The sequence below is a fragment of the Agrobacterium leguminum genome (assembly GCF_005144435.2).
Classification (GTDB): Bacteria; Pseudomonadota; Alphaproteobacteria; order Rhizobiales; family Rhizobiaceae; genus Agrobacterium; species Agrobacterium leguminum.
In genome coordinates this window covers 516054-573724 of record NZ_CP120216.1, presented here as the reverse complement: position 1 = coordinate 573724, position 57671 = coordinate 516054, and the positions used below count along the sequence as shown (strand labels likewise).

Genomic DNA, 57671 nt, shown 5'->3' with positions numbered 1-57671 from the left:
GCGTAACGATGAAACCGTCACCGTGAAGCTTGACGCCCGGAGAGCACAGGCCTGCGTTGGCTGATAGAGACACTGCTTTCGTGACATCCGCGCCGATCGTAAGATCAGCATTGATCACCCCGCTTCTTTCATGGAAGATAATTTTCGGTTCGTCAGTGTCGAGATCTCCCTCACCGACAACCTGTCGCAACGTACCTTGGAGTTCCCCCGCCGCAGCAACAGTGATGGCGATGCGGACTGCAGCTGCATCCTTGGTCGCCTTGGTCCAAGGATGATCTGGAATGGCGAGCAATATGGATATGGGTGGTGTTGCAGTCAGGTGCCGTTCTAGCACCCGGCGCTGAAACACCTGCGTGATCGAGTTGGTAGTTACGAAACCGAAGCGCCGAAGCCGTGTTCCCTTCTGAGTCAGCAGCTCAGCGGCACGATCCCACCAATACATAACGAAGTCTGCTGAAGGGTTGATACGCGGATTTGCCTCCCATAGGGCCTCAGCGTACCCGGTAGGAAGACGGCTACGAATGTCTTTGCCGCCGATGAATGGCGGATTCCCGACGATGAAATCCGCCATGGGCCAATCGGGTCGTGACACATTCGGAAACGCGTAGATTTCATGGCCCTGCTGGTCGGACATTGGGCGGCCCATCCTGTCCCGCTTCAAATGTCGATTTGGATAATCGGCCCAGATTAGAAGTGCATCTTTTTCCTGCACATGGTCGGCACTGCCAATGACGGGTTCCGGTGGAACCGTTGTTCGTGTTCTCAGGTGCCACTGAATATAGCCGATCCACAGAACAAGTTCGGCGATTTCCACCGCACGTCCGTTCAGCTCCATTCCAAAAAACTGTTCTGGCTTCACTGATAGATTATCAACCTCAGCAATAGCTTCGTCGCCACCGATGTCGTGAAGTTGCTTCAGGACCTCGCCCTCAAGCTGCTTCATCCGTCGCAATGCGACATAGAGAAAATTGCCTGTGCCGCAGGCAGGATCGAGCACGCGAACCGACGAAAGTTCCTTAAGGAAGTCTTCCATCTCGCGAATGGCGGCGGTTTTCATACCGGATCGCAATGCGCGCTCAGCTGCTGACTGATATCCAATCCAGTCTTGCATCAGGGGTTCGATAATAGTCGCGTTGACTACACGTTCGACATACGCCCGAGGAGTATAATGCGCCCCGAGGCGCCTGCGCTCGTTTGCGTCCAGCGCCTGTTCAAACAACGTTCCGAAGATTGCAGGCTCGAGGTCGCACCAATCCGCGTCCGAGGCATCACGTAGCAGGCGAATCTCGTCGACCGTCAGGGGCAAGGCTGCGGCATTCTTGAAAAGCTTCCCGTTGAATCGCAACAAACGTTCGCCGATTCCGGGAGAGTAGCCGCCTTGGTCCATGTGTTTCCAGAGGTCATCGATCTCAAAGGTAAAGCGCCGGGGATCATCGAGACAGCGATCGAGGAGTTCGGTGAATCCTTTCTTTCGCAACAGTCCGACGTCTTCGACGAACATTGTAAACAGGCAGCGCATAAGGAAAATAGCTACGTTTCGAGGCTCGAACCCGCGGCCTTCGAGCGCTTTTGATATCGTGGCGAGGCGTCCGGCAATTTCCCGTGTAACTTTTGCAGTTTGTTGTGCTGGATCGAGAGTAAAAGGGGCCTCCCAAACAGTTCGGAGAAGATTTCGCTTTACTGGATCCTCGAGATCAGCAAGCTGAATTCGAAACGTCTTGGCGTCAGGAAACTGTGCATAGTGCCGTCCGTTGCCCGAAAAATCCGCATAGAGTTCGAGAACGCGGCCGACATCACATACGATGAGAAATGGCGGATAGGGATGATCCGCTGGCAAGGCTGCACCTGAATCATCAAATGATCGATGGCGTTTAATTCTACTGCGTGCGTGCGTCGCGTATGGGAATTAAACAAATCTCCCTGCGAGATGCTCGCCGTCGGTTCAAGCCCTGAGCGCTGGCGGCTCTGTTTCGCCTCCAGGATGAAATGCCCACGTTTATAAAGGTCGATCCGTCCAACTTCCGACCTCCCGTCTGCCATGCGTCGTTCGACGCGGCGTTCAAAGACATAGTCGTTCATTTCATGAGAGGCGCTGGCGGGGTCGGGGTGAGCGACCCCTAGGACATCACAAAGCTCTGTCAGGAAAAGGGAATAGTTTGCTCGCTCTTGCCCGCCTTCTCGATCTGACCAGCGCGCGACGAATTCGGAAATACCTAAAGATATATTACCTTGTGCTCCATTCATAAAACAATAATGTGGAAAACATGTGAATTATTATTTAAAGACGAGCGAGTGGCGGTCTGTTCCACAGCCCTGACGTGTCATCCACCAAATTGGACGCCGCTGACCCGACAACGGAACGTGTGCTGTTGTCCCCAGGGTCCGCGGGCGGCGTTCTAACGAAATGTCAAGTCGCGGGGTTTCGGTGCTTCCGATCGCCTGTCTTGCGAATGCGGCAGTTGATAACATAAATTATAAATCAACCCCTTAGAAAAATAGCTACGCCCCAACGGTTCGATTCCCTTCAAGAGCAATTGAATAGTTTTATGGTCGTGAGCCCTTTTATCATTATTCGCGCGCACTTCCACAATGAGCGATCAAGAGAGCCCCCTTTCGGCATGCTTTTCTCAGGGGGGGAATCCCTCTATATTCGGCGCAAAAAGTGCGTGCTCCATCAATGATCTAAGGTAACCCCTCTCTTGAAAATTGATCAACAAACGACACGGGCGATGAACCGTCGTCTGATCCTCAATCTTATTAGGCGTGAGGAGCAGCTAAGCCGAGCGGATATTGCGGCTGCGACAGGGTTAAGCCCGGCTGCGGTGACGTTTGTGGTCACTGATCTGATTTCCGAAGGTTATCTGATTGAGGGCCAGACAATACCAGGTGGGGGCGGACGTCGGCCAATTCCGCTCGAAATAAACTACGCAGGACATCTTGCGATTGGCATCAAGATGAATGTTGGTAGTCTAGAATGCGTGCTGACCGATCTTTCCACCGCGACGCTTTCTTCCTTAACGATAGAGTTTGATGATCCGTCACCACAGTCCGTTCTGGCTGCGGCCGAGAAAGCGGTCACACGGTTGCAACGGCTTGCTCCGGATAACGCCGGCTTGCTGACCGGAGTAGGATTTTCCATGCCGGGCACGATCGATGCGGAGAGAGGTATCTGTATCAAGAGCCATCGCTTCTTCTGGGAAAATGTGCCGTTTGCGAGCATGTTGCAGGAGCGGGTCAATGTTCCCGTATGGATGGAGGATGATACGCTGGCGTTTGCGCTGGCGCAGCATCTTTTCGGTCTTGGTCGGCAGCATAAGGTTTTCACGGCGGTGGCCATCGGTGTCGGTATTGGCTGCGCAACGGTGGTGGATGGCAAGGTGCAGCGTGGCGCGCATGGGCATGCGGGCAAGATCGGGCATTCGATGTATAACCCTGACGGGCCCCTGTGCGAATGTGGCCGTCATGGCTGTCTTCAGGCGTTTTACTCCGAGCCCGCCATCATTGAGCGTTGGCGTCAGGCAAGGGGTAAAGACGGTCGCGTGGATCGTTACGCGATGAAAGAAGCCGCGCTACAGGGGGATCCTGTTGCCAGAGACATTCTACAGGAGGCAGGTGCTGCCATCGGCCTGCATCTGGCGCGCATGGTCGATATTGTCGATCCCGAAGTCATCATTGTCGGTGGTGAAGCGGTGAGTTTCGGCGACTTGCTGTTCGTTCCGATGCGAAAGGCGCTTGAGCATAATTGCTTTACGCCGCCGCCTGCACTGGTGCCGGACGAGAGGGATAATTTCTGGAGCAGCGGTGCGGCGGCATTGGCAACGCAGGGCCTGTTCAACTTCGAGATGACCACGCCTGCCTTTCCCGCATAACAAAGCAGCGAAGGTGCTTGAGACACCTTCGCTGCTCGTTTCGGGGGATTAGCCCCCCTCTGGGAGAACCTTATGGGCTTGGATTAGCCAAGATCGATGACAAGGCAGCCATAGCCTTCGAGCGTGTGCTCACCGGAAATTTCGGTTCCTGTCAGCAAGTCCTTACCGGATGCGAGGTTTGTCAGCTTTTTCTCAATCTCAAGCGTGTTGAGAACAAAAAGCAGCTTGCGATCCTCTGCTGTGCGCATCACCACCTCGACACCCTCCGGCAAATCCGCGATCATCGGTTCGATACCGGCCTTTGCCAGCACGACCTCATCCAGCGCATCTACCAGATCATCGGTGAGGTAGGTTGCGAGGTAGATGACCTGACCCTTGCCGACCTTGCGTAGCGTGACTGCTGCACGACCCTTGGCAAAGCGGTTGGACCATGTGGCGATGGTTTCGACATCACTGTCGAGTTCCAGCAACTCGTAGAGATGTTCCGCCTCGATGGTGCGGCCACCAATGTCGATGGCGTATTTGCGGAACGCCGAAGAGGAGGGGAGGACATGGGGAGGCGCGTAATGACCATCTTCCACGCCCTTCTTCTGGAAGAGACCATCGCCATCCTTTGCCGTGATGCGACCGAATTCTTTAACCCGAACACCGCAGAGTTTGGCGAGTGCACCGCCCGGGGCAAGCTCACGGATAATATGGTTGTTGATATCGCGCGTGCCGGTCATGGCGCCGACGATCAGCGTGCCGCCAGCCTCGACAAAGGCCTCGACATTGGCGGTCCATTCCTGGTTCCACATGACCCAATGGGGAACGTAGAGCGCTTTCAGACGGGAAAGATCGTCTTCGGGATGAATGAAGCCGCAGGAAATGCCGCGTTCATAGCAATGGCGATGCAGGAGCGTCGCGTCGTCCTGCGGAGACGGCAGACCGATTGGGTAGGTCTTGTGGGCTTCTTCATTGTCGAAATCGGCACCGGCGATGCCGAGGTCCATATGCACGGATGTGCCGAGCAGCTTGTCCTTGATCCTGGAGATATCGCGGCCGAACTGCTTTGCTTCTTCGAAACGGCGGCGACCGATGTCGTCATGGTCGATCAGACCCATCCAGTAAATCTCGGCACCGAAATGCGCAGGACGCCAGCGGAAGAACATCAGGCCATCGGCCCCACGCGAGACGGAGGACAGCGCCATGCGCCGCATTTCGCCCGGCTCCGGCGTCATGGTGGTGAAGGCTGGCTGGCTACCCATGCCCGAAGCCTGCTCCGGCACGATGAAATTGCCGGTATAGCTGCGGCAGAGATCGAGCTTCAGTGCCTGCGTTGCACCATGTCCGCCGTTGCGACGGAATTCGTCATAAAGCATGGGGTATATATCGAAGCCGATGAAATCGAGGTCCTGGCCGAATTCACCACGGAAATCGATGTCGGTCAGATTGCCGAGATTGTGGAAGATGAACCAGTCCGGGTTCGTCGCGCGCAGGATTTCCACCTGATCGTGCTGGAACGCCGCAGTCGCCGTGGCCAGAAAACGATGGTAATCCTGCACATGGCCGGGGCTGAGATAGGATGGGGCCATCGGGTAGGGCAGCACGACCTGATCGAAATTGTCGTAGGATGTCGCCCAGAAATGTCCGCCCCATGCGAAATTCAGCGCGTCGATGCTGTCATACTTGCGGCGCAGGAAGTTGCGGAACGCGAGCGTTGCGGAATCGGAGAAGGATTCCGACTCGGTGGTATTAAGCTCATTGTCCGTCTGCCAGCCGATGACGTAAGGATTGTTCTTGTAATGCTCAGCCATCGCTTTGGTAATGCGGCGGCTATGATGGCGCAGCACCGGGCTTGTGGTGTCGCCATGCTGGCGCGAACCGTGGCTTGCCCGGCGTCCCTTGCGGTCGACACGCAGGATTTCGGGGTAATTCATGCTCATCCAGCGCGGTGGCGTCGCCGTTGGGGTGCACAAAATGGTATTGATGCCGGTCTTGCCGAGGCCTTCGATGGCGCGGTCGAACAAATCGAAATCGAATTTGCCCTCATAGGGCTCCCAGATGTGCCATGCGAACTCGCCCATGCGTACCGCATTGAAGCCCGCTTCCTTCATCCGGTCGGCATCGCGCTGCCAGTAGCTTTCGTCCACATGCTCTGGATAATGCGGCACACCGAGCAAAAAATCGTCAAGGTTAAGGGTGCGCCAGGCCGATAGCGGCGCAGGGTTCGTCCGTTTCATCGTGGAAACTCCAGTTTTTACTTTTGGGTCACAGGCTTGGGAGGTGTGAGCGTTTTGCCATCGGGGCCGAAGAGGTAGCAGTCATCGAGGACGAAACCGACGCGGATGGATGAGCCGACAGCGAAGGGCACGACCTTTCCGAGCTGGATCGTGACATTGTGCGTCCCAGTGTCGGAGCCGACAGCCATCAAGGGCGAGGCATCGGCGTGAACAATTGTTTCGCGGCCCAGATACTCGACAAGTCGCACCTTCGCGTCAAAGCCCACGAGCGAAGCCTCGGCACTCTGCGTTTGCAGCCGCTCTGGCCGCACGCCCAGCGTTACCGTGTCGCCAGTCTTGACAGATGCGTCACCGGTCAGCGGAATACGCAGTTCTTCAAGGCCGGCAAAGGAGACGGCTGCAACGCCTTGCTCGGCTCTGATAACCTTGCCTTCGAAGAAGTTCATACGAGGCGCGCCAAGGAAGCCCGCGACGAAATGGTTCTTCGGATTGGCGTAGAGTTCCAACGGAGAGCCGACCTGTTCGATCTCACCCTTGTTGAGAACGACGATGCGGCTGGCCATGGTCATGGCTTCCACCTGATCGTGCGTCACATAGATCATCGTGGAGCCGAGTTCAGCGTGCAGCGTCGATAACTCGACGCGCATCTGGGTGCGCAGGGCAGCGTCGAGGTTCGACAGCGGTTCATCGAAGAGGAACACCTCTGGCGAGCGGGTGATCGCCCGGCCGATGGCCACCCGCTGGCGCTGGCCGCCGGACAATTGTTTCGGCAGCTTGTCGAGCTGTTCGGTGATGCGCAAAATGCCTGCGGCGCGTTTGACTGCCGCATCGATTTCCGCTTTTGGGCGCTTTGCCATGCGCAGGCCAAAGCCCATGTTTTCGGCAACGGTCATGTGCGGATAAAGGGCGTAGGACTGGAACACCATGGCGATGCCGCGATCGCCCGGCTCTTCTTTCGTCACATCCCGGCCATTGATCACCAATTTACCGGAGGAGATCGTTTCCAGACCGGCAATGGTTTTCAGCAGCGTGGACTTGCCGCAGCCGGAGGGGCCGACCATGACGATGAACTCGCCTTTTTCGATGGTCAGGTTGATGTTCTTCAAGGCGTGGAAGCTGGTGTAATGCTTCTGGACGTTGAGGATTTCGACGCTGCTCATGTCAGTCGTATCCTTGCTGCTCGGTGAGAGTGGGTTGGTACGGCGTGCGGAAGCGATCATCCTTTGACGGCTCCCATGGTCAGGCCGGAAACGAAGTGCTTCTGCATCAGGAAGAACATCACGACAGGCGGGACTGCGACGAAGATCGTTGCAGCTGACACGATATTCCAGGCAGAGACCCATTCGCCCTTGAGGTTGGAAAGGCCTGCTGTGACCGGCTTGACGGCATCGCTCTGCGTCAGCACCAGCGCCCAGAAGTAATCATTCCAGACGAAGGTGAAGGTGAGGATGGCGAGTGCCGCGAGCGCCGGACGCACCAGGGGCACGACGATGTGGATCAGCGTCTGCCAGGGCGATGCACCCTCGGCGCGGGCCGCCTGAAACAGCTCGTCGGGGAGGGCAGCGATGAAGTTGCGCATGAAGAGTGTCGCAAAGCCGGTCTGGAAGGCGATGTGGAACACGATCAGCGCCCAGTAGGTGTCATAGAGCCCCGCCCATACCATCAGATCGCGGATCGAGATCATCATGACCTGCTGCGGCAGAAAGTTGCCGCCGACGAATAGTGTGAACAGCACCATCGAACCGCGGAAGCGGTAGCGCGACAGCACATAACCGGTGAGCGTCGAGAAGATCAGCACCATGATGACGGAGGGAATGGTGATGATCATGCTGTTGGCGAAGTAGCGCAGCATCTTCGTCTGCTGGAACACGGCGACATAGTTGTCGGTGAGGCTGAACTTTGTCGGCCAGCCCCAGTAGTTGCCTGCCATCACATCATCGAAGGACCGGAAGGATGTCATGATGACTGCGAACAGTGGCAGGAGCCACAGCGCGAGGATCACACAGACCATGGTCATATAGGCAATGCGGGCTGCCGGTTTGTTTTCGGCAATAGGACGTGGATACATCAGATCACGCTCCCTTCTCGGCCTTGACGAGGCCGCGCAGATACCATGCGATGAATATGGACATGATGAGGAAAAGAACGGTCGCAATCGCCGCGCCATAGCCGAAGCGGTAGGAGAAGATCGACTGCTCGTACATCTGGTAGGCCAACACAGTGGATGAGCCGAATGGACCACCTGCGGTCATGACGGAAATAGCATCGAAGGAACGCAACGCGCCGACAACCGTAATGGCGACCGCGATGAAAGCGACCTGTGTCAACTGTGGCAAAACGATATGCCGCAACATTGGCCAGCCGCGCGCGCCATCGACCCGCCCCGCGCCAATCATTTCCTCATCGAGATTGTTGAGGCCAGCCAGAAACAGCACCATGCAGAAGGCCACCTGCGGCCACAGTGCCGCGATGACGACGGCAAAGGTCACGAGGTTTTCGTCTGACAAAAGCGCCGGTGCCGTGGCTCCGAAAGCTTGGTAGATGATGGCAAGCAAACCAAATGTCGGATCGTAGAACCAGCCGAAAATGACGCCCACAGTCACTGCCGCCAGCACCAGCGGCATGAAGAACAGCGACTTGACGATGCGCATGCCGGCAATCTTCTGGTTCACCAGAAGCGCAATCGCCAACCCCATCGGCGGTGCCAGCAGGAACATGACCAGCCAGATGGCATTGTTTTTTAACGAGACATAAAACTGCGGATCATCGAACAGCTCGGCATAGTTGGCCAGGCCAACCCAGGTCTTCACCCCCATGCCGTCCCATTCGTGAAAGGAAATCCAGAACGTCTCGATCGATGATGCGATGATGACGACCAGAAAAAGGATAAGACCCGGCGCAAGAAGAAGCGCAGGCGTCAGCCAATTGCGATGGCGGCGCCACCAGATAGACATGAGACCATCCTGTCGATGAGGAGGGGAGGCGGCAACGCCTCCCGTGTGGTGTTCAGGCAGAGCTTAGCCGTGGATGCGCTGGCGCGTCCGCTCGATCTGCGTGAGAATCTGATCACGGCGTTCCGGCTTGACCATGAATTCCTGGAAACCCTTCAAGCCTGCAAGCGCGAGGTCAGGATCGCTGTCACGGTCGTAATATTGCGCCGTGCCCTTGACGTTCTTCATCTCATCGACCGCCATTTTCAGGATTGGATCATCACCGATTGCGCAGTCGCTGCGAGCAGGCACATTGCCTTCCGGGGAGAGATAGGCGCTCAGATTTTCCGGCCTGTAGAAGAAGGCGAGGAATTCGCGCGCCAATTCCTTGTTCTTCGAACCGGATGGCATGTGGATCGAATCCACCGAGAAATCCTCGACCTGCTCAACGCCTGCCTTGATGGTCGGGAAGGGCGCGAAGCGCACATGCTGAAGGTCTTCCGGCGGGAAGGCATATTTGATGAAATTGCCGAGATCCATCATCGCGGCTTTCTTCTGGACCAGCGAGGCTGCTGCCGGATCCCAGGCGAAGGAGGTACCGTTCGGAGTGAAGAAATCGGCCTTGATCAGCTGTTCCCACTTGTCGAACACTTCGGTCAGCGATGGATCGGTGTATTTCACCTTACCTGCCATCAGGTCCATGTGGTGTTGCAGGCCATTAATGCGCAGGTTCATATGGTCGAACCATCCGCCGCACGGCCACTGGTCCTTCGTGCCCATGCTCATGGGAATAATGCCAGCCTTCTTGGACTGTTCGGCCAGCGTGAAGAAGTCATCGAATGTCTTGGGGACGCTGAGACCAAACTGGTCGAACGTATCCTGACGATAGAACAGACCCCAGAGAATGCCACCGGTTGGCAGGCCATATTGCTTGCCATCAACGGTGACGGAGCCGAGCGTTGCGCCGAGAACATCGGCATATTTTTCGCGCTGGACCAAATCGGAGATATCTTCGAAAAGATCTTTTTCCACGAAGCTGCGCATGCGGCTGCCGGAAAACCAGAAGCATACATCCGGCGGGCTGGCCACGAGATAATTGCGAATGGCGGTCTTGTGCGCCTCGTGATCCATGTTGTTGACTGTCACGGTAACACCATTGGCATCACCAAACGCCTTGGCGATCGTTTCCAGCGCCTTGCGCTGATCCGCATTGCCACGGTTTGAAATGATGGTGAGTTGTTTGCTTTGCGCAATGGCTGGCGTGGTAAGCGTGGCTGAAGCCACGGCTATGCCGGCGCCTTGAAGAAACCGACGCCGAGACGTCCGCAGAAATTGCAGCTTAGAATTCATCCGATGTCCTCCCGCCAGACTCCCAATTGCTGACGCGGCTGGAAAAAATCAAAAAACGTCTCTCCAGTCAATAGTTAATTTATTAAATAAAATATCTTTGGGGGCTCGCCACATTTCTATGCCGGTTGTAGGATTGACACTGACTCCTTGGCTTCCTCGCTTATTATTTTTTGCTTCAACAAGTTGAAGGATCGAATGGGGGCGAGTAGGGACTAATTTCGAAATGCGCTTGATCCTCGCAGCAAATAGCCTGAAGTGCGATCTGTTGATGACATCACATCATGGCGCCAACAATAATTAGAAACCTCTCCGGCGAAACGCACCACACCTTGCGTGCAAAATCTTATCGCTACCGACATTGACAGATCTGGTCTTAGAGACGAGATAGGCTCAATAGAAGAAGAATTACACGTATTTTCAGCATGATACCTTTCAAAAATCTTCGGGTCGCTAGTTCGTTCCGTTCAAGAGCAATCGTCGTCTCAGCGGGGCCGTATGAGCAAAGATTGCGCTCCGGTTTCGAACGCTCGCATAGACGTTCTAGGATGCTAGGGTGTCACCCGTTCGCGAGCAGGCGTCGCGCATTGATCGCGGCAACACACCGGCTGAACAGCCTCAGTCTGTCGCCTAGAACTATCTTTTCATTTACCGCAGTTCTCTCAATGCAGCTTCAAACTCGTCACCAAGAAGCGGCGCATCAAACGATGCGCCGGTTATCCGTTTCCAAATACTGGTCGATTTCACCGAGCAATGTTCAATAGTCCCACCATGCTGGTACCCAGCGGAAGAGGTTGCCGGACGCCGCAACGCGGCCCACGGGCCGGAAGGGCATGTGCGTCGAGATCAACCAGGAGCCCCTATCTGCAAGTTCGGCTAGCTGCCATGTCCGTTCGACGATGGTCAGGTTGTAGCGTGACCTCATTTGTTCCAGTTCCGGAGGATAGAGATAACGTCCGACGCATTTTCTTCGGGCTTTGTGATAGGGTACATAACCTGCCGAATATATCCATTCTCCGAGATCAGGGTTAGCCGGCGAAGCAGAACCAGGCCCTCGACTTCAAACGTTGGCAGCCCCAAGGATTTTGCAAAGGTCAAGCCACTGTCGCTCAGAAGCGGAAAGGGGAGGTGAAGCCTTCCTACAGCCTCTCGCTGATAATCGGTTTCTTGTGTGCTCACCCCAAACACCGCGGCACCCAGGCTACTCAGGTCATCGTGGTGATTGCGGAAGGAACACGATTGAGGCGTGCATCCTTTTGCTCCTGGAATCACATCCCAATCCTTCAGCGGAGCCACACCAGGGGCGCTGGTACGAGGATAGGCATAGACAACAAGAAACCGATTGTGCAGGTGTCTCAGGTTGACAGGGACACCATCGGTGGAGATCAGGTCTGTGTGGGGGATGAGGGAGCCTATGAGCGATGCGGCTTCGAAGTCCGCGATTTCGTTGGTCATGCTGCTTTTGCCTTGTTATGGGGAAGGGCGAAGAACTCGTCTTTGAGAGTGAGAGCTTTCAAAGCTGATCTGAGTGCAGTTTCACAATCTGATGCACTCGGAGCCGACACACCGACGTAGCCGACGCGATCCCTTGGGTCTCCAAATTCTACTCGGGTCGGAAGGTCCTTTGCCAGATAGCACTCGACAACGTTTGGAATGCCAGAAACGGTTTCCAACGCAGATCGCGACTTTGCATCGACCTCACCCGCAAGCAAGAAACCTATGCGGGACACCGATGTTGAAGGGGCTGCATGGATATCTACGGGCGCGCTGATCGTTGATTTTATCACAGCATCGATTGACAAATAGGTGGGCCAAAGGTTCGATCTTCATCAACGGGAAGAATCACTTCGCTTTATCGGGCGACGATAGTGTCGATTTTGTTCGGGCAGGTAAGGCCGCTTCCTGTTGCTCGATGCAGCCGCCCTTCGGTGAGCTCAGCTACGAGCCGGCTTTTCTCACCGCTCGCTTCTCCTGCCGAGACAGCAGTTGTCAGCATGGAAACGTTCGAATCAACGGGAGGAAAGAATGCAAGAAAATCAGCGAATATTGCGTAGCAATGGACTGGAGATCGCCACCGAAGCATTTGGCGATCCGGCGCATCCGCCCATCGTTCTGATCATGGGTGGGATGGCGTCGATGCTGTGGTGGCACGAAAACTTTTGTGCGAGTCTGGCAGAACGCGGTCGCTTTGTCATCCGTTTCGATCAGCGCGATACCGGACTTTCGACGAAATACCCGCCAGGGCGACCAGGTTACACCTACGAGGACGCCGTCGATGACGTTTTCCGCGTCATCGACGGTTATAAGATTTCGAGCGCCCATATCGTCGGCTTCTCTCTCGGCGGCATGGTCGGGCAAGGTGCTGCACTAAAAAATCCTGAACGTGTACTTTCCCTAACGGCAATCAGCAGCTCGCCGCTCGGGATGGACAGATCGCATCTGCCTGCGAGCGGTGAAGCCTGGATGGAACACATGTCGGTGGAAGCAGACTGGTCAGATCGAGAAAGCGCGGTCGCGTATCTGATCGAGGATGCGCGCCTGACAGCAGGAGTGACACATCCGTTTGACGAGGCGGGAACCCGATCGTTTCTCCGGAAGGATATCGATCGCTCCGGCGGCTATCTCAACGCAACCAACCACAGCGTCCTGTTTGAGGTTGGCGAAACCTGGCGGGACGGGCTGAACGATATGGACGTGCCGCTTCTGGTCATTCACGGATCGGCTGATCCAGTTTTTCCGGTAGGCCACGGCAGGGCACTCGCAGAAGCAGTAGCGGATGCAGAGTTTGTGGTGGTTGACGGTGGCGGGCACGAAATCCATCCTGGTGACTGGGAAGAAATTATTTCCGCAATCCACGCGCATGTCGAAAAATCAACGTCTGTCATGTGACTGAAACGAGCCAGGGGGCAGAGATGGTGGACCGTGCAGACTTCTATGACGCTGAATTGCACAGATACAATGGGCATTTGCAGACCGCCGCACGTGTTGGGGTGGATGATCGCGTGCTCGATATCGGTTGTGGGACAGGGCAGACGACACGAGAGGCGGCGCGCGCTGCTCCGCAAGGTTTTGCTGCTGGCGTGGATGTGTCGATGGAAATGCTCGAGATCGCCCGCGGACGCTCGGATCAAGCAGGATTGCGAAACATCGCGTTTGAGCAAGGTGATGCCCAGCATCATGCATTTCCAATAGAAAGCTTCGATCTTTGTCTCAGCCGATTTGGCGTCATGTTCTTTGCTGATCCGGCAGCCGCGTTTGCCAACATTGCGCGCGCCATGCGACCGGGTGGACGCCTTGCGTGGATGGTCTGGCAGCGTCAGGAGTACAATGAATGGTCCACCGCCATCAGGCGAGCCCTGGCACGCGACAGCCTTGTTTCACCAACGATGCTCGATCCGTTCTCACTTGGCGATCCGACCGTTGCCGAGAAGCTTCTGCGCCCGGCGGGCTTTGCGTCGATCGAGTTTGTTGATATACGAGAACCGGTATTCTACGGGCCAGACGTTGACAGCGCCCTTGCCTCGCTCGCTGACCTCTATCTTGGGAAGAACGGGCCTGCGACGACGGATGTATCGCAAAGGGAACGCCTGCAACGGCTTCGCGATCTCCTCGAGGGGCATCTGACTGCTCAAGGCGTCCTTTTCGATTCACGCTCATGGATCATTACGGCCAGCAAAGTGGGATGAACGCAGTGACTGTCTGCGACGCAAACCTGGCCGCAATCGGCTTCGCCATGTTGGCGACGAAACTTACCTGTTTCAGATGGGTTTAATAACGCGCTTGTGCCTTCATCAAGGCGCAGGCGGCATCGTCGGGGATCCGGAGCTGGCCACTACCGATCCAAAAAGCTGGGTGAACGCTTTTCCGTAAACGCTGCAATTCCTTCTGCAGCATCTTGAGTGCTGTAGGCCAGGCAGCAGGCGTCCGCCTCGATGACCAGCCCGTTGGCTAAAGTCGTCTCGACACCGCGATTGATTGCGTCGCGCGCATAACCCAGGATGGGCAGGCTATGTGCTGTAAATCCAGAGGCGAACTGTTTTGCCGCGTCCACCACGTTTTGATCGGTAACGGCATTCACAAGGCCCCAATCGCGTGCTTCGGAACCGGTAAGGTTCTTCCCCGTCAAAATCAATTCGAGCGCCCTGCCTGTACCGATCAATCGGGCGAGCCGTTGTGTACCACCGTAGCCAGGAATCAATCCGAGCCTGATTTCCGGGAGACCCAGCTTCGCATTCGATTTCGCGACCCGGAACGTGCATGCCAGCGCGATCTCCAGGCCTCCTCCGAAGGCAAAGCCGTTGATGGCAGCGATGGATGGCAGTCTGAAACTGTCTAGCCTTGCAAAAGCTCTCTGTCCTTGAATCACGCCCTCGCGATGGTTGGCCAACGTACGCCCGGACAGTTCCTTGACGTCAGCGCCTGCGCAGAATGACTTTTCCCCGGCACCGGTGATGATGAGCGCTTTCAGGTTGGTCCAGGTCTCGATTGTGTCGAGTGCATTGGTAAAGGTCTGAATTGTTTCCAGATTCAACGCATTCAATGCTTCCGGGCGGCTGATTTCCAGGAGAGCAATGTTTTCGTCTCGGGATAGATTGATGGTCATGTCGGGTTCAAGCCTTCTTTTGGGGCGATCTGCGAATGTGGCCATTGTTGGCGGGGTACCTTGGACCGTGATCTCTGCGCGGTGTCGCCTTCCGCGCTTCGACCTCACGATCGATATAATAAAAGAGTTGCCAAAAATCTACCAGTGAGTAAGTTATATACTCAGGGTCGATTTTCTTGGGAGGAGAAACGTTGCCTGCTATCGGTTCGGCATATGTGGAACTTGGTGATCCGCCGGATGACATGCCGCAGGCTGTTTCGGCTCACCCGGCGGTTTCGCTCGAAGTACGAGATGTCACTTTGTCATTCGGCGGCATCGCAGCCCTGCGCGATGTTTCGTTCTGCGCCGGTGCCGGTTCGATCACGGCCATTATCGGCCCAAATGGTGCTGGGAAAACCTCACTTTTCAACTGCATTTCGGGCTTCTATCGCCCTACCTCTGGTCAGATCCTTCTCGGAGATCAGGACATATCGCGTCTGGCGCCGGCAAGACGTGCCGCACTTGGTCTTGCAAGGACATTTCAGAACATCGCGTTGTTCCGAGGAATGACCGTCAAGGACAACATCAAGCTGGGTCGTCACGCGCATCTGAAAACCAACCTTTTGCAGGGGCTGGTTCATTGGGGCGCCGCTGCGCGCGAGGAAGAGCATCTGAGAGAGGAAGTCGAGCGCAAGATCATCGACTTCCTCGAGATAGATCACATCCGGAACATGCCCGTTTCAACGCTTTCCTACGGACTGCAAAAACGCGTCGAGCTTGCGCGCGCTCTGGCGATGCGTCCGAGTGTTCTTCTGCTCGATGAGCCGGTTGCCGGAATGAACCGCGAGGAAACCGAGGATATGGCGCGCTTCATTCTGGAGGTGAAGATGGAATGGGGGGTCACCATCATCATGGTCGAACACGACATGGGTTTGGTAATGGACATTTCTGACCATGTCGCAGTCCTGAACTTCGGTCAGAAAATTGTAGATGGTGAGCCACGAACTGTGCAAGGCCATCCGCAGGTGGCGGAAGCCTATCTGGGTAGCGGGGATCCCGTAGCGCTGATGGCGCGGCTTAACGCAGCAACGCCGGCGGGGCATGAACATGTCCGGTGAGATGCTATACTTCATCGAAGTTTCCCTGGCAGGTATTGGCTCGGGGTCGCTGCTCGCTCTGACCGCGCTGGCGTTTGTCCTGATATACAAATCAACTCGCGTCATAAATCTTGCAATCGGCGAAGTATTGATCCTTGGCGGTTATCTGTTCCTTGCACTCGCAGGTGGATACGGGCTGCCGACGTGGCTTGCGCTTCCCATGGCGGTGGCAGGAGGCGGATTGGTCGGTGCGGTCGTCGAGCGAGGTCTCATTCGGCCAATGCTTGGCGAAAGTCCGATCTCCATGTTCATGGTGACCGTCGGACTGGGCTCCATCCTGGTCGGCACCATCGAGATGATCTGGGGCACGGATCCCCGTACCCTTCCGGCCTTCATTGGAAGTGCTCCGGTCTTTCTGGGCGAGGCTTACGTCTCGAGAAAGATCGTTATCGCGTTCGTTTCGGCGACGATAGCAGTGACCGCATTCCTGCTATTCTTCCGCTTCTGGCGAGGCGGAGTCGCGTTGCGCGCGACGGCTTCCGACCAGACTGCGGCCTACTCCTGTGGAATCAATGTGCCGCGCGTCTACGCTATCACTTGGATGATCAGTTGTGCGACCGCGGCAGGTGGCGGGATCCTTCTGGGATCGATAAGCGGAATCTCACCGACGATGGGTGCGTTTGGACTGTCCGCCTTGGTCGTCATCATCATAGGGGGGCTGGATTCTGTATCGGGGGCTCTGGTCGGCGGACTTGCCTTGGGACTGCTTCAGGCCTGGATCGGCGCATACCTTGGAGGTGAATATCAAGGTCTCGTCACGTTCTCGCTTCTGCTCCTGACGCTGGTTGTGCGTCCCTATGGTCTCTTTGGAACTCACGAAATAGAGAGATTGTAATGATCATAGGAACTGCCAAAGAGAGCTATCGCGAAGACGAGGCGCTTCTTACGACACGAACACAGAAGTTCTGGATGGGGATCCTGATTTTGACCCTGCTCATCCTGCCGGTCACATTCAATTCCTACTGGACTTACCTTGCCTGTCTCGTGCTGATCAACATTATTGCAGCCACAGGCTTGAATATCCTGACGGGGTTCACCGGGCTGGTCAGTCTTGGCCATGCCGCATTCATGGCAGTTGGCGCATATACCGTCGCATTTCTCGCTCGTCAGTTCGACTTCCCGGTACTGCTCAATGTTCTCGCAGGCGGATGCATGGCTGCCGGAGCAGGGGTTGTGGTCGGGTTGCCGAGCCTTCGGGTCAAAGGCCTTTATCTCGCCATTGCTACCATCTCTGCTTCCTTCATTTTCCACTTCGTATTTGTCGCCTGGGAGTCGGTTACAGGCGGAAGCGCGGGCATCACCATCGCCCCGGCCATCCTGTTGGGAACAGAACTTGTCGAATATCGCCAGCTATACTGGCTGATCCTGCCGATCTGCCTGATAATGGTGACCGGTGCGGCAAACCTTTTCCGCAACCGTATCGGGCGGGCGCTGATAGCCATTCGCGACCGTGATATCTCGGCCGAGGTGCTTGGAATAGCGACACTTCGATACAAGCTCATGAGCTTCGCGCTGGCGTCATTCTACGCAGGGATAGCAGGAGGGCTTTGGGCCTATTTCTTCCGCGTCGTCACGCCGGACAGCTTTCCATTCGCAACTTCGATTTTCATGCTCGCGGCCATAATCGTCGGGGGGATGGGCTCCATTCTCGGTGGTGTGCTTGGAGCCATTTTCATGACATTGGTTCCCGAGCTCCTTCGTTTTGTCATGGAGCTGTTCGGCCCCTGGTTTCCGAATGCCGCAATTACGCTCTCGCCAATCCGGACGATTTCATTTGGTGCCCTGATTGTTGGCTTCCTGATCTTCGAGCCTCAGGGGCTGGCGGAGGTCGTGCGCCGAGTTCGACGCTTTTTCAGGCTCTGGCCATTTCGCACCTGAGTGAATTTACCCCCGCATCCCGAATTTGACCTATCTGCATGAATCAGGAGGAGGATACCATGACAGAAATTACGCGACGTGCGCTGATCCAGAAATTCGGTGCCACTGCCTTGACGGCAGGGGCGTTTTCGATGACGGCCGGCATATCCCGCGCTCAGGCTGGAGAGCTTGTAATCGGAGCATCGCTACCGCTGACCGGAGGGTTTGCATTCGCCGGCATTGCAATTGAGCGGGGCATTCAGGACTATCTGGCCATCGTCAATGAAAGTGGTGGTATTGCCGGTAGAAAAGTGCGTCTTGCCTTCGAGGACACGGGTTACAAGCCCGACGCATCGGTCGCGGTCTACAACAAGCTGACGAGCCAGAACCAGATAAATCTCTACTACGGAGATTCGACGGGCTTTGCGAAAGCCATTTCACCAGAACTTGGGCGCACCAATAAAATCCTGATGGGCGGCGCGTCCTTCGCCTCCGAATTGAACAACCCCGAGAAGTTCCCGAATATTTTCATGGCGGGACCAGATTATTCCAACATGATTGGAATTCTCATGAAGTATATCGCGACGAAAGATCCCGGATCCAAGATAGTGCTCGTGAACTCGGACACTGAGTTCGGTCGTGATCCGATCGCGTTTTCGCGGTCTAAAGCTGCCGAACTTGGATTGAAGATCGTCGCCGAAATCATCACGCAGCCGACTGCCGCCGATATCTCCACCGAGGTGCTGCGGCTGCGGCAGGTCCGTCCCGATTACGTGCTGTTCCACGGTTATGTGCTGGCGCCATTGCCGGAATTTATCAGTCAAGCCAAGCAGCTGGGGCTGAAGGCGAAATTCATGGGCACGTTCTGGTCGATGGACAGTTCCCTCTGGGACGGCGTCGGGGAGGTTGCCGATGGTTTCATGGGGATCATGCCGTATCGTTATTACTACGATTCCGAACCGGCGCCCATGCTTGAAAAAATCCGCAAGATGCGCCCCGAATATCAAGCGACCGGCTATATGCAAGGCATGGTGTCCGCGATGTTCATGCTTGAGGCAGCAAAGCGTGTTCTGGAATCCGGAAAAGAATTGAACGGCCGCAACCTCAAATCTGCGTTGAACACGATTCAGGATTTCGATACGGGCGGACTTATCGGGGTGCCAGCTTCCATATATGGCAATTCAGTCCCGATCGGTCGCATCTATCAATACAGTGCCGCCGAGCGGAAGATGTTGCCGGTTTCCGACTGGATCGATGTAGCGAGCAAGTGATGATGTCACCAGAGTCAGAAGGTGATTTCATCCTTCGAGTTGAAAACATCGAAGTTGTCTATGGCAGATCGGTGCAAGCCGTCCGGGGTCTTTCCCTGGCTGTCCGCGAAGGCCAGATTTCCGCTCTGCTCGGTTCCAATGGTGCGGGGAAATCGACCGCTCTCAAAGCAATATCTGGCCTCCTCGGTCTGGAGGACGGAAAAGTCGTCTCGGGGCGTATCCTGTTCGATGGACGGGATATCAGTCGGATGCAGCCTCATGAACTGGTGCGGAAAGGTCTTTTCCATATCATGGAGGGTCGCCGCATATTCGAGGATCTGACGGTGGAGGAGAACCTCACGGCCGCCACTTTCGCGCTGGTGGGAAGGGGTCTGCCTGTTACCCCTTTTCAACTCGTATACGACTATTTTCCGCGCCTCTATGAGCGGCGACATCGACGTGCAGGTTATCTGTCCGGCGGAGAGCAGCAGATGCTGGCAATTGGCCGCGCGCTTATCGCACGGCCAAGGTTGATCCTTCTCGATGAGCCGTCGCTCGGTCTCTCACCAATTCTCGTCGAGGAGATCTTCACAATTATCAGCCGTATCAATCGGCAAACCGGGGTTTCAATGCTTCTGGTGGAGCAGAACGCCAACGTTGCTCTGGCGGTCGCGCATTACGGATATATCGTTGAATCAGGCAAGATCCAGATCGACGGCCCAACCGAGAAACTGATCAAGGATCAAGATGTCCGCGAATTTTATCTCGGTCACTCACATGGTGGCCGCGAAAAATCGTTCCGCGAAATCAAGAGCTACAAACGTCGTAAACGCTGGTTGTCGTGAGACCAAAACATGAAACATAATACTTTACCGCAAAAGACCATGCCGCAGATGCTGGCACAGAATGCCGAGCGAATTGGGGACAATACGGCCATCCGCCAAAAGGAATATGGAATCTGGACCGCGACCTCCTGGAAGACATACTTTGGTCGCTCCTGTGACATCGCTCATGGACTTCGCGCATTCGGCATCAGAAAGGGCAGCCATATTGCGGTGCTGTCCGAAAATCGCATTGAATGGGTACTGGCGCAGATGGGAGCCGGCATCAATGGCGCGGTAACGGTCGGGGTCTATCCGACGTCCCCCGTCAACGAAGTCCGTTATGTGCTTGAGCACTCTCGTGCAGAAATCGTGATCTGCGAGGATGAGGAACAGCTCGACAAGGTGGTGGAGATACTGAGCGATCTTCCGTCGCTGCGACATATAGTTGTCATCGAAACCAAAGGAATAAGGGCTTACCCAGGCGACATCGTCAAAACGTTTGAAAAACTCGAGGCGATCGGTTCCGCACAGCGCAAATCCGAACCCGGCCATGTCGAAAGCAGCTTGGCTGTGCAGGACCTCGATGACGTGGCGATGATGATCTACACCTCCGGTTCGACGGGAAAACCCAAAGGGGCCATGCTCAGCTGGCGGAACTTGCGGGCAGAAGCCTTCGCGATTCAGGAAATGCTCGCCATTTCCGAACGAGATTGCCATCTGTCCTATCTGCCGCTGTGCCATGTAGCGGAACAGATGTTTACAACGATGGGCCCGATCTACCTGGGCTCCCGTGTCGATTTCGGCGAGAGCCTGCGGACCGTGCAACAGGATCTGAGGGAAGTGGCTCCCACGACATTCCTGGGCGTGCCGCGCATCTGGGAAAAACTGCATTCGTCGATTCAGATTGGCTTGATCGAAGCCGGCGGCCTGCGCCGGAAGATCCACGATCGTGGGGTAATGGCGTGCGGGAAGTTCGCCAACATTCCAAGGAATCGCCGCACATTTGCCCAGCGACTGACGCTCCAATTTTACTATTGGTTGGTTTTCCGAGCACTCCAGAACTTTATCGGTTTGAGAAAATCGCGCCTCGCGTATACCGGAGCCGCGCCTATCTCTCCGTCGATCGTCCACTACTTCCGGACAATCGGCGTGCCGCTGGTCGAGCTTTATGGTGCCACCGAGACGACCGGCATCGTGCTTGGGCAAAGCCTCGACCATCTCATTCCAGGGTCAGTCGGAGAAGCTGCTCCCAACGCGGAGGTGACGATCGGCGAGAATGGCGAACTTCTGGTTCGTGGTGAGACAGTCTTCTGTGGATATTATCGTGACGACCAGGCGACGCGGCAGGCCATTCGTGCCGGATGGCTTCACACAGGCGATGTAGTCGAGCAGATCGACGGCCAGTTTCGAATTATCGACCGCCTGAAGGATATCATGATAACCGCCGGCGGAAAGAACCTCTCCCCTTCCGAAATAGAGAATACGATCAAGGCCAGTCCCTACATCAAGGAATGCGTCGTCGTTGCTGAAAGGCGCAATTACGTGGCAGCCCTGATACAGATAGACGGCGAAGTCGTCGGTAAATGGGCGGAAGAACAGAAGATCCCCTACACGACATATCGATCACTGGTCGAAAACCCGCGTGTCGCCGCACTGATCGACGGGGAAGTTCGTCGCCATAACGCGTCGCTTGCGAATGTGGCGCAGGTGCGAAAGTTCCATCTGCTTGTCAAGGAGCTTGACCATGATGACGACGAAGTAACCGCCACGATGAAAATCCGTCGCGCCAACATTCAACAGAAATACAGCGCTCAGATCGAAGCGCTCTATGCCTGACGGAGGTGCCCTATGATTGATCTGAGGCCGCGCCGCGCGTGGGAGAGTGACGAAGCTGTCCAGTTCAGAAAGGAGTTTCGCAGGTTTCTGGAGGATGAAGCGGTTCCGCGTGAAGAAACATGGCGCAAACAGCATTTTGTTGATCGCGAATTCTGGCGAATGACGGGGGACATTGGCGCGCTTCTTCCCTCGATTCCTGAACAATATGGTGGATCGGGCGCCGACTTCAGTTTTGAGGCTGTTGTGAATGAGGAACTCGGTTATTGCGGGTTGACCTCGTTCCAGCAACTCATCCACGGCACGATTGTCGCTCACTATATCCTGAAATATGCAACTGCTGAGCAGAAGCTTCGCTGGCTGCCAAAGCTTGCATCGGGTGAATGGGTTGGGGCGATCGCCATGACCGAGCCTGGTGCAGGTAGCGATCTCAAGGCAATAAAGACAACGGCAAGGAAGGACGGCGGCGACTACGTCGTAAACGGTTCGAAGATTTTCATCACCAACGGCATGTTGGCGGATTTGATTGTCCTCGTCTGCTCGACCGACAGATCGAGAGGTGCCGCTGGTGTCTCATTGCTTGTCCTCGAAACCGCGGGGGCTGAAGGTTTTACGCGCGGGCGCAACCTGCGCAAGATCGGGATGCATGGTTCGGACACGGCGGAGCTTTTCTTTTCCGATCTGCATGTTCCGGACGATAATCTGCTGGGGGGTGTCGAAGGGCGTGGCTTCTTCCAGATGATGGAGCAGTTGCCGCAAGAGCGCCTTGGCGTCGCAATTGGCGCTCAGGCAATGAGCGAGCACGGGGTGGAGCTGACGCTGAAATACACGTCAGAACGACAGGTGTTTGGAAAATCGTTGTCCGAACTCCAGGTGCCACGTCACATGATGGTCGACTGCCTGCGTGAGGTCCGCGTCGGACGGGCCTTTGTGGACGACTGTGTGATGCGCCACGTCAAGGGCGACCTCTCAGCCGCTGACGCATCTATGGCCAAGTTGCATGCGACCGAAATGCAAAACCGCGTGCTCGACACATGCATTCAGCTTCATGGCGGCTACGGGTATATGGAGGAATACCGGATCGCCCGGATGTTTGCCGACTGCCGCGTCCAGCGGATTTATGCTGGCGCCAACGAGATCATGAAGGAAATCATCGCGCGCGAATTCCAGTCCGTAGCGCAGCAGGAGACGGGACGATGAAGATAAGTGGCATGGCTGCAATTGTGACCGGGGGTGGCTCCGGACTGGGCGAGGCGACGGCGAGGGCGCTCGCGGCCGAAGGCGCGAAGGTCGCCATTTTCGACGTGAACGAGGCGGCGGCCAGGGCCGTTGCCGCCGAGATCGGCGGTATTGGTATTGGGGTAAACGTCTCCGATGCTACGGAGGGCGAGACGGCATTCGCGATGGCGGCGCAATCGCACGGGACGGCAAGAATTCTTGTCAATTGTGCTGGCGTTGCGCCGATCCGGAAAATTCTATCAAAGCAGGGCAGGATGCCGCTTGATGACTATCGACGCGGGATCGAAATCAACCTGGTTGGCAGCTTCAACATGCTGAGCCTGTTTGCCGACGCTGTCCAGCACCTTGCGGCGCTGGAGGACAACGAACGGGGAGTTGTTGTCAACACGGCTTCCGTTGCCGCCTACGAGGGGCAGATCGGGCAGACCTCATATGCCTCCTCGAAAGCGGGCGTTGTCGGACTGACACTGCCGGCCGCGCGCGAACTCGCTCCATTGGGTATCCGCGTGTGCGCCATTGCCCCGGGGATTTTCGAGACGCCGATGCTTCGGACGTTGTCGGAGGCCGCGCAAGCCAGCCTCGGGATGTCGGTTCCGTTCCCGCAGCGACTGGGTTACTCCAGCGAATATGCCTCGCTTGCGATCCACATCATTGAAAACAGGATGATCAATGGCGAGACCGTCCGCCTCGACGGTGCTTTACGGATGGCGGCGAGATGATCCTCCCGCACGCTCGCTTACTCAAGTCCGACTGTGGCAGCTTCAACGGAATTTTGAGTAAAGCCAGAAGATCACGCATCGATCGATAACAGCAGGAGCGGACGGTGAGCCTTCCAGGCCTATGCTCACGTCAATCCCTTTGGCCAATTCGACCTCGATCTGGACAGCCGGAAAGACCTTGGCAAAGGCCGCCTGAGCATCGGCGCGAAAAAACGCGTCGCATGATCAGGAGGCTGCGCGGAATTGGTAATAGAACAGGCGTGGAATTTGCTTGAGAGGTCGCGGGAATTTGGTATCAGATACGCAAAAGTCTCTGGGTAGTGCCAGAGATCGGTGACGGTGAGATAGGCGAGCAGCTCTCGTGGCATCCGCCCCATAGGTCGGCAAAATTGTAATTTTTATTGGTGTTGTCGCGACAACACGTTGGGTGGTCAGCCGATATTCAGCTTGACTATTGCCGGGTGTCGCGTCACCGATGAACGTCATGTTCAGGAACCAGGACCTTTTTGATCGACGCTGCTCCAAGCGGTGGCTTTTTGGGCTGCGCGTCGATCAGTGTCCGTCTGTGTGGTGACCGCCTCAACATAGGTTTCACACACCGGAGTGACACCGGCCCGCTTTCCTGAACCCCCGCAGCCCTCGGCTTCGGGGGTTTTATTTTATCCGAATTCCAGAAGGACGGCACAATGAAGATTCGCGCCGGTATTGTCGGTATTAGTGGTTTTGGCGGCGGAGAAGCGATGCGCCTGATCGCGGGCCACCCATCTTTCGAACTCGTATATGCGGCTGGCGAGGGCAGTGCTGGCAGCATGTTGGTTGAACGCTTCCCCGGAGTGCCTGCCCGACTGGCCGATCTGGTGATCGATAAATGGGACCCCGCGACTCTACCGAAACTCGACGTGCTATTCGCATCATTGCCGACGGGCACTTCGGCCGAGGCGCTGGCGCGTGTACCCGGTGACGTGAAGATCATCGATATAGGCGGTGACCACCGCTATGCCGAAAACTGGGCCTACGGCTTGGCCGACATCTGGCCGGACGAGATCAAGGGGCGGAACCGCGTAGCCAATCCCGGTTGTTTTCCTGCAGCGACGCTAAACGCATTGGCACCCTTGCTGGTCAATGGGCTGATCGAGCCCGGAAACATAGTGATCGACGCCAAGACGGGCATATCCGGCGCTGGTCGGGGCGGCGGCGATAGCAAATTCGGCTATGCCGAGAGCAACGAGAACCTTATTCCTTACGGCCTGCTCAAACACGTCCACATGCCCGAGATCGCCAGCACCATCGAGCGGCTGAGCGGCGGCAGCGCGGATGGCTTGGTGTTCACGCCTCACCTGATCCCGATGACGCGCGGTATCCTCGTCACCATCTACTGCAGGGGCCAAGCAACTACGGCGCAATGCCTCGACGCGGCTCGACGCTTCTATGCCGACCGGGCCTTCGTGCGCGTGACCGACAGGCCCCCGCAGACAAAATGGGCTACCGGATCAAACCTGTCGTTCGTCAGCTATGCTGCCGATCCCGAACGCAATCTAGTGATCGCCATAGGCGTGGTCGACAACCTGGGCAAGGGAGCGGCTGGTCAGGCGGTGCAGAACGCGAACCTGATCTGTGGCTTGCCGGAAACTGCAGGCCTGGATGGCGCACCCTTCTGGCCATGATTTTGTGACCTTCTCCCCGATATATTTTGGAATGTGGGTCGCAGTTCGAGATTAGGAGATCGGCTGGATGTCTTGCTTTCCCAGCCGGTCACCTGCGTGGGCAAAGTCCCGACATGAGGATAGACGTGCACTGCTCGGCGACTTGCGCGGGGCTCAAATCTCCATTTGGCTTGAACCATCGGCCGATCCAGCTGAGCGCTCCAAGCACGGTGAACGCGGCGATCTTTGGATCCATGGGTGCAATCGATCCGTCTGCGATACCTTCCTCGATAAGGGTTCTAAATTCCCGGTCGATTTCAGCTTTTAGGCGTCGAAGTGCTTTCTTTTTCTCAGGCGGCAACGGATCCTCTCCGACCTGGATAAGACATTGCCCGAAATCCATCGTCACCGCATTGGCATAGCTCGCGAGAGCGGCGCGCAGCTTGTCGGCGGCAGTCCCGCTGCCTTCAGATGCCTGCATGATCGCGCTCTTTATAAGCTCCAATCCCAGTTGAACACACTCGAAGAGAATGTCGTCCTTGCTGTCGAGGTAATAATAAAGAGTTGGCTTTGTAATATTCAGCTGATCCGCAACCTCTTCGAGTGAGGTGGAATGAAAACCCTTCTGAACAAATAGTTGAGCTGCGGTATGAAGTATCGCATCTCGCTTTGTATTTCGTCCCTTCTTTCTTTCCTTAAGCGGCGACCATGGGGAATCCGACATTTTTAACTTTCCTCTTTCAAGAGAGCCCTCGTCAAATAGCGATGAACCCGTTTTCGGAAGACTTATATGGGGTTGTCACGCACTGGCCCATAAACTCCTCCTTGCGGGACACCTGACTGCTGGGCTGAGGGTCTGGCCGTCCTCCTCCCAGGCGAAGCTGCCCTCATTTACTCAATCATGCCGACAGGCTCAGGACCCCGGTCGACCGTTGAAAATACGATGGCAGTCAAACCGCCCGCCAGGCATAGTCGGCCGTCAACTCTCGACAAAATCTGGAGCTATTTGTCAGCATACCACCATCTTGGCAAGTCGGTTGGTCGCGATGTCCTTCGCCTCCCCTATGATACGTTCCATCAGCTCGGCGACTGTCGGAAGATCGTGGATCAATCCGGCGACCAGTCCGCACGACCAGACTCCCGCGTCGACTTCGCCGAGTTTCATGATCCGATGGTATACCCCGGCCACTTCATCGGCGATATCCGGGAAAGTTATTGCTTCGCCGAGGTCGTTTTCCTTCTTCAGGATACGATCCACCGCGGCGTTGCGCAGCACCCGTTCGGTATTTCGCAAGGGACGCATGACCAGTCGAGTATCGACCTCGGTTGCCGAGACGATGGCGTTCTTTACATTGTCGTGTACGGGGGCGTCTTTCGTTGCGACGAAGCGGGTACCCATGTTGATTCCGTCTGCCCCAAGCGCCAGTGCGGCGACGAGGGAACTGCCGCTGCCCATCCCACCGGACGCCAGAAACGGGATTGTCAAAGCCTCGGCGGCGAGAGGCAGGAGTACAAAGTTCGGAATGTCATCTTCCCCTGGATGTCCTCCGCATTCGAAGCCGTCTACGCTGACCGCGTCACAACCAATCGACTGGGCCTTAAGGGCGTGCCGAACGGAGGTGCATTTGTGAATGATCTTGACGCCAGCCTTTTTGAGAGCCGGCAGATACTCAATGGGGTTGCTTCCTGCGGTCTCGACCACCTCGACGCCTTCGTCGATTATCGATCGAATGTAGCCACCGTAGTCAGGCCTGTTGACAGCCGGAAGAAATGTCAGGTTCACCGCAAACGGCTTTTCCGTCATTGAGCGGCAGCGTCTGATCTCCGCAGCCAGATCCGCAGGTGTCTTCTGCGTCAGGGCCGTGATTGTCCCCAAACCACCGGCGTTTGAAACCGCTGCAGCCAGTTCGGCGAGCCCGACGAAATGCATTCCGCCTTGCATGATAGGGTAGTCGACGCCCACAAGCTCGGTAAACCTTGTCTGCATTTCCGCAACCTCCCGCTTTTCGTTTGACACAATAGATACCCGTTAGTACGTATCTTACTCACAAGTAACACACGGAGAGAATTGATCAACAGGCCCGTGTCGCATTCGCTGATGCGCAAGGCAGATCGATCGAGCAGAATTTTCGCAGCGACAGGGCCGGCGACGGCTTAGCTCGGAGACGGAAAGTCGGGTGGAGGCACGTAGACCATGTCAGCAAATGCAGTAACGGTGTCAAAAGACAAGGTGACCGGGGTTGGGACGGTGACTTTGAATCGTCCTGATGTACTAAACGCCCTGGATCGCTCGTTGACCTATGCGCTTCGTGAAGCCCTAGCGGCAGTGGGACTCGATCCCACAGTCCGCGCGGTGGTGCTGCAAGGTGCTGGCGGCAACTTCATGGCGGGCGGCGACATCCGAACGTTTGCCGAGACGTTGAAGCTTGGCGCCACGGACAGGCAGCAGCTGTTCGAACGTTTCATAGGCGAAGTCCACGAATCCATCATTCGGATTAGGCGGATGGATAAGCCGGTGGTCGCAAGCGTGCGGGGCGCGGTTGCCGGCTTCGGCCTGTCGTTGATGAACAGCTGTGACCTGGTCGTCGCGGCGGACAACAGCTATTTTACTATGGCATACCGCAACATCGGCGCCAGTCCTGATGGAAGCGGCACCTACGGACTTCCGCGTATCGTCGGGTTGAAGCGCGCAATGGAAATCGCATTGCTTGGCGAGAGGTTTGACGCCGTCAAGGCGCTCGAATTTGGACTGGTGAATCGCGTCGTACCGGTCGATGAGCTTCAGACGGTCAGTCAAGCCGTTGCCCTTTCTCTGGCGCAGGGGCCGACCCTTGCGCTTGCCAGAACAAAGCACCTCCTGAACGCATCGCTGGACCGCACACTGACAGAGCAGCTTCTCGCGGAGCAGGAGAGCTTTGCGGCATGTTCGCTCGACGAGGATTTCGAAATCGGCCTTCAGTCATTCATCGAGAAGCGCCGTCCTGTATTCAAGGGCAGGTGAGTGTTTTTCAGCTGAGGTGAATGGTGTTCCGAGCGTGCGTCGATCTCAGTTGCAGCAGGAGAAGCAGGTAATGAAAGAAGCCGTTATCGTATCGACAGCACGGAGCCCCATTGGTCGGGCGTTCTCTGGTTCACTGAACAACATAAAGTCACCAAGCCTGCAGGCTCACGCAATCCGACATGCTGTAAGTCGGGCCGGTGTGGACGGAGCCGAGGTCGAAGACGTGGTGATCGGAACGGTTTTGACCATGGGGACCGGGGGTGGCAACATTGGCCGTCTTTCGGCGCTGGCCGCCGGTCTGCCGAGTACAGTGGCTGGTCAGACGATGGACCGTCAATGCGCTTCGGGACTGATGGCGGTGGCCACTGCCGCCAAGCAGATCATCGTCGACGGCATGAGCATCGTCGTCGCCGGCGGGCAGGAAAACATCAGCGCTTTGCAGAAACCATATTTCGACCTCCTTCTCCAGGAGCAGGATAGTTCCGTTATCGCGAAGGCCGAAGCGGCCTATATGCCCGTTCTCCAGACAGCGGAATTTGTATCAACAAAATATGGTATAAGCCGGCAGTCTCAGGACGAATATTCTCTCCTGTCGCAGCAACGCACTGCAGCGGCGCAACTTGCCGGCCGCTTCGACGATGAGATCGTGCCAATTTCTGCGACAAAGCGCGTGGTCGATCGGCAAACCCGCGCGGTCACCTATGAGGAGGTGACGTTGTTTCGTGACGAGGGTAACCGTCCTTCGACTACGCTGGATATTTTGCAGGGCCTAAGCCCCGTCGTTGATGGTGGGTGCGTTACTGCGGGTAACGCAAGCCAGTTCTCGGACGGTGCTTCGGCATGCGTACTCATGGAAGGAAAACTGGCCGAACAGCGCGGCCTGTCCCCTCTGGGTATCTATAGGGGCATTGCGGTTGTCGGCAACGCGCCCGAGGAAATGGGAATTGGACCCATTTATGCAATTCCAAAGCTCCTTAAGCAGCATGGCCTGGACACGAACGACATTGGTCTTTGGGAGCTCAACGAAGCGTTTGCTTGCCAAGCGCTGTACTGCCGGGATTTTCTTGGCATTGATCCGGATCTGTACAATGTGAACGGCGGAAGCATATCGATCGGGCACCCTTACGGAATGACAGGATCCCGGATGATCGGGCACGCGCTCATCGAAGGAAAACGTCGAAACGCCAGATATGTTGTTGTTGCCATGTGCGTCGGCGGTGGAATGGGGGCGGCCGGATTGTTCGAAGTGGTTTGACGATTAAACAGATGCGACGCACCACATGCGTAGAAGGAGACTTGGTCTGACCAGCAGGCCCTAGGTCTCCTGCTTCTTGAGCGAGGCGCATGCGCTTGCCGGAGCACGCGAGATCACGGCGCTTGGCGGGTTGGCGAAACTATATTGCCGTACAGTTGAGGACAGCGGGACAGCCGGATGAAGCGAGTCTTTTAGCTCTTCTCAAACTGTTGAGCGCGAGTTTGCAAGTGCGCAAGGCAATGCGGCCCGGACGCTGAGGGATACCGCTCTACCGGCGAAGTGCAGGGCGGTCACCTCATCTGACGAGGAGACTGGTTGAATTTCGCACGGAAAGCCGTCGCGAAATGCGCGGCGTCGGAGAAGCCCGTCTCGAACGCGATCTCGGTCATCGAGAGTGCGCTGTTTTCCACTAGGAAGCGCGCATAGCGCAGACGGGTCTCGATAATGAAGCGCTTCGGCGTCATGCCGATGACTTGCTGAAAGAGGCGTCCGAATTGACGCGGCGAGAGCCCAGCCATGGCTGCGGCCTGCTCCGGCAAGACGTCGCGGCCCTTGCGGCTTTCGATCAACACGACGGCGCGTTGAATGCGAGAATCGTCCACGTGACGAAATGTCGAGACGCGGCCCTGGTCGAACGCGCTCAATCCTCTGTGTTCGGTGAGAGATAGCTGGTGTACGGCCTTTGCCGCCCGGTCCGGCCCGCAATGGCTACGGATCAATTCGGTCATCAGTGACAGGATTGATACGCCGCCGGGTACTGTTATGCGACCGTTCTCGATCAGGAAATCGTCGCGAGTCGAAAATGGCTGGCGCGGAAAGGCGATTCTGAAATCCTCGGCATGGAAGGGATGGACAGATGCCTTGCGCCCGGCAAGCAGTCCTTCTTGGGCGAGAACAAAGGCGCCGGTGCAGACGCCGATCACGGGAACACCGGCCGATACCGCGACCCGCAGATAGTCGCGATGCTTGGTTGGTGCCGCGCGCAGATGCGGCAGCAAGCCGCCGATCACCGCGATGTAGTCGAAATCCGTTGGGTTAATATAGGGCGCGTCGGTTTGAACGCGGATCCCGCAGCTAGCGACCGCCGCCTGACCCGGCGTTCCCATGATCGACCAGCGGCAGTGAAGCGGGCGGGAATTGTCGGCAAAGTCGGCCGCATGTCTCAAGGGTTCAACGATCCCCGTCAGCGACATCATCGGAAAGGTCGGCCACAGTAGGATGCCGATCGAGAGATCTGCCTTGCGATCGCGCGACGCGAGCAGCCGCTCTTGCCACAGGCCATCGAGCCAGCGCACGTAGTCCGGCTCACTCGTCTTCGTATCGGAAAGGCTGTCATCCGCGCTCATGGGCGTACCATGTATGAGCGATGTCGATATTTCAAATAAAATGTCTTATTTTTAAAATTCAGCGCCATGTTTCGGTGGCAAATTCACTCTCGTCGAACGCGACATCCCGGGGATCAGGATCCTCGGGACCGGGGAACCAAAAACAATCAAGGATCAGAACAATGGCACTTTCTCTTTCGAGAAGGATGATTGCGCGCGCCCTGCTCGCAGGCTCCATCATGGCATCGGCATCTATCGCAAACGCATTCGAGCTCGCCGAACAGGGCAAACTGACTGTCGCCTTCACCGGTGACATGCCGGGCTCCGGCTGGCAGGATGGGAAGCTGATCGGCTACGACGGCGAAATCATGCAGCGTATCGCCGACAAGCTCGGCCTCAAGGTGCAGCCGGCGCTGATGGAATGGTCGGGCACGATCGCCTCCGTGCAATCGGGCCGCGTCGATGTCATGCTCGGCACGATGGGCTGGACCGAGAAGCGTACCAAAATCATGACTCTGTCCGAGCCGATCCATTATTTCAAGAACGGCATCATGCAACCTAACAAGACGAACTGGGACAAGCTTTCCGATCTGGAAGGCAAGAAGGTCGGCACCATCACCGGCTTCTCCTTCGTTCCGGAACTGAAGAAGATCAAGGGCCTTGAGTTGTCGCTCTACGACACGTCCGATGCCGCAGTGCGCGATCTGATTGCCGGCCGTATCGATGCCGTCATCGGCGATCCGCCCGTCGTCTCCTATGCGATCAAGCAGAACCCCGACTGGAACATGCACTTTCTCGCCTTCGCTGACAGCAGCTCAGATTACCCGCTGCTGACCGGTCTCGGCCAGGTCGTCTACGGACTGAACCAGAAGAACGATGATCTGCGCCAGAAGATGGACGCCGTTATCGATGAAATGTGGAAGACCTGCGAGATGAAAGCCATCGGCGATCGCTACGGCCTGTCGGCGGATGTCTGGTTCAAGCCGGTCGGCGAGAATTTCCGCGCCGGCGTCGACCGTCCGGCCGACTACAAACTGCCCTCCTGCACGGCCGGCGGCTGATTAGCCAAGACCCGGGACGAGAGTTGGCCAACGTCATTCTCGTCCTCACCTTTCATCGGAAACAGAGAACAGCAATGACTGCGCTTCTGAGTGTCGCGGGCCTGCGTAAGAGCTATGGCCCCATAGAGGTATTGAAAGGCATCGATTTCGATGTTGCGCCGGGCGAGAAGATCGCCTTGATCGGTCCTTCGGGCTCCGGCAAATCGACCTGTCTGCGCTGCATGAACTTCCTCGAGAAGCCGAACGCCGGCGAGATCCATCTGGACGGTGAGCGCATCGGCGTTCGCGAGGGGCGGACCATGAGCGACTGGCAGCTTGCGCCGCAGCGGGCTGAAATGGGCATGGTGTTCCAGCTCTTTAATCTGTGGCCGCATCTGTCGGTGACCGAGAACGTCGCGATCGCTGCTCGCAAGGTGCGTGGCCTGTCGGCCGGAGAGGCACGCGACCTAGCGCTCGACATGCTGGCCAAGGTGCATATGACGCATCGGGCCGATGCTTCACCGCTGGAACTGTCGGGCGGTCAGCAGCAGCGCGTGGCGATTGCCCGTGCGCTCGCCCAGAAGCCGAAGCTGATGCTGTTCGATGAGCCGACCTCGGCGCTCGATCCGGAGCTGGTGCATGAAGTGTTGAAGGTAATGGAGGAGCTTGCCGCCGAAGGCCGCACTATGCTGATTGTCACCCATGAGGTCGCCTTTGCGCGCGACATTGCCGACCGGGTTCTCTTTCTCGATGGCGGCACGATCGTAGAAGCAGGGCCTGCGCGGGAAGTGATCACCACGCCGCGTGAGCCGCGCACCAGAGCCTTCCTGAACATGATCCGGCACTAGGTGAGGTCATGAGCGGCTTTTCCTTGTTCCTCTCTATTGCGCAGGGTCTGCTTGCCGGCCTAGGCGTCACCGTGCTGGTCACGGTTGCCTCGCTCTCGTTGGCGGTGACGCTTGGCTTCATACTTGCGCTGGTCAGACAATTCGCCAGCGTAAGATTGGTTGATCTGGTGATCGATGCCTATTGCGAGGTGCTGTGCAATGTGCCGGTGCTAACGCATCTCTTCATCCTCTATTTCGGGCTGGCGAGCATCGGCGTCCGGTTGACATCGATTGCTGCGGCAATTGTCGGGCTCGGCTTGATCGGTGCGGCCATCACTTGCGCCATCCTGCGCGCCGGCTTCGCGGCTCTGCCGCGCGGCCAGGCCGAGGCGGCGCTTGCGACCGGGCTGACGCCGCTCCAGACGATATTCGATATTCTCACGCCGCAGGCTTTGCGGATCGCTCTGCCGGGCCTTGGAAACTACGCGGTGCAGCTTCTCAAGGATACGTCCGTCGTGTCCGCCATCGCCGCGCCCGAGATCATGTTCTTCGCCCGCTCGATGGTCACCTCGTCGTTTCAGACGACCTTGATCTACGCCACCGCCGCCGGGCTCTACTTGGCGCTCAGCCTACCGTTGATGCAGGCGACGCGGGTTCTCGAAAGACGTTACGGGAGATTGAAGGGATGAGCGGTTTCTTCGAACCATATGGCGAATACGGCTCTGAGTGGATGCCGCTGCTGCTCAAGGCTATGCTCAACACGGCAGCGCTCTCGGTCACGGCCTTCGCCCTGGCGCTTGTGCTCGGTCTGCTGCTTTCGCTTTGCCAGCGATCGGCATGCGCAGTACTCCGGCAATTCGCCGCCGCCTACGTGACCGTGGTTCGTGGGGTCCCTCTGCTGGCCGTGCTCTTCCTGCTCTATTTCGGTCTGCCAGGCATTGGTATTGTCTTCAATGCCTTTGGTGCCGCGGTCGTCGGTCTCGCTTTATGCTTCGCCGCACAGATCGCGGAACTTTTCCGGGCGGGACTCAAGGCCATACCGGCGGGTCAGGCAGAAGCGGCACTTGCCGTCGGCTTCACCCCTACCCAGAGCTTCCAACTGATCATTCTGCCCCAGGTCGCGCGTGTCGTCCTCTCACCTGTCATCGTCGCGTTCGTCTCGCTCTTGAAGGACTCGTCGCTCGCTTCGCTAATCACGGTCGACGAGTTAGCTTTAACCGGGCGGGCCATGGCGACCGAATATTTCCTGCCGCTGCAAATCTATGTCGCGGTTGGTGTCTGCTACTTCGCAATCGCCTGGCCCTTCTCGGCGCTGTCTCGCCGGCTCGCCGAATCTGCCCGCCATCACCATTTCAAGGCCCGATCATGACCATCGAAACGACCGCTGCTCCCGGCCAAGCCGGGTCTCCAAGGCCCAACCAACGGCCCCTGATCCTGATGACACCCGATCTCAAGGAGATGTCCGTTGCACCCACGGAAAGCGAATATGTCCTGCGGGCGAACTATGCGGAGGCGATTGCCGAAGCCGGTGGGATTCCGATGATTCTGCCCTACGAGGCTGGTAACATCGATTGGGTAATGGCTACCGCTGATGGGATTATAATCACCGGCGCCCGACCCGGTGCGGAAGTTCCTGAAGCGCGGAAGCGATTTGAACGGCAACTGGTCGAGCAAGCTCTCAAGGCAGGCAAGCCGCTGCTTGGAATTTGCCACGGAATGCAGCTCATCGGGGAATGCCTGGGTGGCGAATTCGTGACGGATCTGCCAGCGTCGAACATATCTCACCTTCCCCGCGATGTGCCCGATATTGCCGCGCATGAAATCATCATCGCACCGGAGAGTGCGCTGGCTGATTGGGCTGCGAACGAGGTACAGTCCGTCAACAGCCTGCACCGTCATGCTCTAGCGGGCGAAGGGCGCTTTCGCGTCGCCGCGCGCGCGCCCGACGGCATCATCGAGGCCTTCGAAGGCGAGAACGACACATTCTGCCTCGGCGTTCAATGGCATCCCGAATATCGCCTAACCGCGCTGGATTCCCGAATTTTGAAGGCTTTCGTCGAGCGTAGCGCTGGAATCGCAGCGGATCGCCCTGAGACGTGCCTACCCCACGAGATCAATCCTGTGCGCCAGCAACTTTCCAAGCTTGGTCTCAGTCTGCCAGAGGTTTCGGAACCGCCGGGCGCCTTCGTCGGCGCGGTCAAGCACGGCAATGTCGTCAACGTCTCGGGTCAGGTGCCGCTCGTGGATGGCAACGTTTTGAGGGCCGGGATTGTCGGAGCTGGCGTTTCGATTGAGGAGGCGCGAGCGAACGCGGCTCAATGTCTTCTTAACACGCTCGCGCAACTCGAGCGTGCCGCAGGTGGATTCGACAAGGTGCGCGGCTTCGTCCGCCTCGCAGGCTATGTCGCCGCGAGCCCGGATTTTACGCGCCACGGTGCGGTCATCGACGGCGCGTCCGAGCTGCTGCGCGTGCTCTTCCCGGATCGGTGGGCACATGCGCGCGTCGCGATCGGCGTCGCGTCGCTGCCACGCGGCGTGCCGGTCGAAATCGAGCTGAGTGCCATCGTGACGGATGAAGCCTGAGATGGCGCGCGTTGCGGTGATCGGAGCTGGCGTCGTGGGCGTGGCGTCGGCTTATCTTCTGGCCAAGTCAGGGCATGACGTGACGCTGATCGATGCATCCGCCGGGCCGGGCCGAGGAGCGAGCGCCGGCAATGCCGCTCAACTCTCCTGGGCCTACGGCGATGCGATGGCGTCGCCGGCATTGCTGCGACATTTGCCCGCCATTGCTATGGGTCGCGATCCCGCCTTCCGGCTTCGCTGGCAACTCGACCCGGATTTCTTTCGCTGGGGCCTTCGCTTCCTGGCCAATACACCCTTTAGCCGCTGGTGGAGCAATACGCAGGACATTCTCGCCCTGGCAGAACAGTCCCGCCGCGAGCTCGCCACACTGCTGACTGACGTCGATATTGCTTTCGATTATCGCGTCGCGGGCAAGCTGCATCTTTATCCGGACAAAGCAAGTGTCGCTGCGGCAGAAGCCGGCATTGCGCGCAAGACGGCTCTCGGTCTTGAGCAGCGAATGCTTTCGCGCACTGAAGCGGAGAAACTTGAGCCGGCGCTTTGCCGCTATCAGGCCGAAATCGGCGGAGCGATCTATACGCCGGGCGATGCGTTGGGCGATGCTGCCGCTTTCTGTTGTCAGCTTACGGACCATATGGTGAAGCGCTATCAGATTTCGACTATGTTCGGTCGGAGGGTGACCGGCTTCGCCCTGAGAGGCGATCGGCTTGTGGGGTTGAATTTCGACGACCGGGAACCGTTGCAGGTCGACAGCGTCGTTGTGGCGGCCGGACCTCAGCTTCGCCTGCTTGCCCCCGAATTCGCGGAGGCGCGATCGATCCGGCCTGTACGGGGCTATTCCCTGACGGTGCCTGCGTCATCTGCTGCGCCCCTGATCAGCCTGACCGACGTCAGCCGAAAACTTGCTTTCGCATCGATCGGGAACCGCTTCCGCGTGGCCGGCCTCGCTGACATCGACCCGCCGGGGTCGGGCTTCGATGCCGACAGGTTCAATACATTGCGGCAAAGCGCTACAGCGGTCTTGCCCAATGTTTTCGGCGGCGCCGAGAATCTGATGCAGTGGTCCGGCGAGCGGCCCATGACACCGTCGTCACGCCCGATCATCGCCGCATCTCGGCACTTGCGCGGCGTGTACATCAACGCCGGCCACGGCATGCTGGGATGGACGCTTTCATTGGGTTCGGCAAGACGGATGGCAAATATGATTGATGCTGCTGATAGATAAGCTGTCAACAATCGTTCGATTGGAAGGCCGGACGTTTCCCACTCTCGTCGGCTGCAGGCTTCAGCTTTTCGCCTGCCAATGGCGACGATTCTACTTTGCGGGGATCTTGCGGCCGGCGACGGAGGATTGGCCCGAGGCTTATGCTATCTTGCGATTAATCGTTGCGTCGAACACGGAAATTGCGCAGTCGCGCGCAACGAGAACCGCCACCGTGGCGAGGGCGCCTTCGCGGCTCCCTTTCTCGAGACCGGGCGCCACGACCATAAGGCAGCGCGGCGGCCGCACCTTGCGGCATGGAGAGCGTCGTTCGATCCAGCGCTTGAGGGCGAAGCTCATCGAAGCAGGCGTTCTGCATCAAAATCCGCCAGCCACTCACCCAATCGATGACGTTACAGGCCAGTTTGCGACCGAGCTCCGCCGCAGGGGTTTACTCTGCCAACAATTTCGGCTCATCTCAGATACAGCAGGCAATTTCTACGCGCGTTATGGATCGACGGGGGGCATAACTCATCTCCAGTACGATGATATTCGCGACTATCTAGCTAGCAATTCGAACGCCACGCATCCGCGTAGAGCCAACTGATCAGCTAGAACCGACAGCGTACGGCTTGGAAGGCCGAGCAGCGAGTTTGCTCGGCGGCTTGCCTCCCACGGCTTCTACCAGTTCCGATGCGACTTGGCCGAGCATTTGTTGCGCCTCAGCGGTACCCATCCTGGTGCTATCATCTAACCGTGCGACGTACGGAACCGTCAGCGCGGCGATGGCATGACCCCGGAGATCGAAGATCGGAAAACTGATCGCCTGAAGACCAGCAAACTGGTTGCTTTTCATAAACGCAAAGCCATCTTTGCGGACCTTGTTTAGGGTTCTCTGAATAGCGTTGATCTCTTCAGCAGACCTATTAGGGCCGAGCAATAAAAGAGTGTCATTCGTCTCCTTCTCGTCCTGGAACGCCAATAGAACCCGTCCCGAAGCTGACTTCAGTATCTCAAGCTTCGCCCCGACCTTGATGCTGAACCCCATACCTTCAGGCGCGTCTACTTGGGCGACGACCAGTTGGTTCGTTCCGCTTATCACCGTTAGGTGGCACGATTGCTCCACTGTTTTGGCGAGCATGCGCATACGTGGAAGCGCTTCGGCTATCAAACGACTGACCGGAGGAAACGTGTGCGACAATTCAAAGAGCTTCATACCCAGTTGAAAGGAATCGTCAGTTTGGACGAGGTATGATCGACGCGTTAGGCATTCGATCATTCGAAAAATTTCCCCGACCGAGCGCCCCAGACGATCTGCGATGTCCTTCCGAGAGAGGCCATGCTCCTGCACAGAGAGAAGCTCAAGGATATCGAGCCCCTTTTCGAGTGCTGGTGCCGCGTAAAGCGTCTGCTTCGAGTCGTCGGCCTCGATCTTGATCTCCACAGTCCGTTTTCGTGTAGCAGCTTTGCTGTTCATCGTTTCCATTCGCGAACACCTCGTCATTGCAGACGATCTGGGTATTCCGCCGCTTCTTATCGAGTCAAGGCGTATATGAGTTCAACACCAGCTCAACCGCGACTTCATGCTGGTCATCGTAGGCCTTGACCGTCCAGACGTCCTTTGTGCGTTCATAGCTGACGTATATTGGCTTGGCACAGAAGAGGGGACGCAGATACCGGGCGGTAATCGTCGTGATTGGTTGCCTGGTCGAGTGTCGGAAGTCTTCAGTGAGAAGCAGCGTGGAGAGTCCGCCGTTTACAACAAGGTCTGGAAAGCCTTCGACCTTTGTGGCGTATTCCCGATCTATATGAATGCGATGGGAATTGAAACCGAGCGCCGAGTACGAGAAGATGAGCGTATCGTCCGGAATGGAGAGTTGTCTAGCATCCTCTGGCAGAGTCCGCTGCTCGCTCGGCTTGACTTTCTCGCCCTGTCCAGCGCCCATCAAAACGTATGTCTGTCGTTCTGTGACGGCAGCGGAAGAGCGGTCATCAGTGTAGAGTTCGTGGAGTACGGTTACGAAGACAATAGGACCGTTTCGTCCTTCCTTCTGTTTTACCTCCTCGACGCGGCTTTCTCTGCGAACGTCGCTACCGATTGGGATGTCGTTTCCAAATGAGACGGATCGGCCCGCCAGCATCAGCCGGGGCAAGCCAAAATCGGGAAGCGGAACGCCTAACCCTGGAAATCCATCATTTCTTAGTCGGGAACGACGCGTATCGGCTCCCATCAGAATAAACTGCCATCCCCGCGGAAGAGCATCGCCCTTGGACCATGCATCCGGGTCCTGATCGAGCATCGCCGCCACTCGCCTTACGCTCGAAACGGCACAGGACTCTTGGCGGCTGACTGTAAGATATATTTCGTCGGGAATTTGAATGGTCATGGATGCGTCTTTTCCTTACGAGAAGCCGCATCTATAAGTTGCAAGCGCGGCTCCGATGGATGTTTATCTTGAGAGGTCGTTATGGCGTGTCTCAGGGCTGAGAAGCAGCGCGGTAAACGATATCGCTAGAAGTGCGAGGCAGCAGACCGTGAGAATCCAAACCTGACCGCCCGATTTTTGCATAAGCCATGCCGCCACAAGAGGGGTTGGAGCAGCGAATACAAGGTTTGCACCGGTGTAGGACGCTGCCGATCCGGCATAGCGAACGGCCGTAGGGAAGTGCTCGGCAAAGAATGCCGGGAGAATACCGCTCTGTGCCTGAATCGATCCGGCAAACAGGGCCATTGCGATGAAGATGAGCAGGGTGTTGCCCGTACTTATAACCGGAAAATAGACGAGGGCGACGGCGATCATAGTGATCGACGTAACGATCAGAGGCGGCTTGCGGCCGAATCTGTCGCTTGCAGCTCCGCCAAGGCATGTCGTCACCATCGCGACCACGTTGGCGGCCATTAGGCAGACGAAGGCGGTCTGGCTTTCAAGTCCAATCGTCTTGGTCAGATATGAGATCGAAAACACCGTCACGACGTAATAGCAGGCAGTCGGTGCACCCCAAAACAGCAGGAGTCGTAGAATGGTGCCAGGGTGTGACTTGAAGACCGGCTTCGGTTTCACAGGAGCTTTGGTCACTTTCTCTTCGCTCTCGCGGCGTTCGACGAGTTCTTGAAACGCCGGTGTCTCCTCAACCTTGAAACGTATGTATACGCCAAGGGCAACAAGGAGCACGCTCATCAGGAATGGAATCCGCCAACCAAAACTCAGGAACTGTTCCGCGTTCATTGAGAGCGAGATCACGTATAGCAGCGCGTTAGAGAGGACTTGGCTCGCAGGTGCGGCCATTTGAGTAAACGCCGCAAAAAGTCCTCGTCTGCTCGATGGCGCATGTTCCATCGTAAAAAGTTGCGCACCAGTGGATTCGCCACCCAATGCGAAGCCCTGAATAAATCGCAGAACGACAATTAAGCCCGGAGCCCAAACGCCAATTGTGGCGTAGGTAGGCATCAGTCCAATGAGGAACGAGGCAACGCCCATCAGGATGAACGTAAACAGCAGGATTTTCTTGCGTCCAATCTTGTCACCCAGAATGCCCATTACAATCCCACCGGCCGGACGTGCAAAGAAGCCGACGCCGAAGGTGGCAAATGATGCCAACAAAGCACTGTTTTCATCCATGGTCGGGAAGAAGAGTGCGGGCAATACCGTGGCGGAAATCGCGCCGTAGGCAGTAAAGTCAAGCCATTCAAGCGCAGAGCCGAATGCACTGCTCATGGTCGCGCGTTTCGCCATGGGCGAAATCGTTTCCCTCTCATAGTCAGTATGTAGTTTCGTGATATCTGGTGTAGTGGCCGACATTGGTCCTCTCCTCCAAGGTAACTGTTTGTCTGTGGAATGCGCTGGCCTGCCTCTGCCTCCCCAGTGAGTAGCAGGCCGTCCATGTGCGTTGCTGCTGCAACTCGCTGAAGGTTTTCCCTTCCCATATATGACCACTCCTTGTGGCCGCGTCGGCACTCGCCGCGTAGCGCCGATGCTCATTTCGTGAGCTGGCAGTAGACATCGATCAACGATGCAACTGCGACACCGCCGGTCACTCGGCTGCGTCACCTTGGACTTCGTGTACTTCGACCACGTTGCCCTCAGGATCTTGGAAGAAAATCTGCTGCCAGCCCTTGATCGCCCACTGGCCGTAGTCGGAGAACATGATGCCGCGCTCGGTTAGGCGGCGCTTTACGCCTTCGATGTCGTCGGTTCGGAAAGCGATATGGCCTCGGTCCAGTGGGTTGATGCCTTTGCCGGTCTTGTAAGCAACGTTGAGGTCGCGGGTCGCGAGGTGCATTTCCGTCTTGCCATCTGTGAGGAAGGTGACGTGACCGCCGTAGCCGCGATCCTTGATTTGATCGTCAGCGCCGTGACCTCCGTAGTAGGTCTGCTCAAGTTCCAGGACGTCCTTGTAGAAATTCTCAAGGTCGGTCACGTCCTTGGCCGTGAAATTTACGTGATGGAATGTCGTAGCCATTGGCTTCCTCCGTGTTTCACCCCCTGGTTCAATCCAAAAGGGTGGATTTGACAGATCAGTGGATGTGAATGCCGCCGTTGACGTCGAGTGTCGTTCCGGTCATGTACCCGGACAGGTCAGAAGCGAGGAACATGCATGCTCCAGCGACTTCTTCCGGACGACCCGGACGACCAAGCGGTATCGAGGTCGATAGCTCTTGCAGGCGTTCGGCAGACATTGCGCCTGCGACAAAATCGGTTTCGATCAAGGATGGGCACACTGCGTTGACGCGCACTCTGGCCGGACCGCATTCGCGGGCCAGTGTTTTCACCAAACTCAAGACCCCGCCTTTCGATGCTGCATAGTGAGCGCCACCAAAGAGACCACCGCCTCGTTGGGCCGCGACCGATGCAACGCTCACAATCGACCCGGCGCGTCGCTCGATCATCGAACCTGCAAATGCCTGTATGATGTTGAACGTGCCAGTGAGGTTGATTGCTATCATCTCAGAGAAATCCGCCTCGGAGATCGCTTCAAACTTCGCAGGCCTCATGATCCCGGCAGAGTGGATCAGTGCATCAACGTGCCCGAACTCTCTCAGGACGATGTCTCTCGCCGCTTCACATTCGCTTTTCGAGGAAATGTCGCAACGTATCGCGTGAAAGCGATTGTCGGGATACTCACCGCTTAATACTTCGGCGGTGGAACCGATGCGCTCGCTGATATCCATGACAACAACGTTCGCGCCGTTTTCGGCCAAAAGTTTCGCTGTAGCTCTCCCGATTCCGTGAGCTGAGGCAGCGCCCGTAACGACGCACACCTTGTCCTTCATCAACATCAGCCTTCCTCCAAACGCATGTTGGAGGCGGATATTTGTTATTTCATATGTGATGTCAAGAGTTCAGATACGAAATTTCGATTGCGCAGTGCGATTTCATCAATGAACTGTTGACTTCAAATTTGTATTTACACAGTATCGCCGCGCTGCGGAGGAGACCGCTGTCTGGAGGCAGAAATTCTCGGTCCAGCAGAGTGAGAGCGAGATTTTGATGACCGCTGGATGGCGAAGTCATCTCGTTTTGCGGTCGACCTGACCGGCGCTCTCCGCCCGGGTTATTGCTTTTGGGAGGGCTTCATATGAGCCAGTCACAGTTGAACGGACTACGGGTACTCGATCTTACAAGTGTGGTCGTGGGCCCAACTTGCACCTGGCGTCTGGCGCAATACGGTGCTGAGGTCGTAAAAGTGGAAGCCCCGGAGGGCGACTTGATGCGGGGCCTCGGAGGGTTGAGCCCGACTGGTCAGCACTCGGGCACATATCTCCATCTCAATCGCGGCAAGCGCAACATTTCGCTCGACTTGAAGAAGCCAGCGGCAGCGGCAGTTATGCAGCGCCTGATCGAAACGTCTGACGTTATCGTCGCGAACATGCGGCCCAAGGCGCTCGAACGTTTAGGACTCGATGCGGACACGATCCGCGGGAAATATCCCGACAAAATCCATTGCCTTATTACGGGATATGGGACTGATGGCCCTTACGCCGGGCGTCCGACTTATGACAGCGTCGTCCAAGGCGTGTCTGGAATTGCTGGCTTGTTTCTCGCCCGCGACGGTGCGCCTGCCTACGTGCCCCTTGTCATCTGTGACCATGTGGTGGGTGAGATCGCGGCGGGTGCAATCCTTGCCGCGGTTATCCAGCGGAACTCGGGCGCGGGTGGGAGTTCGATTGAGATCCCCATGTTCGAGACGATGGCCGCGTTCGTCCTCCAGGAACACCTGGCGCAGAAGTCATTCAACCCGCCGGTTGGCACCGCAGGCGATAAACGTTTGCTAAATGCTCATAACAAGCCGCTTCGCACGGCCGACGGATGGATTTCCGTTACAATCAATACCGACCTTCAGGTTAAGTCGTTTTTGAAGGCCGTTGGAAAAGACGACCTTCTGGATGATCCGCGCTTTTCCAGCGTCGGAGCCCGCGCCAAGAATGTCGAGGCCTGGTTCGAAGTTCGTGGCGCGGCCCTTTCGGATAAGACGACCAAAGAATGGCTTGGGATTTTCCAGGCTGCCGATATCGCCGCGATGCCCTGTCACACCCTTGAGACACTGTCCGAGGACCCACATCTCAAGGCAGTTAGCTTGATCACGCAGGAGGAACACCCGACGGAAGGGGCGACCGCGATCATTCGCTCAACGATCCAAATCAATGGAAGCTATCTACCGCCGCAAAGCTTTGCGCAACCGCCTGGTTGGAGCACGGAAGAGCTGTTGGCTGAGCTTGGCCTAGCTCCGGATCAGGTCAAGGAGGCAATCGAAACTGGGGCGGCTTTCACCGGCGTTCAAAGGGTTGCAGCAGAATGAACGACGTCAAACGGCGTTGGGAACGATTACTTTTGGAAGGAGGAAATGGTGGCAAATCGCTTGAGAGACAAGGTAGCTATTATCACGGGCGGCGGCGGCATCGGTTCGGCAGCAGGTAAGATTTCTGCGAAGAGGGCGCAAAGGTAGCGCTCATCGACGTCAGTGCGGAAGCATCTGAAAATGCTGCGACGGAGGTACGCAAGCAAGTTCCCGGCGCGAACGTGATTGGATTGGTTGCCGACCTTGGTAAGGAATCTGACGCTGTTCGAGTAGTGGCAGAAGTCGTCTCTGAACTTGGCAAGCCGACCGTCCTCGTGAACAACGTCGGCATTCGCCGCTACGAAGCAGTGGCCGATGCTCCCTGGGAAGCTTGGGATCACATCGTGCGTGTCAACCTCCTAAGCTTTGTTTCCATGTCGCGAGCGGTGCTCCCGCACATGCGTGACGCTAAAGACGGGAGCATCGTCAACGTTTCCTCCACCTATGCGGTCTATGGACGCAAAGGAATGGGAGCGTATGACGCGACCAAGGCGGGAGTCCTTTCACTGACCCGGACCCTTGCGTATGAGGAGGGCGAGCACAATATTCGCGTCAATGCGATTTGCCCCGGTTTCACAAGGACCGTTTTCCACCTCAAGCGCCTCGGACATGCCGCCGTTGACGATCTGGTGCCTCCGTGTGTTCTGAAACGGTGGGCGCAACCAGCCGAACTTGCCTATCCGATGCTGTGGTTGGCATCCGATGAAGCCTCTTATGTTACCTCTGCCACCTTCATGATCGATGGCGGCCTTCCTGCCTAAGCTCAACGTGGCCGCCACTTCAATCGCTTGGAGCCAATTACATGCTCGTCATATTGCTGCACGGCGTCGGTTCAACAGGCAAGAGTATGCAGCCCATCGCTGAGGCTCTTCGTGACAGTCATCCAGATGCGATTTTTGAATATCCGGATGGTCCAGAACCATTTGACAGAGCGTCGGGACGACAATGGTTCAGCGTAAGCGGAGTGACGACATTGAACAGACCTCTCCGGGTCGCTGCAGCTCGGCCATCCTTTGACGCGATCGTTTCGTCGTTGATCGCTAAGCACGGGTTCGAGGGTAAGTTGGAGCAGGTCTGCTTTTTGGGGTTCTCCCAAGGGACGATCATGGCGTTGGACGCGATCGCGACCGGACGTTGGAAAATAGGAATGCTCGTAGGCTTTGCTGGTCGGCTTGCGTTATCCGATCCAATCCTTCCATCTGAGACCCGTGTGTTTCTGATGCACGGAACGAGCGATACGGTAATCCCGTATGCCGAAACGACTTTGGCGGTATCTGCGCTGAGGACCAAAGGCATCGAAGCACAGGAATTGCTGATCCCCGGCCTAGAGCACGTCCACTGAACTCGGAATCGGATTGAGGATTCCGTTACGGTCCGATTTCTGATTCCATGATCCGACTGGTGATTTGGTCGGAGGCAATATGACCCGCGCTTTCAGCGATGATCTTCGCAGCCGTGTTCTGGCAGCGGCTTATGATGGTATGTCAGCACGCTCGGCGGCCGCCCGGTTCGGAATCGGAGTCTCGACGGCCATCGCCTGGATAGCCAGCGCACGGCATGGTCAGATGAAGCCTGCTAAGCAGGGACGGCGCGGCGGTTCTCGTCTGGATGCCCATGGCGATTTTATCGTTGGGTTGATCGATGAAGAAAAGGACATCACGCTGAACGAAATGGTTCTGCGGCTCGCCGAAGAGAAGGCCGTTTCCATCGGCCGCAGTGCCCTCGATGTATGGCTGCGCAAGCGCGGCTGGACTTTCAAAAAAAGACCGCACATGCATTGGAGCAAGAACGACCCGACCTGCTGAAACGTCGTCGCGACTGGTTCGATGGTCAGCTTGATCTCGATCCGGCAAGGCTCGTGTTCATCGATGAAACTGGCCTGTCTACCAAGATGTCCAGGCTGCGCGGCAGGTCCCCTTGCGGCGAGCGTTGTCGAGCCGCGATTCCACATGGGCACTGGAAGACGACGACTTTCACCGGTGCGCTCAAGCTCTCGGGCATGACCGCGCCCATGGTGCTCGATGGTGCCATGAACGGCACGGCCTTCCGCGCATATGTCGAACAGGTTCTGCTTCCAACGCTGACAGTTGGCGATGTCGTTGTGATGGATAATTTGCCTGCGCATAAAGCGGATGGTGTGCGGCAGGCTATTGAGAGCGTTGGTTGCCAGCTTCTCTACCTTCCACCCTACAGCCCGGACTTCAACCCCATTGAAAAGGCCTTCTCCAAGCTCAAGGCGCTCCTGCGTGCGCGAGCCAAGCGCAACGTCGAAGCTCTGTGGGACACGGTCGGCGAAATCGTCCCGCTCTTCAAACCCAAAGAGTGCGCCAACTATTTTACGTCGTGCGGATATGACCCCGAGTAAAGTGGACGTGCTCTAGCACATTCCGTCTCGGCGGAAGGGATCGCAGCGGCTGGCGACTTTCTAAGCAGACGCGGGTAGTAGTTACGGTCTCAGCGGCGCGAGCGTAGCCCCTTCCTTGGGGGTGACAGCGCAAGGCGCACATCTTGCGGTGTTCCGCCTCGCGCGACCGGAAAAATAGTGGCCACCCGCAGCTCTGTCCTTCTCGTTCTGTCTTTTACGGATGACTTGGCGCCGGAACTTGACTTTCGCCTGTATGCAATTGATGACTTGCTCTGGTGCCCTCTCAGTGGCGTCGAATGCTGTCACAAATCGACGTTCCTGACTGCGTCCTTATATCACAAGAGACAGTGGACGAAGCCCGCCGAGTGCGCGACGACTGGCGCGGGATGAACCACCGGAAGGGCCAGCGCATCATCGCTCGCCGCACAAAGCAAGGGTAGGAGGCCTTGGCGCGACGGATCATCACAGAGGGAGCACTACCGTAAAGTGGCGTAACATATCATCGACCATATCGCAGTTCGGCCACCGTGGTGCATCACGTCACGAAGACGTTCTCGCAATTCGCCGAACGCTTCACTGCGCTCGCTTCGGTATCAGCTTCGTAGTGCACCTGGTGGCCGTCGTTGAGCAACTCTTCGGAGGCAAGTTTGCCGTTCCAGGGCCTCGAGGCTGTGAGTTTGTCCTCACCCATGCTCTGGCGCCAACGCGCCAGCGACGAGCGATCAAAAGGCAGGCGATGTTGGAAGAACTCCTCGCTGCAGAATAACTGGTAATACAGGTTCTCCACCCAGCGCTCGCATAGCACGTCATCGGACAGGTTGTAGGTCGCCTTGAGGATGGCCAGCCCCGCCATCAGCCGCGTCGGCAAGGGCGGGCGGCGCCAACTCACTTGACCTTGTGGGACAACGTTAAAAGCACCGCAAAGCCCAAGGAGCCAATAATCGCTGCCGTGGCGCAGGTTGCCATCCATGCGCCAGCAAGGACGGAGTTTGTCGCCAATCGATTGGCCCATTGTGTGAACCCCCACGTCCCCACGAGCGCCATGGCATTCAAGACTGTCAGAAGACCCAGCCATTGGTTTTTTGCAATCATTGTCGGCTCCTTTTTGGCCTCGCGATACGAAAGTAAGTAAACTGTCCGACTTTTTGGGGGGCAAACGATGACCATTTGCCGTAAACCCGTCGATGGCGGACATATTCCGTATTCCCGTTGAATATCCGCCATTCGGAACAGATTTACGAAAGCCCGGAAAACCAACGTTTTACGGACGCCTCGCTGAAATCAGGATCCTAGCACTTTCGTGTCATGGCGCCTAACGACAACTAAAGTTCTCCGCGCTGTCGGTGGACCCGGAGCCGTTGTAGTGCGCAACCTTTGGCCATGCGCACAACGAGCGAGTGCGAACGGTCTTGGTCGGCAGAAGCAGATTCAAGGCAGAGTCGTTGCTGTACTTAGTGGCCAAGATGCTTTCAGGGGGGGCGTTCTTCTCAACCCACTTATCCAGAGCGGTCAGCATATCGAAGCTGTTCGGACCGGGTCCGCCGCGGCAGTGGGCCATCCCAGGCACCATGAACAGCTTCACTTGATCGGCGGTCGAGCCAACCTTATTTCGAACCGAATCGAAGTATTGGATTGTGCTATCTGCTGGTATACGTCCGTCCATCCATCCGTGATACATGAGCAATTTTCCCCCGTGCTGGGTGAACTCAGTCAGATCAGGATGGTGAGAGTCGACGATTGCTCCGATCCGCTGCAGGGCGATGGGGTAATCTTGTTCAAGGTCGAATTGCGACTGGGTCCAGTTCGCGTCCTGGTAGACCAAGTATCTGAACGTGTCGCCGCCGAATTCTCCGATCCCCGATGCAGTGCCGCCAAAAGGTCCGTTTACGTTTTCGGATATGTTCTCGCCGCCCATTGCAAAGCCGACGAAGACCGATGTTCCATCTGCCAGGTGCGGCCCCCTGTAAATGTTCTTGAGGGCAACCACTTCTGCGCTGGTCAGACAACTCGCATTGTCGCCAGCAGAGCATTGCAATTCGGTCGGATCGAAGTTGCACGACCTCGGATTCTCGAGGACGCCATCTGCAACGCCGTCCAGCATGTCGCACTTTGCGAGCACTGCGTTGGCGACAAGGTCAAGCTTCTTTGTGATGCCAGAAGCGCCAGGGGTCCGAAACACTTGCTGATAGTCCCAGGCGAAAGATGACATTAGCCCGGTCCAATCTGCGGCAGGTGCGCCGGCGATGATGCCGTCGTAGTCCTCAGGATAGCGACTCGCTTCCATCAAGGCATCACGCCCTCCATTCGAGCAGCCTTGGAAGTATGCGCGACTTACCCTACTCCCGTAGTAATCCGCCACCGCCTCTTTCGCAAAGACGGCAACCAGATGGTTGGCAAGGTGGCCCCATTCCGCAACCTGCTGGGCTTGCCCCCGCGCCCAGGATGCTCCCGGTTCGTCGTGGCCGGCGTTGGTGGCGACACCGGCATATCCCTGTGACAAGGGTAGCGCCAAGGACTGAACGACATTGCCTAATCCGCCGGAATAGCCACTGCCACCTGCGGCCATTAGCTTCTCATTCCATTCGTTGGGCAGCCACATTTCCGCAACGATGTTGGATGTCGGTGTTGAAGTTACCTTGGCGCGAACCTGGCAGAAGTCTTTAGGCGCTACGGTGCCGTGGGTGCCGAGAAGCGATCCCTTGGTCACGTACTGAGCGGTGGTTACTGTGCCAGACTGGAGTTGCTTACCGACGTAGGCTTCACAGGTCGCCCGTCCTGCTTGCACGGTTCGGTCGTCCGCAGAGCTGCTCCCTCCGAAGCTAGCAACGATGGTTGTGACAGTGAGTGTCACTAAGCCTGGTTTGAAAATCATCATCTCCTCCAAAGTGGATCGAACAGGTGAAGCGCTTGCGTCGCCTGATCCATAGCTCACGCGCTCTTGCGATCTCGGGCAGCAACTGCTCGCTTGCCCGTAAGGTTTTTTATTGCTCAACCCAAGCCGGTTACCAAGGGATCAATAGCGGCGAGAGGCTTGCAGGCTACTGCTTCGGTCGGGCGAAGGGCGCCCAGTGTGGCGGAGACGCCTCCACAATATCGCGAATGTTTGCCGGTTCGGGGAAGCCGGTCAGCGCTTGACCGGTGCCCACTTGGCTCGCGAAACGGATCATGTGGGACGTCATGTAGTCGATGTTCGCCTGACCCCACTCATTCTCCCCATGTGGCCCCCGAATCGCGAGTATCGCCTTGGGGCCGGTCGCCCGTTTATAGGCCTCAAATGACCCTTCAAGGCTTTCCGAGAAATCCCAAAGGCCGCGTCCAATGAACAGCGACGGCCAGGACGGGATTGACGTGAGGATTTCGCTTGTGGCGAACATCTGCACGTTGAGATCGAGCCGACGCGATGCCTCGACCAGGGATTCGATGGGCGCACGATAACCAAGTCCGCCGGGGAACGGCGCCAACAAGAGGGCACCGAGCACGTTGAAGCCGTAAGTGGGCGAGCTTGAGCCGTTTTCCCGCTCGAAGTCGCAGCCGCCACTGAAGTTCTTGTGCATGGCCCAAGTCGTCACCATGCAGCCCTGAGAGGCCCCGGAAATGAAAACCGGAAGCTCGCGGGCGGTAGCATACCCTGCCAACAACATTCCCGCCGTTTGGTCGCCCTGCGAGACAACACCGTCAGGCGTTAGGATTCGCAGGCCTTTGCCGGTTTCCATCGCCGTCAGGACCCGGAACAGGTCTTCAGCCTGCTCATTTGTGTTGCTGTCATTGTCGCCGCCGGAAATGCCATGTCCGCGTTTGTCCAGCGTCAACACGTCAAATCCGGCTTGATTGAACCGGTAGATGTAATTATTGCGCCAACTCCCCGTTCCCCACTGTTCGCTCCCCTTGCCACCCGGGTAGACGGACTGGATCCAGCCCCTCGAGACTTCATCCCAGTAACACGGGATATCACCGGGTTGGTCGATAGTGGTGGTCTCGATCGAACGTCCCCCAGTCAAGATCACCAGGATGCGACGGCGACCGCCCTTGCCGTCATCGACCCCGGTCCCTGCCAGATGCCAACCCCGTATCTTGATTGGATCCGTCAAACCCATATGAAGGACCTCGTGCGGCTCGCGCGGAACTTCGACTTCAACAATCGTTGTTACAGCCTCGGCCGCTGCAATCGGCTCGTTCCACGGATATTGCTCGAAGAAAGCAGGGCGACGGATATCGCGGAGGTCAACATCCCCCTTGGCGTCAATCTTTCCGCGAGGATCCATGCTTCCGGTTACATGGAACTCGTGGGGAACGATGATGTTGTCGCGCACCGCACGAACCGACGCCATAGTCTCAGCATCGCCCGATGCTTGCCGATAGCGCTCCTTGATCCGCGCATCCGTGAATTCCTCGACGAAGAAGTCGCCGGAATACCCTTCCGGAGCAAACTGAGCCATCGGCGTAAAGGGCACCAGAACACTTTCGCCATTCGGCTCTGTCACGCGATAGGCCGGGAAATCGTTATTTTGGTCCCAGCCGATGCTCACCATGCCGTCTGGTTCGGGCTGCCCGGCTGACACGAAGGGACCAGCGGGAGGAAAAGGAACCTGGCGGAGCTTTTTCATTCCAATCAACCAGTCGAGATCGGCCCCTGTAGCGTCAGTCATCGTCATGTGCCTTTTGCTGGAATGTTATTCAGCGTCGTCTTCGAGGCTGGCCAGATCCGCTTCGATCGCAGCGGTGTCGTCGCCGCCGGCCATGAGGTTCAACACCTCGTCGCGAGTCTTCTCCCCGCGACGGAACTTAGCGAGGACCGTGCCGTGAGCGAGGACCACAAAGCTGTCGCCAACGAGCATGGCGTGCCGGGCATTGTGGGTGATGAACACGATGCCGACGCCGCGCTTCCGGGCGACCTTGACCATGGCCAGGACCTTGGCCGCTTCCTTGACGCCCAGCGCCGACGTTGGTTCGTCGAGAATGAGGACCCTGGCGCCGAAATACATGGCGCGGGCAATGGCCAGGACCTGACGTTCGCCACCGGAAAGCGTTCCGACCAGCTGATCACCGCTCGTAACCCGGGTGATCCCGAAGCTGCGCATTTCCTCGACAGCGATCCTGTTTGACTTCTCCATGTCGATAAACTTAAACGGACCCCATCCGAAGATGGGCTCAGCTCCCAGGAAGAAGTTGCGACCGACGGACATAAGCGGGATGCTGCCGACGTCCTGATGCACCGTTGCAATGCCGTTGGACCGCGCCTCGCGCGGATCTGCGAAATGCGTCGGAGCACCGTCGAGCAGAATCTCACCCGTAGACGGGGCATGAAAGCCCGACAACACCTTGATAAGCGTGGACTTACCCGCACCGTTGTCGCCCAGCAGGCAAAGAATTTCGCCGGCAGCGACTTTGATCGAGACGTTCGTCAGGGCGACGATACCGCCGAAACGCTTGGAAACTTCGCGGAGTTCAATCAACGCAGTCATTGCTTAATCTCCTTAGCGCGACGTTAGAGCTAGCTTGCGGAAGTAGCTGTTGGCGAGAACCGCACCGAGCAACAGGCCACCCAGGAACAGCTGGACCCAATCGGTATTCCAGCCGGTGTAGAATATCCCCACGCTGATGATGCCATAGAGGGCAGCACCAAAGGCCACGCCGATCGCAGAACCATAGCCGCCGGTCAGCAGGACGCCGCCGATCACCGCAACAATCGGCGCCTGGAACACATAGCCCTGTCCATTGGCCGCGTTGCCGGAATGAAATTCGATCGTCTGGATGATGCCGACAAGCGAGGCGGCAAGGGCTGTGCCAATGAAAAGGATGATTTTGACCCGAGAGGTGGGGACGCCGGCACCGCGTGCAGCGACGAGATTGCCGCCGGTCGCGTAGATCCAGTTCCCGAAACGGGTGCGGTTGAGCATCACGGCGACAGTGATTGTCAGCAGGATCCACCACACGATGGCGATATTGGCCTGACCCCAGCGGGCCGCGAATACGAAGTCCGCCGTCGGTGACGTGACCATCGAGGTCGATGTGGTGTTGGTGAAAAGACGCGAGAGCCCGAGTGCGGCGCCGGCAACGCCGAAATTGGTGGCCAGGGTGACAATGAAGGAGGGAAGACCGGTCCGGTCCGTGACATAGCCGTTGAAGAAGCCCACCGCCGCCGCAAAGGCCAGGGTGATAAGGATCATCACCCAGACATTGACCCCGTAGAGATTGCAGCCGATCGCCATCAGGATCGAACTCGCGCCCAGGATCGCTCCGATCGACAAATCCAGCTCACCGGCGATCATAAGTAGACCCACCGCCAGAGCAATTATCCCCAATTCTGCGGCGGTGTTGAGCCATGCGGCAGTGCCGTTGAAGCTCATGAACCGAGTTTCGGCGGTCACGATCGCGAAGAAGATGTAAACGATGACTATGGCGAAGAAGGCGCCAGCCTCAGGCCGCATGATCAGCCGTTTAATCGGCGACCGAACGCTGCGCTCAGCCACGCGGCTGACCGTTGGCCGCGAAGTTTGCGTACCCATGACGGGGTGCTCCCAGGAGTTAGCTGTAGACAGGAATTGAAGCAGGTGGGCGACGAGGCTCGGTGGTGGTTAGCCACCGGCCTGCCGGGAGGGTGGCTAGTTGGTGCCACGGATACCCACGTATTCTTTGTTCACGTCGATGATCTTCTGGGCGTCGTCCTGGAAGATGAAGCGCGGGCCGACGAAGGTGGGTTCGACCGGCGCAAGGTCATACTTGACCTTGTGATAGGCGATCAGAATGCCATAGTAGCCGTCAAGGTAGGCCTGCAGGTCGACGCCGAACTGCACCTTGCCATCGCGAATCCCCTCAAGGACGGCGGTTGAAAGACCGGAACCGCCAATCTTGATGGCGCCCTTTTCGTGGCCGGCTTCCTCAGCGGCCTGGGCCGCGAGCGTCGTCTGGGTCGCACCCAGCGTCATGATGCCGTCAATCGACGAGTCGGCTTCCAGCGAACCCTTGATGGCTTGTAGGTTTGCCTGCGGATTCTGCGCATCTTGCATGGCGATCGTCAGCACCTTGCCCTTGCCGCCGGCATCGGTGATCGACTTGACGTAGGCGTTACAGAGCGATTCCAGCGACGGATTGCCCGGTACGTGGTTGACGCAGAGGCCGTTTTTCACGCCGGCCTTCGCCTGAATTTCTCCCGACTGAGTCCCGATTTTCTCAGGGTCGTAACCGACGTAGGTGAGTGCCCCGACATCTTTCCAAGTCACGTAGCCGCCGTCCTGGATGATGATCGGAAGTCCCTGTTCCGTTGCCCGCTTGATCATCGGGCTTGTCGCGTCAGGGAAATAGTTGCCGGCGACGATCACGTCCGGACCGGATGCGATAGCCTGGTCGAGAATGCGCGCGAGGTCAGCCTGGATATTGTTGGCATCCTGGACGGTCGAATATTGGTACTCAATGCCAAGATCCCGGGCAGCATCATCGGCACCCTTCTTCAGCGCGCTGAAAAACGGGTCGAACAGAGGGCCGGACACCATGATGATGACAGGATCTTTTGAGTCAGCCAGAACCGGCTGCGAAATGAGTGCGGAAACGACGGCAGCGACCAGGGCAGCCCCACGCATGTTGAACATCTTTTTCCTCCCTAGCCCGCGAGGGCTTTCCCCATATGCGGCTTCGGTGCATCATAAGCCGTGCAGGAATTAGTTCTATTCGGGAAATAATATCCCTGTCAATTGCGAATGGTGTTTAAACTATGGACCATATGGGAATAAGTAGCATTTTCGATATCAACGAAGCGACCCAGGCGGAAGCAAGGGTGATCAAGTTGCTTAGCCAGCGGTCGGGATTAAGCGCAGCCGAAATTTCCCGGTTGACCGGACTATCGAAATCCACTGTCGCCCGCGTCGTGGAGCAGCTGCGCCAGAACGGACTTGTTGTTGAGACCGTCCGTCATGGGGAAAGCGCCAGCAAGAGGGGGCGGCCGGGTACCATTCTGACCTTGAACCCGGCCACCGGCACCTGCGTTGGACTCCTGCTCGGACCGACATTCATCGATCTGACCATCGCGGATGTCTCGCATGCCGTGCTTCTGGAACGCACCATCGAGATCGAGCAGGACTATTCAGTTGAAAAAGGCTTGGCCGCAGTCGTCGATCTGGTGGAAAACGCCTACGAGGAAACGGGCCTCGCGCGCGACCGGCTCCTTGGAGTAGGCGTCGCGGTGCCGGGACCCGTGGATTTTCACACAGGTCGGGTGCTCCGCTCGAGCATGGTTCCTGTGTGGGCCGGTACGGATGTAAGGGCTCTGTTCGCCTCTGCTCTGCAGACGTCGGTCTTTGTCGACAATGAATCAAACTGCGCGGCAATCGCCGAGATGACATGGGGCGCGGCTCGCGGCCACAGCGAATTCCTCTACTGCAAACTGGATGTTGGTATCGGCGGTGCCCTCATCGTCAACAATCAGATTTTGCGCGGCATCGCTGGAGCGGCAGGGGAAGTCGGCCACATGATCTTTGATCCAAACGGCCCCTTGTGCCGCTGCGGAAATCGGGGCTGCGTTGAGCTTTACGCGGGATGGAACGCCGTTATTGAGCCCGCAAAAGGCCGCTTCGGCCCCAACGTGCGCTTTCACACTATCGCCGAGCACGCCATCAATGGCGATGTTGGTTGCCGCCGTCTGATCGAGGACGTCGCCCTCGTCGCGGGTCGAGCCCTCGCCAGCGTGTGTGCCGTCCTCAATCCCCCTCTTATCGTCTTGGGCGGCCGCCAGCTGCAAGCCGAAGACATCCTGCTAGCGCCCCTTCGCGAAAGCTTCGCTCGTCATGCACTCATCAAGCCATATGAGATCGATACGCCTTCTATGACCCAGATCGTTCCCGGGCACTTCCGCAACAACCGTGATACCGCCCTTGGTGCGGTGGGGCTGGTGTTGCAGAACTCCGGTCAACTGCTCTGAAAGAGCCGCAGTCCCGCGTCCTGACCGCCATCGCCCGCGAGATCGCCGGCTTTATCTGGGACATAGCTCGCAGACTGCCGATCCCGGCCTGATTGCCGCTAGTAACCTTCTGCCTGTGGAGCATGCTGGCAATGGCGGTCAAAAGATCAGGGAACCCTCGACACACGCTGGGATAAAAATCCGTTCTTAGAGAGGGGAGGTCTTCTGTGCTGCGCTCCTCAATGCCCAGCCGACGGGGTTTTACGCACTCGCCCAAATCGTGCACGATCACGGTGTTGAGGTCCGCCCGTCTGTGTCAACGCGAGCCGCTGAGATTGCACCTTGGAGCCAACGGAGACGACGGCCGACTTGCAGTTCGCCTTGGCTGCGCATGGTCAAGGGGGCTCGCCAATGTTGATGTGGCTAATTGGCGCGGCACGGGGGGGTTATCTCTTCACCACGGCTTCCGAACGCGAGCGGGCGGCTGTGTCGGAGCGGCCGAGAACCTCAGGCGGTGAGGTGGTCGAGGATAATGGGCATGTTGGATTGACCTAGGCTCAGGACTCATTAATTGAGATAGAAGCAGCATGTTGCGGCGATGAGGATAGCTGAGAAGAAGGTATGGGCGCATCGGTCATACCGGGTTGCGATGCGTCTCCAATCCTTAATTCTGGCGAACATGTTTTCGATGCGGTGTCGCTGTTTGTAGAGGGCGGCGTCGTACTCGATGGGTTGGCGGCGGTTTCGTTTGGGCGGGATGCAAGGGGAAATTCCCTTTTCTTTCAGTCCAGTGCGGAACCAATCGGCGTCATAGCCGCGGTCAGCCAGCAGTTCCTTGGCCTTCGGCAGGCGCTCGATGAGCGCCCGCGCGCCCTTGAAATCGCTGACCTGCCCTTCGGTGAGCAGGAGCAGCAAAGGACGGCCAAACCCGTCGGTGACGGCGTGAAGCTTGGAATTCAGGCCGCCTTTGGTGCGTCCGATACAGCGGGAAAGAGCCCCTTTTTAAGCAGGCTGGCCGCTGTTCGATGGGCTTTAAGATGGGTGGCATCGATCATCAGTCGATCGGGCTTTCCCTCCTTGCCGGCGAGCGCCTCGAAGATGCGGTTGAACACGCCCATGCGGCTCCAGCGAATGAAGCGATTGTAGAGGGTCTTGTGTGGACCGTATTCCTTCGGTGCGTCCTTCCACTGAAGCCCATGCTTTATAACGTAAATGATCCCGCTGACGACCTTCAGGTCATCAACGCGTTCGACGCCGTGGGACAGAGGGAAATAAGGCCGGATCCGCCCGAACTGCGACGGCGTCAGCAAATACAAATCACTCATGACAGCACCTCCTGCCATGTTGAATCAGAATCCGACCGAAAGCGGAAGCCTGTTAATCAATAGGTCCTGAGCCTAGCCATCCCATCTGAATCCTGCGTGCCGATCTTCGAACGGCCGCATCGTCACCTGCGCGAGGCGATACAGGTGCGCGATGGCAAATGGCTTAAGGTCGCCGGGCCTCATTCTTGTCCGCCAGCGGCCGGGCTCGGCGAAAGGCGGGCTGCCGAAGGGGCCGCGCCGTGCGACGTCGTCGATCGTATCTGCATCTCGACAGATCAGGGCAAAGACGCGGGATCTGCATCCAGAGGTGGAATGACAGGGTTCCACATACTGCTCCTATCAAGACCTAAAATGATTGCCACCTAATCAACCGGGATGCTCTGACTCACACTGCGCACACTCGACGAACACATTGACGGCTTCCCGCAAGATAGGTGCCAGATGACGGCCCTTTTGCCAGAAAACCACGTAGTGATAGAGGGCGCTCGGCTCAAAGGGGCGGACGTCTACTGGGAAGGGCGCAAACTGGCGGGCGGCGAATGTGTTGCTGCTCGAAATGCCAAGCCCTGCAGCGACGAAACTGACCTCCTGGCCGACGACGTCGACCTGTATCGCGAGATGCGGCTCCGCTCCCATATATCTCAGGGCGTTCTCGTTCATAAGATGGGATTGCATCTGGGGTTCGACATCCGCGAGTGGTTCTCCTACGAGGTCTTCAGGCCTGATGATATCCATTTGGGTAAACCGGTGGCCACGGGGGAATATGTACACATTGGTCGCGGTCGTTGCCGGGCACCAGTCGAAGACGTTTCCGTCGAGCGGCAGGCGGGCAAGCCCGAGATCCGCTCGACCTTCGAGGACATGATCCGTTACCTCCCGGTAGGTGCCGGACTTGAGATGAACCGACGCGACCGGTTGTCGTGACCGCAGCTTGCGGATGGCGTCGGGAAGGAACTTGAGCGAGAAGACATACGGCGCCGCAATGCTGATCGTGTCGCTGTCGATCCCTTTCAGAGAGACGACGGTCTTCGCAATCCGTTCCATTTGCACGAAGGTCGCATCGGCATCGCGAAAGAGGGTCATCGTCTGAGCTGTTGGAGCGAGGCGTCCCTTGTCGCGCACGAACAGTTGCACGCTGAGCAGAGCCTCCAGCTGCTTGATCTGCTGGCTGACGGCAGGCTGGGTGATGTCGAGCGCCTTCGCAGCCGCCCGCTCCGAGCCTGTCCTGACGACCTCGCGCAGGATCTGAAGCTGGCGGAGCGTGACGCCCGTTTTCGCGATTTCCACCATGATGATGCTTCCCCGCAGCGTGCAGATATCGCTCTGCATGCGTAAAGTTCTACTTATACCTTGTTACGTCAATAGGCGTCCTCAAAGTCGGAGCGCCGTTCGCCATATAAGCTGAGCTTATCGAAAAATAATCTCGCTTATAAATTGACCCTGTGAACGCGGCAGGCAATTGTACGCCCATAGAGCCGCCGCGACATCGAAAATCGAAAGCGAAAGGGTGGTGCCGCTCGATGCGTGCAGCAATAGCGTTGTCGTGTCCC

At 57.2% G+C, this 57671-nt stretch carries 49 protein-coding genes and 4 pseudogenes (1 of these 53 only partly in view); 26 read left to right on the top strand and 27 right to left on the bottom strand.

Features of this window, described 5'->3' with window-relative positions:
- Both CFBP4996_RS29370 and CFBP4996_RS29525 read right to left on the bottom strand, forming a co-directional pair.
- Positions 1-1837 carry the 5' portion of a DNA methyltransferase gene (locus CFBP4996_RS29370; RefSeq protein WP_233283479.1) on the bottom strand. The gene continues 1193 nt to the left of window position 1, outside the view, so the window shows 1837 of its 3030 coding nt (coding positions 1-1837); its start codon is at positions 1835-1837; the stop codon falls past the left edge of the window.
- A gap of 149 nt (positions 1838-1986) precedes the next feature.
- Positions 1987-2244 (bottom strand): annotated as a pseudogene (locus tag CFBP4996_RS29525) (type IIL restriction-modification enzyme MmeI); the annotation flags it as partial.
- A 455-nt stretch (positions 2245-2699) separates the two neighbouring features.
- Between CFBP4996_RS29525 and CFBP4996_RS29365 the strand changes: the two are divergent.
- The gene (locus CFBP4996_RS29365; RefSeq protein WP_424243870.1) at positions 2700-3869 is read left to right on the top strand and encodes an ROK family protein; all 1170 of its coding nucleotides are present in this window, start codon (positions 2700-2702) and stop codon (positions 3867-3869) included.
- A gap of 83 nt (positions 3870-3952) precedes the next feature.
- On the opposite strand, the gene CFBP4996_RS29360 is transcribed toward CFBP4996_RS29365, so the two are convergent.
- The 7 genes and pseudogenes from CFBP4996_RS29360 to CFBP4996_RS29330 form a co-directional block, all read right to left on the bottom strand.
- On the bottom strand, positions 3953-6091 hold the full coding sequence (locus CFBP4996_RS29360; protein ID WP_080854954.1) for a beta-galactosidase: 2139 nt from the start codon (positions 6089-6091) through the stop codon (positions 3953-3955).
- Between the two features lie 17 nt (positions 6092-6108).
- Entirely contained in the window at positions 6109-7251 is a 1143-nt protein-coding gene (locus CFBP4996_RS29355; RefSeq protein ID WP_162936138.1) for an ABC transporter ATP-binding protein, read from the bottom strand.
- Between the two features lie 56 nt (positions 7252-7307).
- Complete coding sequence (locus tag CFBP4996_RS29350; protein ID WP_080854951.1) at positions 7308-8159, bottom strand: carbohydrate ABC transporter permease; 852 nt, start codon at positions 8157-8159, stop codon at positions 7308-7310.
- A gap of 4 nt (positions 8160-8163) precedes the next feature.
- Positions 8164-9045, bottom strand: coding sequence for a carbohydrate ABC transporter permease (locus tag CFBP4996_RS29345; RefSeq protein ID WP_080854950.1), 882 nt, complete (start codon positions 9043-9045; stop codon positions 8164-8166).
- A gap of 63 nt (positions 9046-9108) precedes the next feature.
- Positions 9109-10371: an ABC transporter substrate-binding protein gene (locus CFBP4996_RS29340; protein ID WP_080854949.1), complete on the bottom strand. Its 1263-nt coding sequence runs from the start codon at positions 10369-10371 to the stop codon at positions 9109-9111.
- A 754-nt stretch (positions 10372-11125) separates the two neighbouring features.
- Positions 11126-11248, bottom strand: a pseudogene (locus tag CFBP4996_RS29335) (MBL fold metallo-hydrolase); the annotation flags it as partial.
- 41 nt (positions 11249-11289) lie between these two features.
- Positions 11290-11823, bottom strand: coding sequence for a peroxiredoxin (locus tag CFBP4996_RS29330; RefSeq protein ID WP_080854948.1), 534 nt, complete (start codon positions 11821-11823; stop codon positions 11290-11292).
- 570 nt (positions 11824-12393) lie between these two features.
- Here CFBP4996_RS29330 and CFBP4996_RS29325 point away from each other — a divergent pair.
- Both CFBP4996_RS29325 and CFBP4996_RS29320 read left to right on the top strand, forming a co-directional pair.
- Entirely contained in the window at positions 12394-13257 is an 864-nt protein-coding gene (locus tag CFBP4996_RS29325; RefSeq protein ID WP_080854947.1) for an alpha/beta fold hydrolase, read from the top strand.
- A 23-nt stretch (positions 13258-13280) separates the two neighbouring features.
- Positions 13281-14054 (top strand): class I SAM-dependent methyltransferase, encoded by a 774-nt coding sequence (locus tag CFBP4996_RS29320; RefSeq protein ID WP_080855385.1) that lies wholly within the window; start codon positions 13281-13283, stop codon positions 14052-14054.
- Positions 14055-14200: 146 nt separating this feature from the next.
- Here CFBP4996_RS29320 and CFBP4996_RS29315 read toward each other — a convergent pair whose 3' ends face one another.
- Positions 14201-14971 (bottom strand): enoyl-CoA hydratase-related protein, encoded by a 771-nt coding sequence (locus CFBP4996_RS29315; RefSeq protein ID WP_080855384.1) that lies wholly within the window; start codon positions 14969-14971, stop codon positions 14201-14203.
- 242 nt (positions 14972-15213) lie between these two features.
- Between CFBP4996_RS29315 and CFBP4996_RS29310 the strand changes: the two genes are divergently transcribed.
- The 9 genes from CFBP4996_RS29310 to argC all read left to right on the top strand — a co-directional run bounded on the left by CFBP4996_RS29310 (position 15214) and on the right by argC (position 25493).
- Positions 15214-16068, top strand: coding sequence for an ABC transporter ATP-binding protein (locus tag CFBP4996_RS29310; protein ID WP_080855383.1), 855 nt, complete (start codon positions 15214-15216; stop codon positions 16066-16068).
- On the top strand, positions 16058-16942 hold the full coding sequence (locus CFBP4996_RS29305) for a branched-chain amino acid ABC transporter permease (RefSeq protein WP_205529299.1): 885 nt from the start codon (positions 16058-16060) through the stop codon (positions 16940-16942). Before CFBP4996_RS29310 ends, CFBP4996_RS29305 begins: the two co-directional genes overlap by 11 nt.
- Entirely contained in the window at positions 16942-17985 is a 1044-nt protein-coding gene (locus CFBP4996_RS29300; RefSeq protein ID WP_080854945.1) for a branched-chain amino acid ABC transporter permease, read from the top strand. The genes CFBP4996_RS29305 and CFBP4996_RS29300 overlap by 1 nt, the downstream gene beginning before the upstream one ends.
- 59 nt (positions 17986-18044) lie before the next feature.
- Positions 18045-19235, top strand: coding sequence for an ABC transporter substrate-binding protein (locus CFBP4996_RS29295; RefSeq protein WP_080855382.1), 1191 nt, complete (start codon positions 18045-18047; stop codon positions 19233-19235).
- On the top strand, positions 19235-20059 hold the full coding sequence (locus CFBP4996_RS29290) for an ABC transporter ATP-binding protein (RefSeq protein WP_080854944.1): 825 nt from the start codon (positions 19235-19237) through the stop codon (positions 20057-20059). Before CFBP4996_RS29295 ends, CFBP4996_RS29290 begins: the two co-directional genes overlap by 1 nt.
- Positions 20060-20068: 9 nt before the next feature.
- Positions 20069-21874, top strand: coding sequence for an AMP-dependent synthetase/ligase (locus tag CFBP4996_RS29285; protein WP_080854943.1), 1806 nt, complete (start codon positions 20069-20071; stop codon positions 21872-21874).
- A 12-nt stretch (positions 21875-21886) separates the two neighbouring features.
- The gene (locus tag CFBP4996_RS29280) at positions 21887-23071 is read left to right on the top strand and encodes an acyl-CoA dehydrogenase family protein (protein ID WP_080854942.1); all 1185 of its coding nucleotides are present in this window, start codon (positions 21887-21889) and stop codon (positions 23069-23071) included.
- Positions 23068-23829 carry an SDR family NAD(P)-dependent oxidoreductase gene (locus CFBP4996_RS29275; RefSeq protein WP_080854941.1) on the top strand — a complete coding sequence of 254 codons (762 nt, stop codon included), beginning with the start codon at positions 23068-23070 and terminating at the stop codon, positions 23827-23829. Before CFBP4996_RS29280 ends, CFBP4996_RS29275 begins: the two co-directional genes overlap by 4 nt.
- A gap of 686 nt (positions 23830-24515) precedes the next feature.
- Positions 24516-25493, top strand: a complete 978-nt coding sequence (gene argC / locus CFBP4996_RS29270; protein WP_137396205.1) for an N-acetyl-gamma-glutamyl-phosphate reductase — start codon at positions 24516-24518, stop codon at positions 25491-25493.
- 88 nt (positions 25494-25581) lie between these two features.
- Here argC and CFBP4996_RS29265 read toward each other — a convergent pair whose 3' ends face one another.
- A complete protein-coding gene (locus tag CFBP4996_RS29265) occupies positions 25582-26196 on the bottom strand; it encodes a TetR/AcrR family transcriptional regulator (RefSeq protein WP_080854940.1) in 615 nt (204 codons plus the stop codon).
- 285 nt (positions 26197-26481) lie between these two features.
- A complete protein-coding gene (locus CFBP4996_RS29260; RefSeq protein ID WP_080854939.1) occupies positions 26482-27459 on the bottom strand; it encodes an NAD(P)H-dependent flavin oxidoreductase in 978 nt (325 codons plus the stop codon).
- A gap of 207 nt (positions 27460-27666) precedes the next feature.
- Between CFBP4996_RS29260 and CFBP4996_RS29255 the strand changes: the two genes are divergently transcribed.
- Both CFBP4996_RS29255 and CFBP4996_RS29250 read left to right on the top strand, forming a co-directional pair.
- Entirely contained in the window at positions 27667-28473 is an 807-nt protein-coding gene (locus CFBP4996_RS29255; RefSeq protein WP_080854938.1) for an enoyl-CoA hydratase, read from the top strand.
- A gap of 70 nt (positions 28474-28543) precedes the next feature.
- Positions 28544-29728 (top strand): acetyl-CoA C-acyltransferase, encoded by a 1185-nt coding sequence (locus CFBP4996_RS29250; protein WP_080854937.1) that lies wholly within the window; start codon positions 28544-28546, stop codon positions 29726-29728.
- Between the two features lie 290 nt (positions 29729-30018).
- Here the strand turns inward: CFBP4996_RS29250 and CFBP4996_RS29245 are convergent, their stop codons facing one another.
- The gene (locus CFBP4996_RS29245; RefSeq protein ID WP_080854936.1) at positions 30019-31074 is read right to left on the bottom strand and encodes a GlxA family transcriptional regulator; all 1056 of its coding nucleotides are present in this window, start codon (positions 31072-31074) and stop codon (positions 30019-30021) included.
- Between the two features lie 161 nt (positions 31075-31235).
- On the opposite strand from CFBP4996_RS29245, the gene CFBP4996_RS29240 reads away from it, so the two are divergent.
- From CFBP4996_RS29240 to CFBP4996_RS29215, 6 genes are all read left to right on the top strand, one after another.
- Entirely contained in the window at positions 31236-32114 is an 879-nt protein-coding gene (locus CFBP4996_RS29240; RefSeq protein WP_080854935.1) for an ABC transporter substrate-binding protein, read from the top strand.
- A gap of 74 nt (positions 32115-32188) precedes the next feature.
- Entirely contained in the window at positions 32189-32941 is a 753-nt protein-coding gene (locus CFBP4996_RS29235; RefSeq protein ID WP_080854934.1) for an amino acid ABC transporter ATP-binding protein, read from the top strand.
- 8 nt (positions 32942-32949) lie between these two features.
- The gene (locus CFBP4996_RS29230; protein ID WP_080854933.1) at positions 32950-33609 is read left to right on the top strand and encodes an amino acid ABC transporter permease; all 660 of its coding nucleotides are present in this window, start codon (positions 32950-32952) and stop codon (positions 33607-33609) included.
- Complete coding sequence (locus tag CFBP4996_RS29225; RefSeq protein ID WP_080854932.1) at positions 33606-34289, top strand: amino acid ABC transporter permease; 684 nt, start codon at positions 33606-33608, stop codon at positions 34287-34289. Before CFBP4996_RS29230 ends, CFBP4996_RS29225 begins: the two co-directional genes overlap by 4 nt.
- Positions 34286-35503 (top strand): Atu1372/SO_1960 family protein, encoded by a 1218-nt coding sequence (locus tag CFBP4996_RS29220; protein WP_080854931.1) that lies wholly within the window; start codon positions 34286-34288, stop codon positions 35501-35503. The genes CFBP4996_RS29225 and CFBP4996_RS29220 overlap by 4 nt, the downstream gene beginning before the upstream one ends.
- A 1-nt stretch (position 35504) precedes the next feature.
- On the top strand, positions 35505-36728 hold the full coding sequence (locus tag CFBP4996_RS29215; protein ID WP_080854930.1) for an FAD-dependent oxidoreductase: 1224 nt from the start codon (positions 35505-35507) through the stop codon (positions 36726-36728).
- A gap of 138 nt (positions 36729-36866) precedes the next feature.
- On the opposite strand, the gene CFBP4996_RS29205 is transcribed toward CFBP4996_RS29215, so the two are convergent.
- The 6 genes from CFBP4996_RS29205 to CFBP4996_RS29180 all read right to left on the bottom strand — a co-directional run bounded on the left by CFBP4996_RS29205 (position 36867) and on the right by CFBP4996_RS29180 (position 41982).
- Entirely contained in the window at positions 36867-37064 is a 198-nt protein-coding gene (locus CFBP4996_RS29205) for a hypothetical protein (RefSeq protein ID WP_170988545.1), read from the bottom strand.
- Positions 37065-37311: 247 nt separating this feature from the next.
- Entirely contained in the window at positions 37312-38190 is an 879-nt protein-coding gene (locus CFBP4996_RS29200) for an IclR family transcriptional regulator (RefSeq protein ID WP_162936137.1), read from the bottom strand.
- A 55-nt stretch (positions 38191-38245) separates the two neighbouring features.
- A complete protein-coding gene (locus CFBP4996_RS29195; RefSeq protein ID WP_080854927.1) occupies positions 38246-39091 on the bottom strand; it encodes an HTD2 family dehydratase in 846 nt (281 codons plus the stop codon).
- Between the two features lie 63 nt (positions 39092-39154).
- Positions 39155-40504 carry an MFS transporter gene (locus CFBP4996_RS29190; protein WP_121490353.1) on the bottom strand — a complete coding sequence of 450 codons (1350 nt, stop codon included), beginning with the start codon at positions 40502-40504 and terminating at the stop codon, positions 39155-39157.
- A 232-nt stretch (positions 40505-40736) separates the two neighbouring features.
- Positions 40737-41165, bottom strand: coding sequence for a VOC family protein (locus CFBP4996_RS29185; protein ID WP_080854926.1), 429 nt, complete (start codon positions 41163-41165; stop codon positions 40737-40739).
- Between the two features lie 55 nt (positions 41166-41220).
- A complete protein-coding gene (locus CFBP4996_RS29180; RefSeq protein ID WP_080854925.1) occupies positions 41221-41982 on the bottom strand; it encodes an SDR family NAD(P)-dependent oxidoreductase in 762 nt (253 codons plus the stop codon).
- A gap of 299 nt (positions 41983-42281) precedes the next feature.
- Between CFBP4996_RS29180 and CFBP4996_RS29175 the strand changes: the two genes are divergently transcribed.
- The 4 genes from CFBP4996_RS29175 to CFBP4996_RS29155 all read left to right on the top strand — a co-directional run bounded on the left by CFBP4996_RS29175 (position 42282) and on the right by CFBP4996_RS29155 (position 45906).
- Positions 42282-43502 carry a CaiB/BaiF CoA transferase family protein gene (locus CFBP4996_RS29175; RefSeq protein ID WP_080854924.1) on the top strand — a complete coding sequence of 407 codons (1221 nt, stop codon included), beginning with the start codon at positions 42282-42284 and terminating at the stop codon, positions 43500-43502.
- Between the two features lie 152 nt (positions 43503-43654).
- Positions 43655-44302, top strand: coding sequence for an SDR family NAD(P)-dependent oxidoreductase (locus tag CFBP4996_RS29170; protein WP_205529297.1), 648 nt, complete (start codon positions 43655-43657; stop codon positions 44300-44302).
- A gap of 41 nt (positions 44303-44343) precedes the next feature.
- Complete coding sequence (locus CFBP4996_RS29165; RefSeq protein WP_137396204.1) at positions 44344-44883, top strand: alpha/beta hydrolase; 540 nt, start codon at positions 44344-44346, stop codon at positions 44881-44883.
- A gap of 79 nt (positions 44884-44962) precedes the next feature.
- Positions 44963-45906 (top strand): IS630 family transposase gene (locus CFBP4996_RS29155; RefSeq protein WP_416377895.1). Its coding sequence is split into 2 segments (ribosomal slippage): positions 44963-45266 and positions 45266-45906, totalling 945 coding nucleotides; the frame shifts between segments, so codons are not numbered across the junction.
- Positions 45907-46573: 667 nt separating this feature from the next.
- Here the strand turns inward: CFBP4996_RS29155 and CFBP4996_RS29150 are convergent.
- From CFBP4996_RS29150 to CFBP4996_RS29125, 6 genes and pseudogenes are all read right to left on the bottom strand, one after another.
- A pseudogene (locus tag CFBP4996_RS29150) lies at positions 46574-46780 on the bottom strand (transposase); the annotation flags it as partial.
- Between the two features lie 438 nt (positions 46781-47218).
- Positions 47219-48778: a tannase/feruloyl esterase family alpha/beta hydrolase gene (locus tag CFBP4996_RS29145; protein WP_162936165.1), complete on the bottom strand. Its 1560-nt coding sequence runs from the start codon at positions 48776-48778 to the stop codon at positions 47219-47221.
- Positions 48779-48944: 166 nt separating this feature from the next.
- Positions 48945-50558: an alpha/beta fold hydrolase gene (locus CFBP4996_RS29140; protein WP_080855378.1), complete on the bottom strand. Its 1614-nt coding sequence runs from the start codon at positions 50556-50558 to the stop codon at positions 48945-48947.
- Between the two features lie 18 nt (positions 50559-50576).
- Positions 50577-51368 (bottom strand): ATP-binding cassette domain-containing protein, encoded by a 792-nt coding sequence (locus CFBP4996_RS29135; protein WP_080855377.1) that lies wholly within the window; start codon positions 51366-51368, stop codon positions 50577-50579.
- 12 nt (positions 51369-51380) lie between these two features.
- On the bottom strand, positions 51381-52412 hold the full coding sequence (locus tag CFBP4996_RS29130) for an ABC transporter permease (RefSeq protein WP_080855376.1): 1032 nt from the start codon (positions 52410-52412) through the stop codon (positions 51381-51383).
- 96 nt (positions 52413-52508) lie between these two features.
- Positions 52509-53492 (bottom strand): sugar ABC transporter substrate-binding protein, encoded by a 984-nt coding sequence (locus CFBP4996_RS29125; protein ID WP_080855375.1) that lies wholly within the window; start codon positions 53490-53492, stop codon positions 52509-52511.
- Between the two features lie 122 nt (positions 53493-53614).
- Between CFBP4996_RS29125 and CFBP4996_RS29120 the strand changes: the two genes are divergently transcribed.
- Positions 53615-54817, top strand: coding sequence for an ROK family transcriptional regulator (locus CFBP4996_RS29120; RefSeq protein ID WP_080855374.1), 1203 nt, complete (start codon positions 53615-53617; stop codon positions 54815-54817).
- A gap of 546 nt (positions 54818-55363) precedes the next feature.
- On the opposite strand, the gene CFBP4996_RS29110 is transcribed toward CFBP4996_RS29120, so the two are convergent.
- Positions 55364-56121, bottom strand: a protein-coding gene (locus CFBP4996_RS29110; protein ID WP_121490377.1) for an IS5 family transposase whose coding sequence is annotated in 2 segments (ribosomal slippage) — positions 55364-55788 and positions 55788-56121 — 759 coding nt in all. Because the reading frame shifts where the segments join, the coding sequence is not laid out codon by codon here.
- Between the two features lie 106 nt (positions 56122-56227).
- On the opposite strand from CFBP4996_RS29110, the pseudogene CFBP4996_RS29615 reads away from it, so the two are divergent.
- Positions 56228-56338 (top strand): annotated as a pseudogene (locus tag CFBP4996_RS29615) (OB-fold nucleic acid binding domain-containing protein); the annotation flags it as partial.
- A 149-nt stretch (positions 56339-56487) separates the two neighbouring features.
- Here the strand turns inward: CFBP4996_RS29615 and CFBP4996_RS29105 are convergent.
- Positions 56488-57450 carry a LysR family transcriptional regulator gene (locus CFBP4996_RS29105; RefSeq protein ID WP_233283485.1) on the bottom strand — a complete coding sequence of 321 codons (963 nt, stop codon included), beginning with the start codon at positions 57448-57450 and terminating at the stop codon, positions 56488-56490.
- Between the last annotated feature and the right edge of the window lie 221 nt (positions 57451-57671).

What these genes read in the sequence shown, in the direction of transcription:
- CFBP4996_RS29120 (WP_080855374.1), top strand. Translation starts at nt 53,615, where the DNA reads ATGGACCATATGGGAATAAGTAGCATTTTCGATATCAACGAAGCGACC.
- CFBP4996_RS29260 (WP_080854939.1), bottom strand. Translation starts at nt 27,459, where the DNA reads ATGCAGACAAGGTTTACCGAGCTTGTGGGCGTCGACTACCCTATCATG.
- CFBP4996_RS29245 (WP_080854936.1), bottom strand. Translation starts at nt 31,074, where the DNA reads ATGAGCGCGGATGACAGCCTTTCCGATACGAAGACGAGTGAGCCGGAC.
- CFBP4996_RS29255 (WP_080854938.1), top strand. Translation starts at nt 27,667, where the DNA reads ATGTCAGCAAATGCAGTAACGGTGTCAAAAGACAAGGTGACCGGGGTT.
- CFBP4996_RS29240 (WP_080854935.1), top strand. Translation starts at nt 31,236, where the DNA reads ATGGCACTTTCTCTTTCGAGAAGGATGATTGCGCGCGCCCTGCTCGCA.
- CFBP4996_RS29185 (WP_080854926.1), bottom strand. Translation starts at nt 41,165, where the DNA reads ATGGCTACGACATTCCATCACGTAAATTTCACGGCCAAGGACGTGACC.
- CFBP4996_RS29200 (WP_162936137.1), bottom strand. Translation starts at nt 38,190, where the DNA reads ATGGAAACGATGAACAGCAAAGCTGCTACACGAAAACGGACTGTGGAG.
- CFBP4996_RS29280 (WP_080854942.1), top strand. Translation starts at nt 21,887, where the DNA reads ATGATTGATCTGAGGCCGCGCCGCGCGTGGGAGAGTGACGAAGCTGTC.
- CFBP4996_RS29165 (WP_137396204.1), top strand. Translation starts at nt 44,344, where the DNA reads ATGCTCGTCATATTGCTGCACGGCGTCGGTTCAACAGGCAAGAGTATG.
- CFBP4996_RS29330 (WP_080854948.1), bottom strand. Translation starts at nt 11,823, where the DNA reads ATGACCAACGAAATCGCGGACTTCGAAGCCGCATCGCTCATAGGCTCC.
- CFBP4996_RS29190 (WP_121490353.1), bottom strand. Translation starts at nt 40,504, where the DNA reads ATGTCGGCCACTACACCAGATATCACGAAACTACATACTGACTATGAG.
- CFBP4996_RS29285 (WP_080854943.1), top strand. Translation starts at nt 20,069, where the DNA reads ATGAAACATAATACTTTACCGCAAAAGACCATGCCGCAGATGCTGGCA.
- CFBP4996_RS29235 (WP_080854934.1), top strand. Translation starts at nt 32,189, where the DNA reads ATGACTGCGCTTCTGAGTGTCGCGGGCCTGCGTAAGAGCTATGGCCCC.
- CFBP4996_RS29220 (WP_080854931.1), top strand. Translation starts at nt 34,286, where the DNA reads ATGACCATCGAAACGACCGCTGCTCCCGGCCAAGCCGGGTCTCCAAGG.
- CFBP4996_RS29315 (WP_080855384.1), bottom strand. Translation starts at nt 14,971, where the DNA reads ATGACCATCAATCTATCCCGAGACGAAAACATTGCTCTCCTGGAAATC.
- CFBP4996_RS29140 (WP_080855378.1), bottom strand. Translation starts at nt 50,558, where the DNA reads ATGACGATGACTGACGCTACAGGGGCCGATCTCGACTGGTTGATTGGA.
- argC (WP_137396205.1), top strand. Translation starts at nt 24,516, where the DNA reads ATGAAGATTCGCGCCGGTATTGTCGGTATTAGTGGTTTTGGCGGCGGA.
- CFBP4996_RS29360 (WP_080854954.1), bottom strand. Translation starts at nt 6,091, where the DNA reads ATGAAACGGACGAACCCTGCGCCGCTATCGGCCTGGCGCACCCTTAAC.
- CFBP4996_RS29230 (WP_080854933.1), top strand. Translation starts at nt 32,950, where the DNA reads ATGAGCGGCTTTTCCTTGTTCCTCTCTATTGCGCAGGGTCTGCTTGCC.
- CFBP4996_RS29225 (WP_080854932.1), top strand. Translation starts at nt 33,606, where the DNA reads ATGAGCGGTTTCTTCGAACCATATGGCGAATACGGCTCTGAGTGGATG.
- CFBP4996_RS29305 (WP_205529299.1), top strand. Translation starts at nt 16,058, where the DNA reads ATGTCCGGTGAGATGCTATACTTCATCGAAGTTTCCCTGGCAGGTATT.
- CFBP4996_RS29350 (WP_080854951.1), bottom strand. Translation starts at nt 8,159, where the DNA reads ATGTATCCACGTCCTATTGCCGAAAACAAACCGGCAGCCCGCATTGCC.
- CFBP4996_RS29325 (WP_080854947.1), top strand. Translation starts at nt 12,394, where the DNA reads ATGCAAGAAAATCAGCGAATATTGCGTAGCAATGGACTGGAGATCGCC.
- CFBP4996_RS29195 (WP_080854927.1), bottom strand. Translation starts at nt 39,091, where the DNA reads ATGACCATTCAAATTCCCGACGAAATATATCTTACAGTCAGCCGCCAA.
- CFBP4996_RS29345 (WP_080854950.1), bottom strand. Translation starts at nt 9,045, where the DNA reads ATGTCTATCTGGTGGCGCCGCCATCGCAATTGGCTGACGCCTGCGCTT.
- CFBP4996_RS29340 (WP_080854949.1), bottom strand. Translation starts at nt 10,371, where the DNA reads ATGAATTCTAAGCTGCAATTTCTGCGGACGTCTCGGCGTCGGTTTCTT.
- CFBP4996_RS29295 (WP_080855382.1), top strand. Translation starts at nt 18,045, where the DNA reads ATGACAGAAATTACGCGACGTGCGCTGATCCAGAAATTCGGTGCCACT.
- CFBP4996_RS29215 (WP_080854930.1), top strand. Translation starts at nt 35,505, where the DNA reads ATGGCGCGCGTTGCGGTGATCGGAGCTGGCGTCGTGGGCGTGGCGTCG.
- CFBP4996_RS29250 (WP_080854937.1), top strand. Translation starts at nt 28,544, where the DNA reads ATGAAAGAAGCCGTTATCGTATCGACAGCACGGAGCCCCATTGGTCGG.
- CFBP4996_RS29145 (WP_162936165.1), bottom strand. Translation starts at nt 48,778, where the DNA reads ATGATTTTCAAACCAGGCTTAGTGACACTCACTGTCACAACCATCGTT.
- CFBP4996_RS29320 (WP_080855385.1), top strand. Translation starts at nt 13,281, where the DNA reads ATGGTGGACCGTGCAGACTTCTATGACGCTGAATTGCACAGATACAAT.
- CFBP4996_RS29265 (WP_080854940.1), bottom strand. Translation starts at nt 26,196, where the DNA reads ATGTCGGATTCCCCATGGTCGCCGCTTAAGGAAAGAAAGAAGGGACGA.
- CFBP4996_RS29130 (WP_080855376.1), bottom strand. Translation starts at nt 52,412, where the DNA reads ATGGGTACGCAAACTTCGCGGCCAACGGTCAGCCGCGTGGCTGAGCGC.
- CFBP4996_RS29290 (WP_080854944.1), top strand. Translation starts at nt 19,235, where the DNA reads ATGATGTCACCAGAGTCAGAAGGTGATTTCATCCTTCGAGTTGAAAAC.
- CFBP4996_RS29135 (WP_080855377.1), bottom strand. Translation starts at nt 51,368, where the DNA reads ATGACTGCGTTGATTGAACTCCGCGAAGTTTCCAAGCGTTTCGGCGGT.
- CFBP4996_RS29180 (WP_080854925.1), bottom strand. Translation starts at nt 41,982, where the DNA reads ATGTTGATGAAGGACAAGGTGTGCGTCGTTACGGGCGCTGCCTCAGCT.
- CFBP4996_RS29205 (WP_170988545.1), bottom strand. Translation starts at nt 37,064, where the DNA reads ATGAGCTTCGCCCTCAAGCGCTGGATCGAACGACGCTCTCCATGCCGC.
- CFBP4996_RS29310 (WP_080855383.1), top strand. Translation starts at nt 15,214, where the DNA reads ATGCCGCAGGCTGTTTCGGCTCACCCGGCGGTTTCGCTCGAAGTACGA.
- CFBP4996_RS29275 (WP_080854941.1), top strand. Translation starts at nt 23,068, where the DNA reads ATGAAGATAAGTGGCATGGCTGCAATTGTGACCGGGGGTGGCTCCGGA.
- CFBP4996_RS29105 (WP_233283485.1), bottom strand. Translation starts at nt 57,450, where the DNA reads ATGCAGAGCGATATCTGCACGCTGCGGGGAAGCATCATCATGGTGGAA.
- CFBP4996_RS29125 (WP_080855375.1), bottom strand. Translation starts at nt 53,492, where the DNA reads ATGTTCAACATGCGTGGGGCTGCCCTGGTCGCTGCCGTCGTTTCCGCA.
- CFBP4996_RS29355 (WP_162936138.1), bottom strand. Translation starts at nt 7,251, where the DNA reads ATGAGCAGCGTCGAAATCCTCAACGTCCAGAAGCATTACACCAGCTTC.
- CFBP4996_RS29300 (WP_080854945.1), top strand. Translation starts at nt 16,942, where the DNA reads ATGATCATAGGAACTGCCAAAGAGAGCTATCGCGAAGACGAGGCGCTT.
- CFBP4996_RS29175 (WP_080854924.1), top strand. Translation starts at nt 42,282, where the DNA reads ATGAGCCAGTCACAGTTGAACGGACTACGGGTACTCGATCTTACAAGT.